Genomic DNA, 57,671 nt, shown 5'->3' with positions numbered 1-57,671 from the left:
AAGGTGTCCCAGTACGAACGGCAGCAGCAGTTGCAGCATGATTTTCCCCACCTGCTCCAGACTGCCTTCTGCGCCGTGCATATTCATTACCAGGCCAACCAGCAACGGCGAGAGAAAAATACCCAGCAGGCTGGAGGCCGAAGCGGAACACACGGCGGCAGCAACGTTACCCCCCGCCAGCGACGTAAAAGCGATTGCCGACTGCACCGTGGCCGGCAAAATACACAGGTACAGGAAACCGGTGTACAGCATCGGGTCAACATTAATCGGCGCCCACCAGGCGAACAGAACGCCCAGCACCGGGAAAACAACAAACGTGCTGCACATCACCCACAGATGCAAACGCCAGTGACTACCGCCGGCAATAATGGCTTCACGCGAAAGCTTCGCCCCGTGCATAAAAAACAACAGGGCAATGGCAGCGGTGGTTAAGCCTTCAAAGAAAGGCACAAAGCCACCCTCGGCCGGGAAAAAGGACGCCAGTAATACGACAGTAATCAACGTTATCGTGAACGGATCAAGGATACGAAAAAGTTTCATAAAAGCTCCTGAAATTCGGTAGGAACATTTTGCGTTTTTCCGTTTGAGAAATAAAATTGATTTATTGCATCCATATATGAATCGAATAGATGAATTACTCTCTGCGTCAGCTCCGTATCTTTGTTACCGTCGCTCAGGCCAAAAGCTTTAGCCGGGCGGGGGATATCATTGGCTTAAGCCAGTCTGCGGTCAGCCACAGCGTTAAAGAGCTGGAAGCGCAGACGGGTGTGCGGTTGTTAGATAGAACAACGCGGGAAGTGGTGCTGACGGAAGCAGGGCACCAGTTGGCGGCGCGGCTGGAACGTATTCTGGATGAACTGCACAGCACGCTGCGCGAAGCAGGCCAGGTGGGAACGCAGTTAACCGGAACGGTGCGCGTTGCCGCCAGCCAGACGATCTCTGCTCACCTTATTCCCCAGTGTATTGCCCAGAGTAATCAGCTTTATCCAGCGATCGATTTTGTGCTGCACGATCGTCCACAACAGTGGGTGCTGGAGAGTATTCGTCAGGGCGAGGTGGATTTTGGCATTGTGATAGATCCCGGCGCAGTGACCGATCTACAGTGTGAAGCGGTGTTATCCGAACCGTTCCTGTTGCTGTGTCGAGAGGATCATCCGCTAGCCCAACGCGAATGGGTAAACTGGCAGGATCTCTATCATGAACGTCTGGTTCTACAGGATTACGCTTCTGGCAGCCGACCGCTGATCGATGCGGCACTGGCCCACTTTTCCATTGAGGCCAATATTGTTCAGGAGATTGGTCACCCTGCCACACTGTTCCCGATGGTTGAGGCGGGGATTGGTATCAGCGTGCTGCCCGCGCTGGCGCTCCCTTTACCGCAGGGCAGCCATTTGCAGGTTAAACGCCTGACGCCGGTTGTGGAACGACAACTGATGCTGGCACGACGTAAAAATCGTTCTTTATCGACTGCGGCCCAGGCGCTGTGGGACGTGGTGCGGATGCAGGCCAGTGAATTAACCGCCGGTCGGGCACGCGATCCGTTGTATCAGATATAAATATCGACCCGATGTGGGTCGGTAGCATTGTTGACGCCCTCAGCTTTTCTTTGATCGGCGCTCTGCTTTTGCTGTGATTCCTCGGCCTGCTGGCGCAACAATTGAGCAAGTTGTGCTTGTAACATCTTGATTTGAGTCTGAATAAGTTCCTGCTGCTCGCGCTTCTGCTCAACACTGCCACTGCTATTGGGGATATCTTTGAGCTGCTGGGTTAGCTTGGTTATCTTTTGGGTGATTTGTGCAATCTGTGCGGAGATGTCATTCCCGGCTGATGCTTTTCCGCCGCCGCTACTGCTTTGAACAGTTGGGGTGGAAACGTTAATAGTTGTCATACGGACTCCTCGCGCCATAAAACATGAGTATCGGCATCAGCGAACAGAACTTCAGTGACAATACGGCCGAGTGGAGATTAATCATAAAAATCCCAAACCTTAATGTATCTGTTTTCCTGTGCCATTTCTGGCTCGAAAATAATGTGATTTCAGGCTGATTTAGTGCAACTCATCGATACCGATTTACTATCGGTTGTCAGGATAAACGGTATTGGTAATCGATTGCGCAGTCTCGCTATAACAGTGCGGTACGCTACGTTACTTTCGATTACTCAGTATTAAGGATATCTCATGAGCCACTCTCTTTTCTCGCAAAATCCCTGGTATAGCGCCGATATCATTCGTGGTTACAAGCCGGATTTTACGCCGCGCGTAGCCTTTATCCTCGGCTCCGGCCTGGGGGCGTTGGCGGATCAAATTGAGGATGCGGTGGCCATCTCTTACGAGAAACTGCCGGGGTTCCCGGTGAGCACCGTACACGGTCATGCCGGTGAACTGGTGCTGGGATATCTGGCGGGAATTCCGGTAGCCTGTATGAAAGGGCGTGGACATTTCTATGAAGGTCGCGGCATGACGGTGATGACGGATGCCATTCGTACGCTGAAGCTGCTGGGCTGTGAGCTGCTGTTTTGCACTAATGCCGCAGGTTCTTTGCGCCCCGAAGTCGGTCCGGGTAGCCTCGTTGCGCTTAGCGATCATATCAATACGATGCCGGGTACGCCGATGGTTGGGCTTAACGATGAGCGTTTTGGCGAGCGATTCTTTTCGCTGGCGAATGCCTATGATGCTGACTACCGCGCGGTCCTGCAAACTGTTGCCGCAGAAGAAGGGTTCCCGTTGAGTGAAGGGGTTTTTGTCTCTTATCCGGGGCCGAATTTTGAAACCGCGGCAGAAATCCGCATGATGCAAATCATCGGTGGCGACGTGGTGGGCATGTCGGTGGTGCCTGAAGTTATCTCAGCGCGTCACTGCGGTCTGAAAGTGGTTGCGGTGGCGGCTATCACCAACCTGGCGGAAGGTCTGGGTGATGTGAAATTATCTCACGCGCAGACGCTGGCAGCGGCGGAACTCTCCCGGCAGAATTTCATCAACCTGATCTGCGGCTTCTTGCGCAAACTGGCCTGAATAATTAAAAAATGACCCCGCTTGCGGGGTCTTACTTTTTGGCAAGGAACGGAAAAATGGGTATCGCATCTCGCTTAAAGCTCATGTCGTTTTTGCAATATTTTATCTGGGGAAGCTGGCTGGTGACCCTGGGTTCTTACATGATTAACACCCTGGATTTTACCGGCGCGAACGTCGGTATGATTTACAGTTCGAAAGGGCTGGCGGCGATTATCATGCCGGGCATTATGGGCATTATTGCCGATAAATGGCTACGCGCCGAGCGCGCCTATATGCTTTGTCATCTGGTGTGTGCGGGCGTGTTGTTATATGCCACAATCGTTACCGACCCACAGACCATGTTTTGGGTGATGCTGGTTAACGCAATGGCGTATATGCCGACGATTGCGTTATCGAACAGCGTCTCATACTCGTGCCTGGCGCAATCGGGTCAGGATCCGGTCACCGCGTTCCCGCCAATCCGCGTGTTTGGCACCATAGGGTTTATTGTGGCGATGTGGACAGTCAGCCTGATGGGGCTGGAACTGAGCAGCGCGCAGTTGTATATCGCATCAGGTGCATCGCTGCTGCTGGCTCTGTATGCGCTTACGTTGCCGAAAATCCCGGTTGCTGAGAAGAAAGCAAGTACCACGCTTGCCAGCAAGCTCGGTCTGGACGCCTTTGTCCTGTTTAAAAAACCGCAGATGGCAATCTTCTTTTTATTTGCGATGATGCTGGGGGCGGTGCTGCAAATCACTAATGTTTTTGGCAATCCGTTCCTGCATGATTTTGCCCGTAACCCGGAATTTGCCGACAGCTTTGTGGTGAAGTACCCCTCCATATTGCTTTCCGTTTCACAGATGGCGGAGGTGGGTTTTATTCTCACTATTCCGTACTTCCTTAAACGCTTTGGCATTAAAACGGTGATGCTGATGAGCATGCTGGCATGGACGCTGCGTTTTGGCTTCTTTGCCTTTGGCGACCCGTCGCCGTTTGGTTTTGTGCTGCTGCTGATGTCGATGATTGTCTACGGCTGTGCGTTTGATTTCTTCAATATCTCGGGATCGGTATTTGTCGAGCAGGAGGTTAGCTCTAACATTCGCGCCAGTGCGCAGGGGCTGTTTATGACGATGGTAAACGGCGTTGGCGCATGGGTGGGTTCAATCCTGAGCGGTATGGCGGTGGACTATTTTTCTGTCGATGGCGTCAAGGATTGGCAGACCATCTGGCTGGTGTTTGCCGCATATGCGCTGGCTCTGGCGGTTATCTTTGCATTGTTCTTTAAGTACAAGCATGAGCCTGAACGACTGGCGCAGAAATCACTGGCACATTAACGCTCCATTGGCGGCGGGTTCTGATACCCGCCGTTTCATTTTCTGCGAGGCAATGTGGTAACTTTGCGCATTATCCTTATTTCAGGAGCGCATTATCCATGGAACGCACGCACCGCATCGATCTGAAGTTACTGCGTTATTTTCTTGCTGTCGCAGAAGAACTGCATTTTGGACGTGCCGCTGCTCGCCTGAATATGTCGCAACCGCCGCTCAGTACCCATATTAAAGAGCTGGAGCAACAGCTCGGCACTTTGCTATTTATCCGTCATTCCCGCAGCGTGGCGTTAACTCACGCTGGGAAGATATTGATGGAAGAGTCGCGCCGACTGTTATCCAGTGCCAATCAGGCGCTGACGAGAGTGGAGCAGATTGGTCGTGGTGAGGCAGGGCGAATTGAGCTTGGCGTTATCGGTACTGCGATGTGGGGAAAAATGCGCCCGGTGATGCGGCGTTTTCTGAAGGATAATCCCAATGTTGAGGTGCTGTTTCGCGAGAACATGCCTGCTATGCAGATGACGATGCTGGAGCGGCGTGAACTGGATGCGGGAATTTGGCGGATGGCTACGGAGCTTTCTCCCGGGTTTACCAGTCTACGCTTGCATGAGTCCTCTTTTCTGGTTGCCATGCCGGAAGAGCATCCTCTTACTGCCAGTGAATCCGTACCGCTGGAGGCGCTGAGAAATGAATATTTTGTCACGATGCCTTCCATTCATACCGACTGGGCATTTTTGCAGCGCGTTTGCCTGAGTGCTGGATTTTCCCCGATGATTATTCGTGAGGTGAGGGAGCCGCAAACGGTGCTGGCGATGATCAGCATGGGGATTGGTATTACGTTAATTGCTGACAGTTATGCGCAGATGAGTTGGCCTGGCGTAGTATTCCGACCGTTAGAGGAACGTATTCCGGCGGATTTATATATTGTGTATGACCAACAGCAGGCGACACCCGCGCTGGAGAAACTGGTAGCGGCATTGACGATGTGATGTCTGTGCCGGATGGCGACTAACGTCTTATCCGGCCTGCGTGTGTCAGGGGCGTCTGTAGGCCTGATAAGCGCAGCGCATCAGGCAAGCAGGTTCGAATCTTATAAATCGCAGATAGCAAAAAGGCGCCTTTAGGGCGCCTTTTTACATTGGTGGGGCGTGCAGGATGACTCGCTTTGCTCGCCCTTTGGGCCGTCGCCGTGAACGGCTCCGTTGTCTCACTACGTTCGACCCGAACCTGCAGCAGGTTCGAATCTTATAAATCACAGATAGCAAAAAGGCGCCTTTAGGGCGCCTTTTTACATTGGTGGGGCGTGCAGGATTCGAACCTGCGACCAATTGATTAAAAGTCAACTGCTCTACCAACTGAGCTAACGCCCCGAAGTGGTGGGTGATGACGGGATCGAACCGCCGACCCCCTCCTTGTAAGGGAGGTGCTCTCCCAGCTGAGCTAATCACCCACTTCGGTACTTCAATTTTATTGTAAGAAATCCAGCTGGCGAGAAAGTGGTGGGTGATGACGGGATCGAACCGCCGACCCCCTCCTTGTAAGGGAGGTGCTCTCCCAGCTGAGCTAATCACCCACTTCTCAATTTCTTACTCTACACGGCGGAGACTACATAAAGTAGTTGGTGGGTGATGACGGGTTCGAACCGCCGACCCCCTCCTTGTAAGGGAGGTGCTCTCCCAGCTGAGCTAATCACCCCCGCTGTGTGGAGTCGCATTATAGGGAGAGTTGAAAATGAGTCAACGCATTTTCTAAATAATTTGTTCGTTCGTCGTAAATTTAAACAAAACGATCGCAAATCAATCCATGCAGCATGATTTGTATACGAAAATGGCAAAGCGTGATGTTCCAACCTGAACAACATTGAGGAATCAGACCACAGTGATAGAATACGAGCCTGATAATCTTCCCAGGATTTGCCGGTTGTCGGCATCTTTATAAACGTAAGGCCATTTCATGAAAATCAAAACTCGCTTCGCGCCAAGCCCGACAGGTTACCTGCACGTCGGTGGTGCGCGTACTGCTCTATATTCCTGGCTTTTTGCACGTAACCATGACGGTGAGTTTGTGCTGCGTATTGAAGACACCGATCTCGAACGCTCCACTCCGGAAGCTATTGAAGCCATTATGGATGGCATGAACTGGCTGAATCTGGAATGGGATGAAGGCCCGTACTTCCAGACTAAACGTTTTGATCGCTACAACGCCGTGATTGATGAGATGCTGGAAGCCGGTACCGCGTATAAATGCTACTGCTCCAAAGAGCGTCTGGACGCACTGCGTGAAGAGCAGATGGCAAACGGTGAGAAGCCGCGTTACGACGGTCGCTGCCGCCACGGCCATGAACATCATGCTGCTGATGAACCATGCGTGGTGCGTTTTGCCAACCCGCAGGACGGATCCGTTATTTTTGACGACCAGATCCGTGGGCCGATCGAATTCAGCAACCAGGAGCTGGACGATCTGATCATCCGCCGTACCGATGGTTCCCCGACCTACAACTTCTGTGTTGTGGTCGACGACTGGGATATGGAAATCACTCACGTTATTCGTGGTGAAGACCATATCAACAACACTCCGCGTCAGATTAACATCCTGAAAGCGCTGAATGCGCCGGTGCCGGTTTATGCACATGTGTCGATGATCAACGGCGACGACGGTAAAAAACTCTCTAAACGTCACGGTGCGGTCAGCGTTATGCAGTATCGCGACGACGGTTACCTGCCGGAAGCGCTGCTGAACTATCTGGTGCGTCTGGGCTGGTCCAGCGGCGATCAGGAAATCTTCACCCGTGAAGAGATGATCAAACTGTTCTCCCTTGGTGCGGTGAGCAAGTCTGCCAGTGCATTCAACACCGAAAAACTGCAGTGGCTGAACCATCACTACATTAATTCGCTGGCACCGGAATATGTGGCAACGCATCTGCAATGGCACATTGAGCAGGAAAATATCGATACTCGCGTCGGCCCGCAGCTGTCTGAGCTGGTTAAACTGCTGGGTGAGCGCTGCAAAACGCTGAAAGAGATGGCACAGAGCTGCCGCTACTTCTACGAAGACTTTGCTGAGTTCGACGCGGATGCAGCTAAGAAACACCTTCGTCCGGTAGCGCGTCAGCCGCTGGAAGTGGTTCGCGACAAACTGGCTGCTATCAGCGAGTGGACGGCAGAAAACGTGCACCACGCGATTCAGGCGACCGCTGATGAGCTGGAAGTGGGTATGGGTAAAGTTGGGATGCCGCTGCGCGTAGCCGTAACCGGCGCGGGTCAGTCTCCGGCGTTAGACGTTACAGTGCATGCGATTGGTAAATCCCGTAGCATTGAGCGTATTAATAAAGCACTGGCGTTTATTGCTGAGCGTGAAAGCCAGCAGTAAGACAGATTGACCGATGAAATTACGGCAGGAGCGCACGCATCCTGCCGTTTTTTTGCCTGTTATTCAGACTCATCAATACCTAAGCGGGTAAGGAAAGTGCGAATACCTTCGCGCGAAATATACATCGCGAGCTTTTCTTGTTCCGTTGGGGACATGTTGTCCAGTGCGCTAATTATCTGGCGACAGGCGTGGCTACGCACCACGTGGGTGTATTCTGCCAGCGGTTCCTCAGCCTGATAAATTTCAGGTACTTTGCGAAAAGCCGGAATATTGAGCAGAAACGTACGGACGCTGGAGTCGATATGAATCAGCCTTGCACGACCCCCTTTAACGCCGGGAAACTTTTCGGTGGTCCAGTTATGTTCTCTGATCCAACGATTGACGGTTTGTTTGGCAACCCCGAGACATTCCGCCAGTTCTTCAGTCGTCATTTTGCTGCGTAATTTTTTCATATTATTTGTTGTCGCGGATCCCTAAGCGTTGTAATAAACCCGTAATGCCTTCACGCAGGATCAGTGACGTAAACATTTTCTGTTCTGATGGTGTCATTTCTTTGGCGAGCCTAATCAGTAGAGCTTCGATAGAGGTATCGCCGGATAACGATAAATTATCTGATAAACCTTCGGCTGAACGTTCAGCACTGCGAATGTATTCACGAACTTGTTCGGTGACGTGAACCAGACGCGCTTTACCGCCCTGTACGCCTGGTTTTGGTGATGTAGCCCAACCCTCCTTGCGCACCCATTTATTGATGGTCTGTCGGCTGTATCCGGTCAGATTAGCAAGTTCTTCTGGCGTCATCCGTTCCTTGAACATAACGATTCCCTGAATAGTCGTGGGGTTAATTAGTGGCTCATTTTATAGCACCATTTTAGTAGAAACCGTGACGCGTTTAACTACTGAATGCGAGTTGTTACGCAATGTTCTTCATTTGACTGCTTTTTCAGCGATTGAATTCTATGAGTTAATTTTGCCGTTGACACACGCGAAGGGAATTCATATGATGCCGCCCGTCAACTCGACAAGCTTTACGTAATGGGGCTATAGCTCAGCTGGGAGAGCGCTTGCATGGCATGCAAGAGGTCAGCGGTTCGATCCCGCTTAGCTCCACCAAATTTAATCCCAATAAATTTGGTACATACGTAATAGCATCGTGGGGCTATAGCTCAGCTGGGAGAGCGCTTGCATGGCATGCAAGAGGTCAGCGGTTCGATCCCGCTTAGCTCCACCAAAATTTGAACCCTCGCTGAAAAGCGGGGGTTTTTTGTTTCTGTATCCTGCCTTTTCTTACCCTGTATCTCTTCGGTTTGCTGAATAGCAGGCATAAAAAAACCGGGGAGAAGAATCTCCCCGGTCTTATCAATACGACGTTGTCTTACGCTTACAGCACCAGTGCGGCGATAGATGCAGACAGTACGCTCACCAGGGTAGAGCCGTACACCAGCTTCAGACCAAAGCGGGAAACCACGTTACCTTGCTCTTCGTTCAGGCCTTTAATCGCACCGGCGATAATACCGATGGAAGAGAAGTTAGCGAAGGAGACCAGGAATACAGAGATGATACCTTCAGCGCGTGGAGAGAGCGTAGAGGCGATTTTCTGCAGGTCCATCATCGCGACGAATTCGTTGGAAACCAGTTTGGTCGCCATGATACTGCCTACCTGCAGCGCTTCGCTGGACGGCACACCCATTACCCATGCAACCGGGTAGAAGATGTAGCCCAGGATGCCCTGGAAGGAGATGCTGTAGCCAAACCAGCCGGTCACGGTGGCGAACAGGGCGTTCAGGGCAGCGATCAGCGCGATGAAACCAATCAGCATCGCCGCAACGATAATTGCCACTTTGAAACCTGCCAGGATGTATTCACCCAGCATTTCGAAGAAGCTCTGGCCTTCGTGCAGGTTAGACATCTGGATGTTTTCTTCGCTGGCATCAACGGTATACGGGTTGATCAGCGACAGCACGATAAAGGTACTGAACATGTTCAATACCAGCGCAGCAACCACGTACTTCGGCTCCAGCATGGTCATGTACGCGCCGACGATAGACATGGAAACGGTAGACATCGCCGTTGCAGCCATGGTGTACATACGATTGCGAGACATTTTGCCGAGAATATCTTTATAGGCGATAAAGTTCTCGGACTGACCCAGGATCAGGGAGCTGACGGCGTTGAAGGATTCCAGCTTGCCCATACCGTTCACTTTGGATAACAGGAAACCAATTGCGCGGATGACAATCGGCAGAACGCGGATATGCTGCAAAATACCGATCAGGGCGGAAATGAAGACGATTGGGCACAGCACTTTCAGGAAGAAGAATGCCAGGCCTTTATCGTTCATGCTGCCGAAGACAAAGTTTGTCCCTTCATTAGCGAATCCGAGAAGTTTTTCAAACATCTCGGAGAAGCCTCTCACGAAGCCCAGACCGACATCAGAGTTCAGGAAGAACCATGCCAGTAACACTTCAATAACAAGCAATTGAATAACATAACGAATGCGGATTTTTTTACGGTCACTGCTTACCAGCAGTGCGAGTACCGCAACCACGGCAAGGGCCAGGACGAAATGAAGAACGCGGTCCATATTTGCTCCAAATATGAGGCAGGTTTAGTTTTCGTGCACATTCTATGTAACAACCATAAAGAAAACGAGATCAAACACACACTATAATAAGGACCTGTGACGAGATTCAAAATTAGTGATCGGTGATACACTTCTGTTATGTTTAGTATGGAAGTGAAAAGTTATGTCATTGTGCTAATCTCATAACAATAATTAAACATCTCACCGGTATTTCCAGAATCCTTATCGATCCATAGACAAACGCTATCAGAGAAATCAACTTCACCCATTAAAATGAATTTGATAATCATTCTCAATAGGCGTAGCTTGAAACATAGCAAAGGCTATGTTTCTGAGGCACTAAAATGACTAACGATCGCGTTGAGAGTAGCAGTGGACGGGCAGCGCGCAAGTTGAAGCTCGCATTAATGGGACCTGCGTTCATCGCGGCGATCGGCTACATCGATCCGGGCAACTTCGCCACCAACATCCAGGCAGGGGCCAGCTTTGGCTATAAACTGTTGTGGGTGGTGGTCTGGGCAAATCTGATGGCGATGCTGATCCAGGTGCTGTCGGCAAAGCTTGGCATTGCCACGGGTAAAAACCTGGCGGAGCAAATTCGCGATCACTATCCTCGTCCAGTGGTGTGGTTTTACTGGGTGCAGGCCGAAATTATCGCCATGGCGACGGACCTTGCTGAATTCATTGGCGCCGCGATTGGTTTCAAGTTGATCCTCGGTGTGTCGTTATTGCAGGGGGCTGTGCTCACCGGTATTGCGACTTTTTTGATTCTGATGCTACAACGCCGTGGGCAAAAGCCGCTGGAAAAAGTGATTGGCGGCTTGCTGCTGTTTGTGGCTGCGGCTTACATTGTGGAACTGATCTTTTCCCAGCCGAACTTCGCGCAGCTTAGCAAGGGAATGGTTATCCCGAGCCTGCCTAATTCCGAAGCGGTGTTCCTGGCCGCTGGCGTGCTCGGTGCGACTATCATGCCACACGTCATTTATCTGCACTCTTCCTTAACCCAGCATCTGCACGGCGGAACACGTCAACAGCGCTATGCGGCCACGAAATGGGATGTGGCTATCGCCATGACGATTGCTGGATTTGTCAATCTGGCGATGATGGCGACGGCTGCCGCTGCATTTCATTTTAGCGGGCATACCGGTATTGCCGATCTCGATCAGGCGTATCTGACCCTTGAACCGCTGTTGAGTCACGCTGCGGCGACGGTATTCGGTTTAAGCCTGGTGGCTGCGGGACTTTCTTCTACCGTGGTCGGTACGCTGGCGGGGCAGGTGGTGATGCAAGGGTTTATCCGCTTTCACATTCCGCTATGGGTACGCCGTACCGTCACCATGATGCCATCATTTATTGTGATTCTGATGGGATTAGATCCGACGCGTATTCTGGTGATGAGCCAGGTGTTGCTCAGTTTTGGTATTGCGCTGGCGCTGGTGCCGCTACTGATCTTCACCAGCAACAGTCAGCTGATGGGCGATTTGGTCAATACCCGATGGGTAAAACAGGTAGGCTGGGTGATTGTTGTGCTGGTGGTGGCGCTCAATATCTGGTTGTTGGTAGGAACCGCACTTGGTTTGTAAAAACAAAAGGGCCCACTGGCCCTTTTGTTACATTAATGGTGGTGTCCGTGACCACGTCCGCGTCCGCGATGGTCGTCACGGTCATTCCAGCCTTCACGGTAGCCGCGCTCGTAAGCTTTGCGTTTGTCCCATCCACGATGGTAGCCGTTGTCATGACGCCACCAGCGATTTTTACGCCACTCATAATTATGGTGCCAGTAATCCCGGTCGCGCCAGCGCCCGCCATCCCAGTAGTTACCGTAGTTATCGCGATCGCCAATTTGTAATTTTATTGATGGCAGCAGGGTGATTTCGCCAGCGTTCGCGGCCAGCGGTGTAAAAGCCAATAAGACTGCCGCCAGAATCAGTGACCTGAACATGTTTTCTCTCCTTCACGATCGAGCCGTAGCCGGCCTGTTAACGCAATATTACGGGGCAGTAAAGCCCCGTTTCATCGCCTTAACTCTTAAATCGTAAATGAGAGCACTTTTTGTTAATAAATGTGTCTTTATTTCAATCAACTCAGGATAGCATCAATCTCCGCGCACTCTTCAGACGTAAAGTGACGGTTGGCCAGCATGCCGACAGCGTCTTCAATCTGCGCCGTTTTACTCGCGCCAATCAGCACTGACGTGACTTTGTCATCCCGTAACACCCATGCCAGCGCCATCTGGGAAAGCTTTTGTCCGCGTCGCTCTGCCAGCGCGTTCAGCGCCCGCACTTTTTCCAGTTTTTGTGGAGTGATCTGGTCCGGATTCAGAAAGCGACTGGTGCTTGCCGCTCGAGAATCCGCAGGAATGCCGTTCAGATAGCGGTCGGTTAACTTTCCGCCAGCCAGCGGTGAGAAGGCGATACTGCCGACACCTTTTTCCTGTAATAACGACAGCAGACCGCTTTCGACCCAACGTTCAAACATGGAATATTTGGGTTGGTGAATAAGGCATGGCGTACCTAAATCGTCGAGTATTTCAATCGCCTGCCTGGCAAGATCTGCCGGATAGTTAGACAACCCGACGTACAGCGCTTTGCCCTGACGGACGATGTGATCCAGCGCGCGCATGGTTTCTCTGAGCGGCGTTTCAGGGTCTGGGCGATGGTGGTAGAAGATATCGACATATTCCAGCCCCAGACGCTTCAGGCTTTGATCGAGACTGGCAATCAGATATTTGCGTGAACCCCAGTCACCGTAGGGACCTTCCCACATGGTGTAGCCCGCTTTTGTGGAGATAATAAGTTCATCTCGCCACGGTAAAAAATCTTCCTGCAGGATCCGACCAAAATTCCGTTCTGCCGAACCCGGCGGTGGACCATAGTTATTTGCCAGATCAAAATGGTTGATCCCCAGATCGAATGCGCGCTGTAACAATGCCCGGCTGTTCTCGACCTGCGTGGTATCACCAAAATTGTGCCACAAACCCAGAGAGACAATTGGGAGCTTAAGGCCGCTCTGACCGCAGCGGCGGTACTCCATTGTCTGGTAACGATTTTCATCAGCCTGATAAGCCATGTAGCCCCCTGTAGGATAACGTGTATCATTGAGTGTATACGTTTACACAAAGCAGACTGCAATGAATTATTAATCGTCAAAACTGTACATCTTGCTTTCCACCCCTTCACAGCGACTTTCCTGGACAGTCATAACAGTTCTTCGATACTCAACATGAGGTTACCGTCAGAAGGATAGCTGTCATGCAAACCCCGTATTCCGTTGCTGATTACCTGCTGGACAGGCTGGCAGGCTGTGGCGTCGGCCATCTCTTTGGTGTGCCGGGCGATTATAATTTGCAGTTTCTTGACCACGTGATTGAACATCCCAACGTATGTTGGGTCGGGTGTGCGAATGAATTGAATGCGGCTTATGCGGCAGATGGCTATGCCCGGGTATCCGGGGTAGGGGCGCTGCTCACCACGTTTGGTGTGGGGGAGTTAAGCGCAATTAACGGTATCGCGGGAAGCTATGCGGAATATGTTCCTGTTTTGCATATTGTCGGCGCACCCTGCCGCGGCGCGCAGCGTCGCGGAGAGTTGATGCATCACACTTTGGGTGACGGTGACTTTCAGCATTTTTACCGCATGCAGCAGGCGGTAACAACGGCCAGCGCGATACTGGATGAACAAAATGCCTGCTATGAAATTGACCGCGTGCTGCGAACGATGCTTACCGAACGCAGGCCGGGTTATCTGATGTTACCTGCTGATGTAGCAAAACAGCCCGCCACGCCACCGAATGACATCCTGATTGTTCCTCTCAGCGAGCCTGAAAGCAGTGTGGCAGAAGCGTTTCGCTTCCATTCCCGCGAGCGGCTGCTGGATAGCCCGCGCGTAGCACTGCTGGCGGATTTTCTCGCGCTACGTTTTGGCCTGCAGCCAGTTTTACAGCGCTGGATGGCGGAAACGCCGATAGCTCATGCCACGCTGTTGATGGGCAAAGGACTGTTCGATGAGCGTCATTCGGCGTTCGTTGGCACATACAGCGCCGGAGCCAGCAGCGATTATGTACGTCAGGCGATAGAAGATGCCGATACGATAATGTGTGTCGGTACGCAATTTGTCGACACCCTGACAGCTGGGTTTACGCAACAGTTGCCGCAGGACCGCACCATTGAGGTTCAGCCTCATGCGTCACGAATTGGAGCGCACTGGTTTAACATCCCGATGGAGCAGGCGGTCACCACATTACGTGAGCTGTGCCTGGAAATGTCGTTTTCTCTACCGCCAGAACGTCCGCCACTTGGGCGTGTTCAGGTTGAGAAGGGCCCACTAACGCAGGAAAACTTCTGGCACACGGTGCAGCAGTTTCTGAAGCCTGATGACATTATCCTCGTCGATCAGGGGACCGCCGCCTTTGGCGCGGCTGCGCTCTCGCTACCTTGCGGGGCGGAAGTGCTGGTTCAACCGTTGTGGGGATCTATCGGCTACGCGCTCCCGGCGGCATTCGGCGCGCAAACGGCCTGTCCGGAACGTCGGGTGATCCTGATTATTGGCGATGGTGCGGCGCAGCTCACCATTCAGGAGCTGGGCTCCATGCTCAGAGACGGGCAGTCGCCGGTTATTTTACTGCTCAACAATGACGGTTATACCGTGGAACGGGCCATACACGGGGCAAATCAGCGCTATAACGACATCGCGGCCTGGAGCTGGACGTTGGTGCCGCAGGCGTTTAGTCGTGAATGTCAGGCCGAATGCTGGCGGGTGAAGCAGGCGGTACAGCTGGAAGAAGTACTGGCCCGGCTGTCCCATCCGCAACGACTGTCGTTAATTGAGGTGCTGCTACCAAAAGCCGATCTTCCTGAATTATTGCGCACGGTGACCCGTGCGCTGGAATCTCGCAACGGCGGATAGCTATTTATCAGGGCGCTCAGCGACCATCATCGGTTTGCCTGCCAGCAGCAGCCAGGCGGGCAGCATGACGATGCACAGCAGCGGCAGCAGGGTGGAATCTGGCACCACCACTGCTGCCATAAACAGGCTCAGCCAGGCGTCACGGGTGACGACGAGCACCAGTCCAAGGATCGCGCAGGAAACCGTGATGGCTGCTGGCACAGCTTCAACGTGAGCGTGCAGCATCAGGCCAAGCGCGACGCCAACAAATACCGCCGGGAAGATTCGCCCACCGCGAAAACCACTCGCTGCTGCAACCACTAACGCCGCCAGCTTAATGACGGCGAGCATGAAATAATCTGATGTCCCCAGCGTCTGGCTAAACGCCATCTGCTGCATTTCGTCCAGTCCCTTAAATAAAGTAAGCGGCCCACCAATAACGCCCAAAATGCCGAGTATGAAACCGCCAACCCCAAGGATCAGGACTGGGTGTTTTAATCGATGCATTAAATGATGCAAACGCGGCAGACACCAGACAGCTATCATCCCGGCAGCAATGGCGATAGCGGCAACAACCGCGCCGCTGAGAATATCGACCAGATGCATCTGCGTGTAGTGCGCGATGGGCAGTGAAAAATGAGGGTGGAAAAACAGGCTGGTGGTCAGAGAACCTGCGGCGGCGGCCATTAACGGCGCAAACAGGCGATCCCACAAGGGCACATCGTTTGAGCTATTCAGCGTTTGCGAAAATATCAGCGCGGCGGCAACGGGGGTGCCAAAAAGCGCGCCGATGGTGCCGGCAGAGGCGAGAATGGTCCAGTCCAGTTTCGCAATGCGGGGAAACATGCGGCTACCCAGTGCCACTGCCAGCGCGATATTGACGGTCATGATCGGGTGTTCCGGACCCAGACTGACGCCACCCGCGAGGCCAAGGATAAGCGCTGCCAGCAGGCCCGGTATTGCTGACGTTGGCACCGGCATACCAATTAACGGTTCACAGGCCGGATCCGGGCCAGCGTGGCCATGACTGTAGCGGATAACTAACCCGACCATGATCCCCGTGAGCGTCAGCATACCGATAATCCAGACCGGAGAGTCCTGGGCTATACCAATGCTAACGGGCAGGCGCTCCCACAAAAACTGCTGTAAAACGGAAGCCACTTTCATCACAACGATCAACACCAGGCTGGACGCTATGCCAATGATTAGCGCTGGAGTTGATAGCAAGAGCATCGTTCTGGCTCGCGGATGGAGCATTTTCTATTCCTTAAAACAGAGTCATAGACATAGTTTGCACAGCCAGCCTGACGGCATCGCTGCAAATGATGCTGAAACGATAAAGTAATTATGTGATCTGGATCGATTTTCCACGGGCGTCAGCCTTCAGACCGTTGTTGTTATGTCCCCATGAATTTACAGTGTGGCAAAGATTTATTCTGACTTTAGCGGAGCAGTGGAAGAATGACAAAATATGCTTTAGTAGGTGATGTTGGCGGCACCAACGCGCGTCTTGCTCTGTGCGATATTTCCAGTGGCGAGATTTCGCAGGCAAAAACCTATTCCGGGCTGGATTACCCAAGCCTCGAAGCGGTGGTGCGCGTGTACCTGGATGAGCATAGCGTCAGCGTCGAAGATGGCTGCATTGCCATTGCCTGTCCGATCACCGGCGACTGGGTGGCAATGACCAACCATACCTGGGCATTTTCTATTGCTGAGATGAAAAAAAATCTGGGCTTCAGCCATCTGGAAATCATCAATGATTTCACCGCTGTGTCGATGGCGATCCCGATGCTGAAAAAAGAGCATTTGATCCAGTTTGGTGGCGCGGAACCTATTGAAGGTAAACCGATTGCTGTCTATGGCGCAGGAACCGGACTCGGCGTGGCGCATCTGGTACATGTAGATAAACGCTGGGTAAGCCTGCCCGGTGAAGGCGGCCACGTGGATTTTGCGCCTAACAGCGAAGAAGAGGGGATTATCCTTGAGGTTCTGCGCGCAGAAATTGGTCATGTTTCCGCTGAGCGTGTGCTGTCCGGTCCGGGACTGGTGAATCTGTATCGCGCTATCGTCAAATCAGACGGACGCTTGCCAGAAAATCTGCAGCCGAAGGATATCACCGCACGGGCGCTGGAAGATTCCTGCATTGACTGTCGCCGTGCGCTGTCGCTGTTCTGCGTCATCATGGGACGTTTTGGTGGCGATCTGGCGTTAACGCTGGGCACGTTTGGTGGCGTGTACATCGCCGGGGGGATCGTGCCACGCTTCCTCGACTTCTTTAAAGCGTCGGGCTTCCGCGGTGGTTTTGAAGATAAAGGACGTTTTAAAGCCTACGTACAGGACATCCCGGTGTATCTGATTGTGCATGATAACCCAGGCCTGCTTGGATCCGGTGCGCATTTGCGTCAGACGTTGGGTCATATTTTGTAAGGCCAATGCCGGATGTCATTTAGCGATCATCCGGCCCATACATCCCATAAAACCGCGCTTCTGACGTAATGCCGATCAGTTAACGACGAGCAATAGTTGTAACGATACCTAAAAGCGGCATATCCGGAGGTAATGAATTTGTTGCCCCCGGTATTTGTTACGTTCACCTTATGTTTTTCACTTCTCTGAAACGATACTCCCAGTGAACGTGTTAAGGGTACTATCGCCGTACCCTTAACAATCCCGCCGGGAGCCTGGGTTGCAAGGGAGGCGGCGGTGAGCCTCCCTTGCACGTTCACAGGTACCTGTGCTTCAGAAAAGTTCAAAGCTGAAGTGAACGGAATCCTGACTCGGAATCACATGTTCTCCATAATGCTTAACTGGCAAGCATTACGCTCCTGACGCGGTTTTTTTATGCCTGCCGCCTACCTTTCCGACCTTCGTCACATTTCCGAATGACGGGATTAATTGTCCAGTAAAAGCATTATTTGTCTGATAACGGTTGTTACTTTCCTCGGACCATAATTTCACTCGTTAACTATTACGAGGAAATGATTATGAGCAAAAAACTGATTGCCGTCTGCGCGTGCCCAATGGGCCTGGCTCACACCTTTATGGCGGCTCAGGCGCTGGAAGAAGCGGCTGTTGAAGCGGGTTATGAAGTGAAAATTGAAACTCAGGGCGCGGACGGAATTCAAAATCGTCTGACGGCGCAGGATATCGCTGAGGCGACGTTAATCATCCACTCTGTGGCTGTTACTCCGGAAGATAACGAGCGTTTTGAGACGCGTGACGTCTACGAAATTACGTTACAGGACGCGATAAAAAATGCGGCCGGCATCATTAAAGAGATCGAAGAGATGGTTGCCGCTGAACAACAATAATCATCGACAGGGAATTACGTATGGCCATTAAAAAACGCAGTGCAACCGTTGTGCCTGGCGCATCTGGTGCGGCAGCGGCAATAAAAAATCCACCGGCCTCCCGCAATAGCTTCTGGGGCGAACTTCCGCAACATGTGATGTCGGGTATTTCACGCATGGTGCCGACGTTAATTATGGGCGGGGTCATTCTCGCCTTCTCGCAACTGATCGCCTATAGCTGGCTCGATATTCCTGCTGACACAGGCATCATGGATGCGCTGAACAGCGGAAAATTTACTGGTTTTAATCTCTCATTGCTGAAGTTTGCCTGGCTGTCGCAATCTTTTGGCGGCGTGCTGTTTGGCTTTGCTATCCCGATGTTTGCCGCGTTTGTCGCTAATTCTATCGGCGGCAAGCTGGCATTTCCGGCGGGGTTCATCGGCGGGCTAATGTCTACTCAGCCCACGCAGATGCTGAATTTTGACCCCGCGACGCTGCAATGGGCAACCAGTGCTCCCGTACCGTCAACCTTTATTGGCGCGCTGATTATCTCGATTGTCGCCGGGTATCTGGTGAAGTGGATGAACCAAAAAATCCAGCTGCCTGATTTCCTGCTGGCGTTCAAAACCACTTTTTTACTGCCCATTCTTTCCGCCATTTTCGTCATGCTGGCGATGTACTACGTGATCACGCCGTTTGGTGGCTGGATCAACGGCGGGATCCGTACTCTGCTGACGGCGGCTGGCGAGAAAGGCACCCTGATGTATGCGATGGGTATTTCCGCGGCAACGGCGATTGACCTTGGTGGCCCAATCAATAAAGCAGCAGGTTTTGTCGCCTTCAGCTTTACCACCGATCACGTTCTACCGGTTACCGCGCGTTCTATTGCGATTGTCATTCCTCCGATTGGTCTTGGGCTGGCCACGCTTATTGATCGTCGCTTAACCGGTAAACGTCTGTTCAGCGCACAGCTCTACCCGCAGGGAAAAACGGCGATGTTCCTTGCGTTTATGGGCATCAGCGAAGGGGCGATCCCATTTGCGCTGGAAAGCCCCATCACGGCAATTCCTTCCTATATGGTTGGTGCCATTGTCGGATCGACGGCTGCCGTCTGGCTGGGCGCGGTGCAGTGGTTCCCGGAATCGGCTATCTGGGCATGGCCGCTGGTTACTAACCTCGGCGTCTATATGGCGGGGATCCTGTTAGGCGCGGTGATTACGGCGCTGATGGTGGTGTTCCTGCGCAACATGATGTATCGCAAAGGCAAATTGCTGATTGAAAGTCTCTGATTAAAAGGATTGTGACCATGAGCTTACTTGCCTCGCTGCGCGACTGGCTAACGGCGCAACATCTTGATGCGATGCTGCTGTCATCGCGGCAGAACAAACAGCCGCATATGGGGATTTCCAGCAGTTCAGGGTTTGTGTTTATCAGCCACAAAAGTGCGCATATCCTGGTCGATGCCCGTTACTACACCGATGTCGCCACGCGTACTCAGGGCTATCAGATCCATCTACTCGATGGAACACAGACGCTGTATTCGCAGGTGAATCACATTATTGCGAACGAAAAGCTGCAGACGGTGGGATTCGAAGGTGAGCAGGTAAGCTGGGAAACGGCGAATGCGTGGTCGGGCAAACTGTGCGCCCGATTAGTGAGCGCCGTGCCGGACGTACTCCGGCAGGTGAAAACGGCGCAGGAGATAGCCTGCATCCGCGAAGCCTGTCGGATAGCCGACCTTAGCGCTGAACATATACGCCGCTTTATTCAACCTGGTCTCAGTGAGCGCGAAATTGCCGCTGAACTGGAGTGGTTTATGCGCACGCTCGGCGCAGACAAAGCCTCTTTTGACACCATTGTCGCCAGCGGCTGGCGCGGTGCGCTGCCACACGGCAAAGCCAGCGACAAACGTGTTGAGGCGGGTGAGTTTATCACGCTGGACTTTGGCGCACAGTATCAGGGCTATTGTTCGGATATGACGCGAACCTTTCGCATCCCCGATGCCAACCTGCCAGCGGAAGAAAGCGTGCTGTTTTCCGTGTATCAGATTGTCCTGGCGGCGCAGCGTGCAGCGGTGTTGGCTATTCGACCAGGGGCGCGTTGCAATGAGGTGGATGCCGCAGCCAGGCGGGTTATTACGCAGGCGGGCTATGGCGATGCATTTGGCCACAATACCGGACACGCTATTGGCATTGAGGTGCATGAAAACCCACGTTTTTCCCCTGATGACACAACGACTCTGGCGGCTGGCATGCTGCTCACCGTTGAGCCGGGTATTTATCTGCCGGGGCAGGGTGGAGTACGTATTGAGGATGTGGTGCTGGTTACGCCAGACGGCGGAGAGGTGCTCTACACCATGGCGAAAACATTGTTACACACGGGAGAGGCGTAATGGACTTATCGCTACTGAAAGCGCTGAGCGAGGCGGATGCGATCGCTTCTTCAGAACAAGAAGTGCGTCAGATCCTGCTTGAAGAGGCGGATCGTCTGCATAAAGAGGTGCGTTTTGATGGCCTGGGATCGGTGCTGATCCGTCTGAATGAATCAACCGGTCCGAAGGTGATGATCTGCGCGCATATGGATGAAGTGGGATTTATCGTACGCAGCATTTCCAGCGAAGGAGCGATCGATGTATTGCCGGTGGGAAATGTGCGTATGGCGGCCAGACAATTGCAGCCGGTGCGGATTACCACCCGTGAAGAGAGCAAAATTCCCGGTTTGCTTGATGGAGAGCGAAGCGGTAATGAGGTCAGCGCCCTGCGGGTAGACATTGGCGCGCGATCTTATGACGAGGTACTTCAGGCTGGCGTACGTCCTGGCGATCGCGTCACCTTTGACACAACTTTTCAGGTTTTGCCGCATCAGCGAGTCATGGGCAAAGCCTTTGATGACCGACTTGGATGTTATTTGCTGGTGGCGCTACTGCGCGAATGGCATGACGCAACTCTCCCTTGTGAGGTCTGGTTGGTAGCCAGTTCCAGTGAAGAAGTGGGACTGCGCGGAGGACAAACAGCAGCACGGGCAATTGCACCGGATGTGGCGATCGTGCTGGATACTGCCTGTTGGGCCAAAAACTTTGATTATGGTGCGGCCAACCATCGGCAGCCTGGTAAAGGCCCAATGCTGGTGTTAAGCGATAAATCGCTGATTGCACCACCAAAGCTGACGGCGTGGGTGGAAAGCGTGGCTGCTGATGCGGGGATTTCCTTGCAGCTCGACATGTTCAGTAACGGCGGCACCGACGGTGGGGCTGTGCACGTAAGCGGCACGGGGCTCCCTACGGTTGTCATGGGGCCCGCCACGCGGCATGGGCACTGCGCGGCATCGATTGCTGACTGTCGTGACATCATTCAGACCCAGCAGTTGTTGTCGGCTCTTATTTCACATCTTACGCGCGAAACCGTGGCTCATCTGACGGATTTCAGGTGCTGATTTCGCGCTAATCAGGAGTTGTTATGCTAACGATTCAATTTCTTTGCCCGTTACCCAATGGTCTGCATGCTCGTCCGGCGTGGGAGCTGAAAGAGCAGTGTAGCCAGTGGCAAAGTGAGGTGATATTTATTAACCATCGCCAGAATGCGAAGGCGGATGCGAAAAGCTCGTTGGCGCTGATTGGCACTGGGACGCTGTTTAACGACAGCTGCAGCTTAACCATCACCGGTCGCGATGAAGAACAGGCTCGGCGAGCGCTGGAGGAGTATCTCCAGCACCGGTTTATTGACAGCGATAGTGTTCAACCGACTCCGGAGGAACTGGCGGCACATCCGTTGCCTCGTTCGCTGATTCGTCTCAATCCAGACCTTCTTTATGGCACTGTGCTGGCAGGGGGCGTGGGGGCAGGTACGCTCACGCTTTGGCAGAGCGATAATCTGGAAAGCTATCGCGCTATTGCAGCGAGTGCGGAAGACAACACCCGGCTGGAACACAGTCTGGCGACGCTTGCCGAACAGCTCAATCAACAGCTGCGCGAGCGTGACGGCGAGAGTAAAACCATCCTCAGCGCGCATCTGTCTCTGATTCAGGACGACGAGTTTGCCGGGAATATTCGCCGCTTAATGCTGGAACAGCATCTGGGGCTGGGGGCCGCAATCGTCGCCAATATGGAACAGGTGTGCGATAAGCTGTTGGCCTCCGGTAGCGATTATCTGCGCGAGCGTGTCAGCGACATCCGTGATATCAGCGAACAGCTGCTGCACATCACCTGGCCTGAAAGACGCCCGCGTAATGCGCTGGTGCTGAATAAGCCGACGATTCTGGTCGCTGAGGATTTGACGCCCAGCCAGTTTTTAAGCCTCGATTTGCAGCATCTGTCTGGCATGATCCTGGAGAAAACAGGGCGTACCTCGCATACCCTGATTCTCGCTCGCGCATCCGCTATTCCGGTGCTTAGCGGCTTGCCGCTGGAGGCTATTAGCCGCTATGCAGGGCAGCCTGCGGTACTGGATGCTCGCTGTGGGGGACTGGCCATCAATCCGGACGATGCGGTTCGCGGCTATTACGCGATTGCGCAGAAGCTGGCCGATGAATGCCAGCGGCGGCAGGCGCTTGATGCCGCCCAGCCCGCGTTGACCAAAGATAATCAGCGTATTGATGTTGCGGCTAATATCGGCACCGCGCTCGAAGCGCCGGGTGCATTTGCCAATGGTGCGGAAGGGATTGGGCTGTTTCGTACTGAAATGCTGTTTATGGACCGCGACAGCGCTCCTGACGAGCAGGAACAGTTTGAAGCTTACCAGCAGGTTTTATTGGCCGCAGGCGACAAGCCGGTTATCTTTCGCACCATGGATATCGGTGGTGATAAGAATATCCGCTACCTCAATATTCCGCAGGAAGATAACCCGTTCCTCGGCTACCGTGCGGTGCGGATTTATCCGGAGTTTGCCGGACTGTTTCGTACCCAACTGCGTGCCATCCTACGTGCGGCGACCTTCGGTAACGCACAGCTGATGATCCCGATGGTGCACAGCCTTGACCAGATTTTGTGGGTAAAAAGCGAACTGCAAAAAGCGCTGGTGGCGCTGAAAGCGGACGGTTTACGTCATGCGCCGACAATCTCATTGGGGATTATGGTTGAAGTCCCTTCGGTGTGTTACATCATCGACCATTTCTGCGACGAGGTGGATTTCTTCAGTATTGGTTCAAACGACATGACCCAGTACCTGTACGCCGTCGATCGCAATAATCCACGCGTTTCACCGCTGTACAACCCGATTACGCCGTCGTTCCTGCGTATGTTGCAGCAAATTGTTCGCGTGGCGCACGAACGCGGTAAATGGGTGGGGATTTGTGGAGAACTGGGCGGCGAAGGACGCTATTTACCTTTGCTTCTGGGTTTAGGACTCGATGAGCTAAGTATGAGTAGTCCACGTATTCCGGCGGTAAAAAGTCAGCTTCGTCAACTGAACAGCCAGGCATGCCGCGAACTCGCTATGCAGGCCTGCGAGTGCCGTAGCGCTCAGGAGATTGAAGATCTGCTGAATCAGTTTGCACCGCAGAAAGATGTGCGTCCGCTGCTGGCGCTGGAGAATATCTTTGTTGGTGAGTCTCTGAGCAACAAAGAGCAGGTGATCCAGTTTCTGTGCGGTAATCTTGGGGTAAACGGACGCACTGAACATCCGTTTGAACTGGAAGAGGATGTCTGGCAGCGTGAAGAGATAGTTACCACTGCCGTCGGTTTTGGGGTGGCAATTCCGCACACGAAATCCCAGTGGATCCGCCATTCCAGCATCAGCATTGCCCGGCTTGCTCAGCCCGTTGACTGGCAGTCTGAGATGGGCGAGGTGGAACTGGTTATCATGCTGACGCTGGGTGCCGATGAAGGCATTAACCACGTGAAGGTCTTCTCGCAGCTGGCGCGTAAGCTGGTGAATAAGCAGTTCCGCCAGTCGTTGTTTGCCGCTGAAGATGCCGATGGTATTCTGGCGCTGCTGGAGGCGGAACTGACGTTTTAAGCTTCACTGAAAGAACGCTATCCAGCCTGTGGCGTTGTGGTTGCAGGCTGGGTAAACGCTACCGAAAAGTGAAATCATCAATGCGGTGCGTTGTGCCCTGGTAGTTTCCCGGCTCTTAACAGTTTCATCTCTTGCTTGCAGAGCAGAACCACCGCCTGGCGACCTTTAACACGGCGGGAGGTGAGGGCTCTTTTCACGGTCTGACGATCCGCACCTGATTCCAGCATTTGAAAACACATCAGGGAGAGTGCACGTCTGTTTTTCATCGCATATTCACTTTATCGAGTAAGCCAGTAGGATTTGGCTAAAGGCCGCTATTTTACAACGAAGCAAAGGGATATGACTAACAGCGTTGGTGTTGTCTCACTTAACGCGCTGACTGAAAGCGTGCGCCGTACTCTCCGGGCGTCAGGCCAAACTGACGTCGGAACAGGCGGCAGAAATAATCACTGTCCTGATATCCACACCGTTGTGCGACTTCGCTAATCGACAGATGGTATTTCTGTAAGATGATGCGCGCCTTCGCCATTCTGACCCACCGCAGATACTCGACGAACCCCATGGTGCCGTGCTGGGCAAACACTTTTGACAGGTGATTGGGTGTGATATTAAAAAACTGCGCCACGCTTTCCCGGGTCAGCGGTTGAGCATAGTTATCCTGTACCCAATTACACATACTGTGATAGAGAAATTCAGCGCGCGGACGCTCTGCGTCAGGGCGGGTATTGACCACACTACGACACAGATGCAGCAGGCTAAGCACCAGAGGCTGAATAATATCCTGGGCCTGAGGAGAGCGGCTTAAATGGGTTAATGCGGTGAGCATCGCCTCGCCTTCGCCGCGCTGCGGATGCGGTAGCTCAATACGGCGAACTGGACGTAACAGAGATGCGGTTCGGTTATCGTAAAAAGAGAGTCCCAGCCATGCCGGAGAAAACACCAGGCTTAGTAGCATTACGGGTTTATCGCTACCTGGCAGATTGGCCGCTTTCGCCGGGATAAACAGCATCTCTCCTTCTGGCAGACTATGCTGCTGTTTTTCCAGCCGGTTGCTGTATTCCCCACGTAGCACGATATCGAGGCGCGGGAGGTCAATACATAAACTACCGGTCGGTAGCGTGGTGGGCTGGGTTGCGAACCACACGCGCCCCAGACGCTGTGGGTTTAACACCAGGCCGCTGAACAGATCGGCGAAAAACTGTTGGTCTGCGGGTAGGCCTGGCTCTTTCATCGTTCTTTCTCTGCGCTATAAGTGCATTAACTGTCTGAACTCTTTCACTTTACTCCGACTAACAGGGATTTCAAATTCCAGATCCTTTAAACGCAGAATATAAGTGTTGTTAAACCAGGGTTCGATCTCGCGGATTTTATTCAGATTTACGCAGAACGAGCGGTGGCAGCGGAAGAAATGCGAAGCCGGCAGTTTGCTGCAAAATTCGCTGATGTTCATCGGCATGACATATGATTCTCGTCGCGTATAGACGAACGTCATCTTTTCATGCGCTTCAGCGTAATAGATGTCGTTGATTGGGGTCACGATGATCCGCTCATCTTTGATCAGATTGATCGTATCGTTTTCGCGGGTCACCGGACTTACAGGGGACGTTCCCGTTTGCTGTTGCTGCCAGGCGGCTTCCAGCTTTTGCAGCATGCTGACAATGCGTGATTCCTGGTACGGCTTCAGAATGTAGTCAAAAGCTTCCAGTTCGAAGGCTTCGACGGCGTGCTCTTTCCATGCGGTAATAAACACAATAAAGGGTTTATGCGCGAACTGGCTGATATTTTGTGCCAGCAATACGCCGTCCAGCGAGGGGATATTAATATCCAGAAAAATGGCGTCAACGCGGTTGTGCTGGAGATATTTCAGCACATCCAGACCGTCGTCAAACGTGCCGACAATTTCCATCTGGCTGTGCTCTTTTATCAGCCAGCTCAGTTCCTGTTGGGCCAGGAATTCATCTTCAACAATGATGACTTTCACGACTTCACTCCTGGTTAAAGCAATAATGTGGTTGGCGCGGCAGCGGGCGAGTGCACATTAGGTACATAAAAGGCAATCTCTGTGCCTGGCTCCAGACGGCGGATATGTAATCCCTCACCGTAGAGCAGCTTAACGCGATGGTGCACATTCAACAGACCAATTTTATTGCCCGGCATTTCATTGGACTCGACCCGTTCAATCACCTTTGGGTCGATACCGTGACCCGTATCTCGCACGGCAATCCGTACCCGGTTACCGCACTCCGCAACGCTGATGGTGACCACGCCTTTCCCTTTGCAGGGCTGGATCCCATGGACGATAGCGTTCTCTACCAACGGCTGAATCAGCAGGCTGGGAATAAAACAGCTTACCTCTTCATCGATATCATAAATAACCGTCAGCTTGTCGCCAAAGCGGGCCTGTTCGATGGTGATGTAATCCTTGATTTGATACAGCTCTTTCTTGATGTCGATCTGCTCATCGTCTTTTAATTCAATATTATAGCGAAGATAGCGCGACAAATTAAAAATGAGCTGACGTGCGGTGTCCGGGTTAAGCCGCACCGACGATGAAATCGCGTTCAGAGCGTTAAACAGAAAATGGGGATTTATTTTGCTTTGTAGCGCGCGTAGCTCTGCCTTATTTGCCATTTCTCGTAGTTGCTCTGCGCGGGAGACTTCAAGCTGAGTGGAGATGATCTGCGACAGACCGATCGCCATTTCCTGTAACGAGGAAGTGATTTGATGAGCGTGACAGTAGTAGATCTTCAGCGTGCCGGTCACGACGCCTTTCTCCCAAAGCGGGATCACCAACATAGAGTGAATTTCCGGGGTGCGATGCGCTTCATCATTGTTTTTTATGATGATTTTACCGTGATTTATGGCTTCCTGCGTGGTGGGGCTGACGAAGTCATCGTTATCGCGGTAGTTGATCTCCCCGACGCCAACATAGGCCAGAACGTGCTGGGTATTGGTGATGGCAACCGCGTCAGCGTGGATATCGTGGCGAATAATTTCGCACACCTGACGTAACGACTCGCTGTTGACCTGGCGAAAGAGCGGCAGCGTTTTGTTGGCGATATCCAGCGCCAGCTTGGCCTGTTTTGCAGCGCTGGCTTCTTTCTCACCTTCAACGCTTTGTACCAGCATCACAATAAAGCCAATACAGACGCTGCCGAGGATCATTGGGATACCGATTTTTGAGACAATATCCAACCCCAGTTCGGTGGTGGGCGCCCAGGCGACGACGAGGATCATGGTCAGTGATTCGCACAGCATTCCGCCTAAAATACCCGCGCGCCAGTGCTGCGCTTTGGGGATCTTACGGTTGATCCACCCGGCAATGCAGCCAGCCAGAATGCTGGTAATAAAGCAGGGTAGGGCAGTTACGCCGCCAATATCGATCAGGTAACGGTGGGTGCCGGCGATCAGCCCCGTAATAATGCCAACCCATGGACCGAACAGTATCCCTCCTGACATGACCGCGATAATACGCACGTTGACCAGAGAACCTTCTACCGGTACGCCTGACCAGGTACTGAACAGGGCAAACATGGAGAAAATCGCGGTAACGGCGAGCAGCTCTTTTGGGGAGTGGGCTGACTTATGCAACAGTTCGCGAAACAGGCGGATACGAATCAGGAAAAACAGACAGAACAGCATCAGTGCTGCCCGGTCAAATACCGCCAGCAGCATGTTGAATATTTCGTGCACGGGTGACTCTTGCGCAAGGGTTAAACCACTATGATAGGTAACCTGAGGCAGGATGACCAGCATCCCCGCAGCTCAGAGCTAATGGGGAAAGACCATAATATTAAAAGGGGATTGTTGCATGATTGTTGTATTTACAATACCTGTCCTGTCAGCGCTGCATTCAAGGTAATGTATTTAACAACAAAATGTTAAATGATGGTAACTTTAAGCGGATTGTGAAAATGAATATTTCCTCATTTCACTATGCTGTTCCTCTTTTTTGTCAGGAAAAAATATTTTGTTTTGCCTCTCGACAGAAGGAAATTATTCAGGCTATTTTCTAAACGTGCCACCATCGTGGCAGCGTCGCTCGGACGGTCCGGGCGCTAACGTTAATCTGAGGATATTATGGCTGACTCCCGCCCCGAACGTCGCTTTACGCGTATTGATCGCCTTCCCCCGTACGTTTTTAACATCACGGCTGAACTGAAGATGGCTGCGCGTCGGCGCGGCGAAGATATTATCGACTTCAGCATGGGGAACCCGGATGGGGCCACGCCTCCTCACATTGTCGAAAAACTGTGTACCGTGGCGCAGCGCCCGGATACTCACGGTTACTCCACCTCTCGCGGCATTCCGCGTTTGCGTCGGGCGATTTCCCGCTGGTACCAGGAACGCTATGACGTTGAGATCGATCCTGAATCCGAAGCCATTGTGACCATCGGTTCCAAAGAGGGGCTGGCGCACCTGATGCTGGCAACGCTCGATCACGGTGATACGGTCCTCGTGCCTAACCCAAGTTATCCCATCCATATCTACGGCGCGGTGATTGCCGGCGCGCAGGTGCGTTCAGTGCCGCTGGTTGAAGGTGTCGACTTCTTTAATGAGCTGGAACGCGCAATACGCGAAAGCTACCCGAAGCCGAAGATGATGATCTTAGGTTTCCCATCCAACCCGACCGCGCAGTGCGTCGAGCTGGAATTCTTTGAGAAAGTGGTGGCCCTGGCTAAACGCTACGACGTGCTGGTGGTTCACGACCTGGCCTACGCTGATATTGTTTATGACGGCTGGAAAGCGCCATCGATTATGCAGGTACCCGGCGCTCGCGACGTCGCAGTTGAATTTTTCACCCTGTCGAAAAGCTACAACATGGCGGGATGGCGTATCGGATTTATGGTGGGCAACAAAACGCTGGTGAACGCGCTGGCGCGAATCAAGAGCTATCACGATTACGGAACCTTTACACCGTTGCAAGTTGCGGCTATCGCCGCACTGGAAGGCGATCAGCAGTGTGTGCGGGATATCGCTGAGCAATATAAACGTCGTCGTGATGTGCTGGTCAAAGGACTGCATGAAGCTGGCTGGATGGTCGAGATGCCAAAAGCCTCGATGTACGTATGGGCGAAAATTCCAGATCAATACGCCGGGATGGGGTCACTTGAGTTTGCCAAGAAACTGCTGAACGAAGCGAAGGTATGCGTTTCGCCGGGGATTGGGTTTGGTGATTATGGTGATACGCATGTGCGTTTTGCGTTGATTGAAAACCGTGACCGTACTCGCCAGGCTATTCGTGGCATCAAGGCGATGTTCCGTGCAGATGGCCTGTTACCGACCAGTGCAAAATCGATTTCTGAAAGTACCGACTGACGAATGTTCCCCCAAAATGCAAACAGGAGCCTGATGGCTCCTGTTTTTTTGCTGCGTCTTTTAATTTAGATCATCAGGGCGAAAGTACCGGCCCAAACGATGACCATAAAAGAAATGCCCATAAAGAAATATTTCACTTTTCATCTCTCCGCGTACCTGGGGTACGTCTAAATGAACATATGCTTACCTGACAGAGAGCTGATGCACACGCGAACGAAAGGGAGAATACCCCTCATTTGCTTGGCTGCATCACCTCAGAATTCTGAGCTTTAATGCTCCAGACGGCGCTAATGTACGCCTAAAAATGAGGCGAGACAAGAGGCATTTTTTTATTTAATTTTAATAACTTACAACTGTCGTGATTCGGCGACAGTTTGATTTCTGCCGGTAATAAATTGCTATTGAGCGACGGAATGGTTACTCGGAGAATTCTCATATCGCCATGGTGTTAATGCGGTTAATTTTTCGCAGAATGAGATAATGAAAAGGTTAAAAATGACCAGATTAATGATGTTAGCACTCGTTTTTACGCCATTGACCTCGATGGCGGCCTCACCGTTGGCGTTTAATTTCAGCTGCGCAAGTATTGGTGGTGTGAATAGTGATGGTAAAGGCAATGTTTGGATTGATGGCACGAAGGCGACGGTGAAGGCCTTCAATGAAAATTACTGGGAAGCAAAGAGCGGTAACAATACCGTTTCTATCTCCCGTAAAGATGACGGGAATCCGGATGTTTCCTGGAGCGGGCCTAATCGAAAGCATGGCGTTTGCCTGCCCGAGGACAATACCGACTTTTCCGGGGCCAAAAAATCGACCAGCACTGGACCCTCTTTTTCCTGCGCTGCGGTAGAAAAAGGCAGTATCGAAGAGATTATCTGCCAGAGCCCTTCGCTCTCAGAAATGGATTTGGCGTTAAACGGGGCCTACAAGCAGGCGCTGGTTAAATCAAGCAATAACCCGACGCTGAAAGCAGAGCAACGCGGCTGGGTGAAGGGGCGTAATGAGTGTTGGAAGGAACAGGATAAATCAGCCTGCATCGCCCGCAACTACAGCGAGCGAATGGCTGAACTTCACAGCAAATGGGGCGTTAAGTAATTCAACCGCAGAAAAAAGAAAGGCCTTACGGCCTTTCTTTTTAGATATACAACGAAGCTTCACCCATCGGGCGAGTTTTGAAGCGGCGGTGGATCCAGAGATACTGCTCGGGTGCACGCATGATCTCTTTTTCGATAATTTTGTTCATATACGCCGCAGCCTGGCTTTCATCTGCCGGGTAACCTTCCATTTCTGGGGTGATGAACAGGCGGTAACCGGAGTTATCTGCTTTTCTCACCATGGTTACGGTCAGCATTGCTGCGCCGGATAACCGTGACAGTACGTAGGTACCGTTGGTGGTCGCCACGTCTTTGACTGCGAAGAAGGGGGCGAATGAACTCCCTTTACGCCCGTAGTCCTGATCGGGAGCAAACCATACTGCCTCACCTTTTTTTAGGGCGCCGACAATACCACGCAGATTATTTCTGCCGATCATCGCCTTGTTGGAACGCATACGACCGCGGGTTTGGATCCACTCCATCAACTTATTATTGTGCGGACGATAGGTTGCCATCATTGGCTGGCAAAGCCCCATTACGCGACCACCCAACTCGAGCGACATAAAGTGTACGCCAACGACCATCACGCCACGGTTTTGCATCTGAGCGCGCTTCAGGTTGTCCAGCCCTTCTACATCAAACCATTTACGCACCCGACGGTCCGGCCAGAACCAGGCCATACCTGTTTCAAGCAGTCCCATGCCGAGCGAACGAAAGTTCTCATCGACCAGTTTGTCTCTTTCTTCCTGCGACAGATTTGGGAAACAGAGCTCGAGATTTTTACGTGCAATAGATTCACGGCGTTTTAAAAATGGACGAGCCAGCGTTCCTGTACGGGTACCAAGAAAACACAATACGGGATAGGGAAGCTGTACCAGTAACCAGAGCACACCAACACCAAACCATGTGAGCCAGTAGCGCGGATGCAAAAACGCGCGTGAAAATTTACATTGGGGGAACATAAGCACCTGTTGTTGATACGAAATAGATGTATCGCGAAGATTCTTTGCCTGTCGCTTTACACTCTGCACTGATCGTTAGGCCGCCATGAACGACATTGGTTCCTGTAAAGAGTGTAAAACTGAGTCAGGACAAAACCACGAGGGGGCATGAATGATCGGACGCACAATGTACACCCGAAAATTAATGTCAGCCAGAAATAATTACTCAAGATTCGTAAATGTTTTTAGGGCGATTAAGGGCAAAATTTCGCCTATATATAATTCGTTGTTTTTATGATGATTAAATAAACGACGGAGAAACAGTGTAATAGTCAGCGATTGAATGATTATTGTGAATAAAATGTTGCTCAAATTGCATGTGGATAGGAATTGTCTTAGAATATAAAGTTAAGGGAGTGTAAGGACTTACGTTAAGTTTACGGCAGACAGGAGGTATCGCTATGCTCTATTTCTGGATCTTTCTCATACTGAGCATTCTGTGCGTCAGTTGCTATATCTGGCAGGTTATAGGCGCTGCGGCGTCAATTAGCGCTTTTCTCAGCATGGCCATCCTTACGGCATTAATTTACGTTTTTACTATGCGGCTGACCAATGGTGACGAAATGGTAACTGGATTATTCCTGTTTCTTGCCCCGGCATGTGGTTTGATCATTCGCTTTATGGTCGCAGACGGTAAGCAATAATTAGGAATGTTACGTTTAGCAATAAATTATCACCTTGAGTTATTTATTATTTATCTGAGTTTATTGAAGTGCCAGCATCGCTGGCACTTTGTTGTGAGAGCGAAATGAATTACCGGGCATCCGCCAACTGGAGTGATGCTTCCTCTTGCTGAGCATTTTTTCGCTGTTGCTCAAGTTCCAGCGCACCGCGATGAGAGAGGTAGCAGAACAGGATGCAGCACACAATCCCCCCCATCAGCAGATAGAAGCCGCCGTGCCATCCCATTTTGTCGACCATTACGCCAAACAGACTGGTTCCCAGCGATGCGCCAAAAATGTAGCTCATGAATCCGCGTAGTCCTACTGCAGAACCTACTGCGAAGCTGGGAACGATTTCCATCGTCTGAACAGAAGCGAGGAACTGTGGAACATAGATCAGGCAACCCACAATGGCGGCAAAAATAGTGACCATCAACAGGGATTCACTTTTCCAGTAGCCGATCAAACAGACAAAAATCAGCGCCATACAAATCATGGCCAGCGGCATGCGACGGCCTTTAAACAGTTTATCGGTAAGCCAGCCCGCCAGTAATGTTGAAGGGATTGCCGCCCATTCAAAAAACAGAAAAGCGATGCTCATTTGCTCTTTCGAGAAATGTTTTTCGGTTAACAGATAAATAGGTAACCAGCTAATCATGCCAAAACGCACCATATAGACGAAGACATCTACCAGTGAAACATACCAGGCATTCTTATTGCGCAGCACATAGGTGCAGAAAATCTGGAAGGCACTCATATTTTCTGGTGCCTGGACAGCGTGTCGGGAATTTAATACGACTTTTTCTTCCGGCATCATTTGTTCCAGAGCCGGTAAGCCTTCCTGGCGCGGTGAACCTTTCCCCAGCATCAGCACAATAAAAGCAAACAGTACGGCAACACCGGCCGGGACAATATAGCTGGCGCTTTGCCAGTGCTCGCTCCCTAAAATGGCAAAGGCGGCACCAACAATCGGCGCGACAATACCACCACCAACGTTGTGAGAAATATTCCAGAATGCGCCGACGCGTCCACGTTCTTTACGCGGAAACCAGTTGGCGATGGTAATAAATGAAGGGCCAACGCCCATTCCCTGGAACAAGCCATTGAAAACGACCAGAGCGGCAAAAATCCAGAATCCGGTACTGAATCCTAAACCGACGTTTACGATGGCGCACAGAACCAGGCCGCATGCCATAAAGACCTTAGGGCTGGCCTTGTCTGCCAGACTACTCATGATGCCTTTACTGATCCCATAGGCAATAAGCATGCAGCTGCTGAGTAGACCAATTTGCGTGGCACTGAGATCCAGATGCTCCTTCAGGTACGGTGTTGAGAGCGTGAAGTTATTGCGCACAATATAGTACGCGAGATAGCCAAGAAATACGCTGAGTAATGCCTGAATGCGGTATCGGCCATAAGTTTCCTGAACTTTCTCCGCCGGGACTTTATTTGCCGCTGGCCCTGCCTTAAATATTGATAACATATCATCACCTAAATTTATATTGATGTGAATATCAGGATTTTTCGCAGTGAAGAGTGAAATAGACGGCAGAGAAACTCAAGTTGATGAAATGAGTCACTATTGACACAATTTGTGGATTGCGTGGATGATTTTGACTCTTTTTAAATAGTGAGTTTTCAATTCTATTCTTTTACGGACGCTTTTATCCTCGGCGTGTGCGGATATTAACAAATTCAGACTGCGTTTTCGGGTATTCTTTACCGATGCCGTCACTTTCCGTTTGGTTATTCTACGAATAACCTTATTCTTCCCTCTGATGGTGATAAACGGGTAAGTTTTGTCTCAATATTATTTTTTGCACATGTTGGTATTTATGAACGGGATCACAAACAGACTTTTGGGCTGGGGGCGTTGTTGGGCGATCTCGCTCTGTTTTATGGCGCTGTCGGTGAGTTGCCTGGCGCAGGGTAAAGAGCTGGTAATGGCAACAACCTTTTCACCGGGGGCAACGGCCTGGATTATTCAGCGTTGGCAGACGGAACCGGGGTCGGTGATGATTCGCACATTAAACCGGACCAGTAGCTCGCTGGAACAGCTGCTGGATACCGCGAATGCGGAAAATGTTGATCTGATTTTGACCTCATCCCCTATGCTGTTGCAGCATCTGCAGGAGCATCAGAAGCTGGCGCCCTTCGACAATGCGTTGCCGGAAAGCCAGCGCCTGGTGCCAGAATCCATCCGTTCGACCTCCGTTGCCGTGGCGATATCTGGTTTTGGGCTGCTGATTAATCGTTCTGCGCTGGCGGCACGACATCTGTCACCTCCTTCCGACTGGGGGGATTTAACCCTGCCCAAATACCAGAATGCGCTGTTGATGAGTAGCCCATCGCGTTCGGATACTAACCATCTAATGGTTGAGTCATTGCTACAGCAAAAAGGGTGGCAAGAGGGCTGGGCGACCCTGCTGGCGAGTGCCGGGAATCTGGTGACGATTTCATCCCGCAGTTTTGGCGTAGCCGACAAAATTAAGAGTGGCCTGGGCGTGGCGGGACCGGTCATTGATAATTACGCCAACTTGTTGCTTAACGATCCTCACCTGGCTTTTACCTATTTCCCACGCTCGGCGGTATCGCCAACCTATGTGGCTGTTCTCAGGAACAGCCAGCATCCCAATGAAGCGCGTCGTTTTATCCGCTATTTGTTAAGCCCGGAGGGACAGCGGATCCTTGCGGATGCGAATACGGGGAAATATCCGGTAACACAGCTCGCATCTGATAATCCCCGCGCTGCTCAGCAGGCTATTTTAATGAACCAGCCTCCGCTTAATTATCGGCTGATCCTTAAGCGACAACAGTTAGTGCAGCGAATGTTTGATACCGCCATCAGTTTTCGTCTTGCGCAACTGAAGGACGCATGGCGGGCACTGTACAGTGCGGAAGCGCGCCTGAAACGCCCGCTACCCGAAATCAGAGCCTTACTGACCAGCGTTCCGATAGATGCCAAAAGTAGTGAAGATGAAGCCTGGCTTGCGCAGTTTGATAATAAAAGCGTTGCCGAACAGCAGATGATGGAGTGGCAACTCTGGTTTCTTAAAAACCAACGTCGGGCGATATCAAAACTGGAAGAATTAAAATGAAAGGTGGATCGATACTGCAACGCCTTCGCCAACTCAGCATCAGCAGCAGCCTGCGGGGAGCCTTTCTGACGGGCGCATTACTGACGTTGAGCGTAAGCTGCGTCAGTTTGTACTCATGGCATGAGCAGAGCTCGCAGATACGCTATTCACTTGATGATTACTTCCCGCGCGTGCATTCCGCTTTTTTGATTGAAGGGAATCTTAACCTGGTTGTGGACCAGCTTAATGAATTCCTGCTCGCTCCCAATACGACGGTAAGGCTGCAACTGCGCAATCAGATAATCTCGCATCTGGATAAAATTGAAGTGCTGAGCCGGGGGTTGCAACCAGCAGAACAGCAGCAGCTGGCGGTGATTTTGCAAGACAGCCGGGCGCTGATGGCGGAACTGGACCGGGTGCTCTACAACATGTTCCTTGTTCGCGAAAAAGTGAGTGAACTTTCCGCGCGCGTTGATTGGCTACATGATGATTTTACTACCGAGCTGAATTCACTGGTGCAGGATTTTACCTGGCAGCAGGGGACGTTGCTGGATCAAATCGAGGCCAAAAATGGTGATGCGGCGCTGTATCTCAAACGTGCCCGGGAGGTGCAAAACGAGCAGCAGCAGGTCTATACCCTGGCGAGAATTGAAAACCAGATCGTTGATGATTTACGCGACAGACTCAATGAACTGAAATCGGGTAGCGACGATGGCATGCTGGTGGAGAATCACATCCGCTACCTGGAAAATCTGAAGAAAACGGCGGATGAAAATATCCGTACCCTAGATGACTGGCCCAGCACTATCACACTGCGACAAACAATCGATGAGCTGCTGGAAATCGGGATGATGAAAAATAAAATGCCCGATACCATGCGAGATTATGTCGCAGCGCAAAAAGCGCTGGTTGATGCCAGCCATGCCAGAGAGGCTACGCTTGGGCGCTTTCGAACACTGCTGGAAGCGCAACTGGGGAGTAGCCATCAGCAAATGCAGACGTTTAACCAGCGGCTGGAACAAATTGTTCGCGTCAGCGGTGGACTTATCCTGCTGGCGACGCTGCTGGCGCTACTTCTCGCCTGGGGGCTTAATCACTACTTCATTCGCTCGCGTCTGGTGAAGCGTTTTACTGCGCTCAACCAGGCCGTGGTGCAAATTGGTCTTGGCAGAACGGATGCCTCTATCCCGGTATATGGACGCGATGAACTGGGGCGTATCGCAGGCTTGCTGCGCCATACTCTGGGTCAGTTGAGTGCGCAAAAAAATCAGCTGGAGCAGGAAGTGACCGAGCGTAAAGAGATTGAATCCGATCTTCGTGCAACGCAGGATGAGCTGATCCAGACGGCAAAACTGGCGGTGGTCGGCCAGACTATGACCACTCTGGCGCACGAGATTAATCAACCGCTGAATGCGCTGTCGATGTACCTGTTTACGGCGGGGAGGGCAATTGAACAGAGGCAATCCGCTCAGGCCAGAAGCACATTAACCAAGGCGGAGGGGCTGATTACTCGCATCGATGCCATTATCCGTTCACTGCGTCAGTTTGCGCGCCGGGCCGAGCCTGGCACGCCTCTGCATCCGGTCGATCTCCGACAAACGTTCAACGCTGCCTGGGAACTGTTGTCTATGCGGCATAAGCCACAGCAGAGTACGCTGACACTCCCCGACCGAAGCGTGTGGGTGGCCGGTGACGAAGTGCGTATTCAGCAGGTGCTGGTAAACGTCCTGGCAAATGCGCTGGATGCCTGTCCAGTTGCGGCGAAGATAGAGGTTCATTGGCAGACCGAAGACAGCCGGTTGTGTGTATTTATCAGCGATAACGGCCCCGGCTGGCCTGGGGCATTATTACCATCACTGTTAAAACCGTTTACCACCAGTAAGGATGTTGGCCTCGGTATTGGCTTATCGATTTGTGTATCGTTAATGATGCAAATGAACGGCGAACTGCGCCTGGCGTCGACACCAGGGCGCAATGCCTGCGTCGTTCTGCAATTTAATCTGACGGATGTAAACGATGTTGAGTGATGAATATTCTGTTCTGCTTATTGATGATGATGCCGATGTTCTCGATGCTTACACCCTGTTGCTTGAACAGGAGGGATATCATGTATTCGCATGCAGTAACCCTTTTGATGCCCGAAATTGGCTGCAGGCCGACTGGCCAGGGATTGTCCTGAGCGACGTGTGTATGCCTGGCTGTAATGGAATCGACCTGATGACGTTGTTTCATCAGGATGACAATCAGCTTCCGATCCTGTTGATCACCGGACATGGCGATGTCCCGATGGCGGTGGAGGCGGTGAAGAAAGGCGCGTGGGACTTTCTGCAAAAACCGGTTGATCCTGGCAAACTGCTGGTGTTGGTAGAGGATGCGTTGCGTCAGAGAAAATCAGTGATTGCACGTCGTCACTATTGCCAGCAAAAGCTCCAGGTTGAACTGGTCGGCTACAGTGACTGGGTTAATCAGTACCGCCAGCGCTTACGGCAACTGGCGGAAACGGATATTGCCGTCTGGTTTTATGGTGAGCCAGGAACGGGGCGTATGACCGGATCCCGTTATTTGCATCAGCTTGGGCGCAGCGCTGAAGGACCGTTTATCCGCGGGGAATTGACGTTAGAGAATGCGGTGCAATTCAATGACCTTATTGCCCAAGCGCAAGGGGGAACACTGGTTCTGAGCCATATTGAGTGCCTGACGCGCGAACAGCAGCACCAGCTGGTGCATCTGCAAAGCCAGGAGCGACGTCCGTTTCGCTTAATTGGCATTGGCGCCACTTCGTTGGTGGAACTGGCGGCAACCAACCAGATTGTGGCCGAACTTTATTACTGTTTCGCAATGACGCAAATCGGCTGCCAACCGCTGTCTCAGCGCCCGGATGATATTGAGCCGCTGTTTCGCCATTATCTGCAGAAAGCCTGTCTGCGCCTGAATCATCCAGTGCCCGAGGTTGACGGGGAATTACTAAAAGGAATGCGGCGACGCGTTTGGTTAAGCAATGTTCGGGAGCTGGCCAATGCCGCCGAACTTTTTGCCGTGGGGTTATTGCCACTGGCTGAAACCGCGAATCCACAGCTGTATTTGCCTGAACCGACACCGCTCGATCGTCGGGTTGACGAGTACGAGCGACAGATCATCACCGAAGCGCTTAATATTCATCAGGGCCGTATTAATGAAGTGGCGGAGTATTTACAAATTCCGCGTAAGAAACTGTATTTGCGCATGAGAAAATACGGACTGAGCAAGGAACACTATAAGTTTTAGCAGATGGCGTGTGGGGAAGAAGAGAGGTTGACGGTATTTCGGTGGCGGCGCTAGCGTTCACCGAAATACGCGACGAAACTCTGGGTGATTATCAGGGGGGTCTTACCACATCAAATCATCAGGAATGACAAAATCAGCATACGGATCGTCTTCGTCCTTCGCTTCCTGGCTCAGTTCGCAATTTAGAACAATATAGCTTGCATCGCGCTGGGCAATCTTGTCGGCGACAACAGCCGGGATAATGGCGTATTCGCTCTCGCTGCTGCTTTCAGCTGTCAGGCGGGCAATGGCCAGACGGCCCTTGATCAACTGAGACTGGGTTACCTTATCAACATAAACTTTTTTGATCAGGTTATTGTCAGTGAAGTTGTAACCAATATCGCCACGGGAAATGGTGATTTTGTTCATCTCAATCAGTTGCTTGATCTGCGCTTTGTATTCTTTAGACAATGCGGCCTGCTTCTGCTGTTCGCTGAGCTGCTTATCACGCTCAACCTGTGCTTTTTTATTTTCTTCAACTGCTTCTCTGGCTTCACGAGCCTGAACGCGCGATTTTTTCGCCGTTCTCTGCACTTTCGCCACTTTTTTGCTGCTGACCAGACCCGCTTTAAGCATCTGTTCTTGTAGGGTAAGTTTAGTCATTATCGCTTCTAATCCAAAAAAATCGTTGTAAGGATTATAACCTTAACGTTCGGCGGTATGCCAGAATGCGTAAGCGTTACCCGGACAGCTGACATTTATCCCGCAGATCATTTTATTTGCAAGATGAGAGGTAGTCTCCTGGCGCAGTTCCCATAACGCGTTTGAATGCCTGATAGAATCCAGACAATGATTCATACCCGACGCTGCTGTAAATATCCTCTGTTTTTATACCCCTTCTGAGCAGGTTTAATGACACATAAATTCTTAATTTGCTTAACACCAGATTCGGTGTATAGCTTGTCGCTTTCGATATGCGACGAATGAATGTTGAACGTGACATATAAGCGAAACGGGCCATATCATCCAGTGACCATGAATACTGTGGGTTTTTAATTATAGCAATGATTAATTTTGCTAACGGCTCATCATTAGCTGCGTTCAGAAGATTTATGTCAATATCATATAAGGAAGTAGACTCACTAACCACATAGTGCAAAATAGCATCGGTCAGATGAGCAATAATGCAATTATTTTCATCGGCGGAGGCATTTACTTCTGTCAGTAGTAATTCAAATAACGAATGTATTTTGTTACTGACGTCGTCCTTTTGCTTAATCAGAAAAATATCTGGAAGTAAGGCAAAACGCAATTGACTGGCAATAGAGTTAGGTTGGATAAAACCACATAGAAGATCGGTGGAGTCGGTAGATAAATCTTCGATTTTACTCATCTGTTTGCGGGGTAAGTCATCAATACTTTTATCTGGAGATGAGGTGAGGTAAAAAGGGAAATTATTAAAAAAGAAGAGAATATCTCCCTTTTCCAGCATGATGCGCGGCTGTTGGTTGAACAAATCCAGCCAGCATTCCCCGCCCAAAACGATATGAAAACTCGGTTCACCATAGGAGTATGTTGATGCTTTCCATTCGCTACAATATCTGCCGAGGTGGAAGACGGATGTTTTCGCTTCACCTCTTTTCAGTAACCAGCCTGAAGTATTCATATATTCCCCAATATTGTCACTAATGGACTGATTTTGAGACGATGATGTATAGATAGTTTCGTTAAGTAACTATAAGATTTGTTAATCAAATGACGTATTGCAGGAGAGGGTAGTGTTTCTGGTATTTACTAAAGATATTATTTTGCTACAGGCTATTTATCACCTTATCAAAAAAGATGTTATTGTCCATATTCAGCATACAGAAGACTTTTGTACTATTGAAGAGCTTAATGCAAAAGTGATAATTGATACGTTCAATAACAACATTTTCTATACCAGTATAGCTTATCAACTGGAGAGGATTCAACCTGCTAAGGTTTTCATTCTTTCGCCATTCAGGATCAAAAGATGCTTCGGGGATATTCCTGTCGTTTTTATCAATCGAAACGTTTCGCTGTGTAATTTTATTACTTTGCTGAATTGCGATGGAAACTATGATATTTCTCCAGAATTATCAATTTCTCGTCGGCAGCATCAAATTCTTACCTGTATTCTGCAGCAAAAATCCTGTTACTCGATTGCTGAGGAAATGCATATCTCATTGAAGACTTATTATTGTCATAAGTACAATATAATGTTGTTGCTGAAACTCAGGAAAATGAGTGATTTAGTACGGCATCAAATTTCATGCTATCTACAATAACCAGATGTAGGATGTCTCGTTTCGACATTAGGATTAAATTGTTAAAGTGCTGAAGAGGCAAGTATTGTATAGCATAGCTTTCAATACCTGTATCTTTCAAAGTTATAGTTTAATCCTATTCTTAAAAATAAAGAACAAACACAATAATAAATCAAGTGATTATTTTATGTGGTCTAATGTCACTCCACAGAAACCTCTTTAATAGCAGGGTTTTCTTTAAGTAAAGAAATTACCTGAATCACAGTGGTTGCTTCTGTAACCTCTAAATCTGCCATTAGAATATGGCAATTGGTTGCATCATTAGCCAATGAACGCAATTGCATGCGATATCCCTGTTCAGTCATCCAGGCCAGGACAGATTGTGCTGTACCAGCCGCAATGCGTATGCGTAGTTGCAAATGGTGATTCAAAAAGCGGTAGGTAAGCTGACGGAAGAATTCCAGTACGATGAGCGCCATAACCGCGCCAACAATACCAACTTCATACATTCCGCTGCCTATGACCAGGCCAATTGCTGCAGTGACCCACACATCCGCAGCTGTTGTTAATCCTCTGATAGTCTGTTTTTGAACCAGAATATTTCCTGCGCCAAGAAATCCAACGCCGGTGACAACCTGGGCTGCTACTCTGCTGGGATCTAATCCAATATGACCATGCCCTATAACATCATAGAAACCGTATTTAGAAACGATCATGAACATGGCGCTACCGATACCAATCAATATATGAGTTCGTACACCAGCTTCTTTGGCGCGTATTTGACGCTCAAGACCAATTACGCCACCTAATAAAGCTGCTAGCATTAGACGTAGAAGAAATTCTTCATTCATAATGAGTGTCTCCTCTATCTGGAATCAGTTGAGGGGTAATTGTCGTAACCCCTAATCCAGTAATAACTTACCGAACATAACCAACAAATAACAAAGATCCCGATAATCCAAAATCCCATATCGGTGAGGTTATCACTGAGTATCGCGATGCCATTCCATAGCCATCCAGATAAGTTCATTTTATCTCTAATCAATCCTAAAGCTTGTACGCTACCAATAAAAGCAGCGATAACAACTGATATTCCAGTAATAGTCATATTATAGTATAGCTTCTTTAATGGCTTTGATAATGCCCAGCCATAGGCTCCAGTCATTAAATAATTATCAAGCGTATCCACTAAAATCATTGCTGAGGAAAATAATATTGGAAATACCATAATATTCCAAATGTTGATTCCATTTGTTGCCGTGATCGCGCTGATGCTTAATACTCCAATTTCCGTAGCAGTGTCAAATCCCAAACCAAAAAGCAATCCTATCCAATACATTTGTTTACTGCTGTTGATCAAGTTAAATAACTTGCCAAATAATCGAGATAAAACGCCATGGTTTATATTTTCTTGCGCCTCTTGTTCTGAAAATGAACCTTTCGTATGGATGACACGAAATTTTTTGTAGATTGAAATAAATATTGTGAAGTTTAGAAAGGCGAATAAAAGCAGGAACAAGGTTGATACGATAGTGCCGATAAGTCCGCCTGTTTCTCTAAATTTCTCGAGTGAGTCAGAATAAGTCATCGCAGTTACCACAATAACGACTGATGCGAGTATCACGATAGTGGAATGACCTAAGGAAAAGTAAGTTCCTACGGCGATTGGTTTTTTACCTTGCTGCATAAGTTTGCGCGTTACATTATCGATAGCAACAATATGGTCGGCATCAACCGCATGTCTCAAACCGAAACTATAAGCCAGTATAGCCATTCCCATAAGAAAGGTACTATCTTTAAATACTAAAAATGCCCAACACCAGGATAATAAGTTAATAATAATTAAACTTAGTAGCAAGAGTTGCGCTGGAGTAAAGATTTTAAATACTTTCATATTCACCACCTTATTATTATTAATGACGATGTTCTGGCATAAATTCTTTGTTTGGTACCAGAAATAACCATGAGGAAATAACAAATGGCATGGTTAATGTCGGTATGCCTAAAGGCATTAAAAGTACATTCATTGCGGCCTGGATAAAAACTGTAAAAATAATCCCTGAAATGGTGTAAATAAAAACTCGCCAGCCTGGATGATTAAACACAGTCCCAAGTGCGACGGATGTCAAAACGGCACTAAAAGCATACAACCCTGCAGCAATGTCATGGGGATTGGCGCCCAGATAACAGGCAAGTAGTGTCGCGATGAAAGAACCGACGATGGCATAGCAGGCGCATACGACAGATTCTGCCGCCAGACCGGCAATAAAGAAAAAACTTGCCAGGACCCCAGGGAATAAAAATACCTGCGAGATCCCATGTAAAGTACTGTTGATGAAAAAGCTGAGTGAGTAACTACTTTGAGTTGACGGTATATAATGCTGGGGCAGATCAGGGGAGGGCAGTCCTGAGCCATAAATATTATGAAAAGCATAGCTGGCAAGTAGGATTACCCAGGTTGTCAGAACAAAGGGTGCTGTTAACGCCGCAACTTTCCATGTTTTCAATATATCAGCAATGCATACTGTAGCAATAACAGACACGACGCTACCTACGACCAGGCATAACCACATTATTGGCGTCGCAGTTATAAATACAGGAATAGCAATACCAACCAGGCAGCCATTATAGCTATAGAGACCATCTCGCCAACCTTTTACATCATGAGTTATTGCACCTGTAATCGAAGCCAGAACAGTTCCAACTACACACCCCCATGCAGCTAAAGGATTGTTATTACTATAAGCAGAAATGAATATCGCAATGAAAAACAATAACCCCGTGATAGGATTATTTTGGAACATAACCTGTGCGCAACCACGTAATGATATATCAATAATTTTGAACGTGTAATGCTTATCAATATTATTTTTCCATAATATCGGAATGGATTGTATTGTCATCATTGTTTACCAATATGAATAGTTGTGGATGATCCTATTGTTTCCAGATATATGGAGGCGGTAATTCTGCATCCAGAACGACTTTTCTGACCATGGCCCACACTTTACGAATATGTTTTTTTATAATGCTACTATCATTAGCCAATATCTTAAATATAAGCCCCGATTCCGCAGGAAGTGTTGACATACCGTAGCAACAATCCTTGCTGTAATGAGCAGGGAAGGCCGCCAGAATGGATGCTATGTTTTCTGTTGGAGTTAATATGAAAATTGTGCCGAGAATTTGGAAGTTTCCCATAACTCCGATTTCTGCCATCGGATGCTCTTTGGGTCTCAGTGCAATTTGTTCCTTGAAAACAATATGTCCTGATTCATCTTTTGCTAATACGCTTGAGGAATAATAGTCAAAGCCATTAAGCTCATTTTCATGATGATGGCGACGGCCTGGTATAATTATTTCTGAATAAATAAGAGTCGCGCTTCTCTTATAATTAATTACGGTGTCGTTTATAAACCTTGCATTACGGTGTAAAATTAAAGGATCGGGGAGATATTCCAGATAAGCATTTTCATCAAGATGAATAAATTGAATTTGCGCAGCATAGTTTTTATCCATGGAGTGTATTTTGGTTGCGGATTGCGTACTGACGCTGGCGAAAGCATTTTCACCCACGCTAATGGATAATACTATGCGATCCCCTTGCAGAACACAGCCTGAAGTCGATATCACGGTCACGCAGGGAAGTTCTGGCAGTGCTTCATCATGATACAATGCCTTTTGCGCAAACAATGGCGTTCGTTTTTCCATACGATGAAGAATGCTTTTGCTTTCGTAACGCGTAAAACCCAGGTATAAAAAACCATCCTTACCGATTGCCCCACTGGGCATTTGCTCCGGTTCCTGACGATACTCTATGGGGATCTGCATATCCCAAAGCGATCGTTTTGTTTCCACCTGGTCATGCAAATTCTGTAGGTGAGTCATCTTGTTTACCTTCAATAGTGTGACCAAATAAAAAATCGCGCTCAATCATGTCAACAAGCTGCTCGATACCTTCACCCGTTTTACAGTTAGTTAAAATATAGGGACGATTATTTCTAACATGTCTGGTATCTGATTCCATTATCTCCAGACTCGCGCCGACATATGGTGCTAAATCAATTTTATTGATAACCAGAATATCGGCCTGTACCAGACCAGGACCATTTTTACGTGGGATTTTTTCCCCTTCGGCTACGTCAATGACATAAATATAAAAGTCAGCCAATGCGGGACTGAATGTGAGGGTGAGATTGTCACCACCGCTTTCAATCATAATTAAATCGCTATCTGGAAATTTATCTTCCATTTCTTCAACTGCAGCAATATTCATACTGGGATCTTCACGTACAGCAGTATGCGGACATGCCCCTGTTTCAACGCCAACGATTTTTTCTTCTTCTAATATCCCTTTCAATGTTCTTTTGACCTGCTTTGCATCTTCAGTGGTTACAACATCATTAGTTATAATCAGAGGTTTATATCCCCGATGAATAAGTACAGGAGTAATAACCTCAATAATGGCTGTTTTTCCTGAACCTACGGGACCACCAATGCCAATTCGGGTAATTTTTTTCATTACTGACCTCAGTTAATTCATAAACAGACGTACATGGGCATCGACATGAACAGCCGCAAGAATGTCGATCACCGGCGAAAAAGAAGACATTTCTTCGGGGCGGGTATTGAGTGCCATTTCAGCGTAATCAGGAAAAAGCGACGTGGCTTCGGCCAGGATTTTTTGGCTATCCAGATGCGTAATCCGCATCAGTCTTTGTGCTGCACTGAGAATGGTCGTCGCTACGCCATAAAAGTGCATGGCCAACATGGCGTCTTCATCAAGTTCTAAATGGTGCATAAGTAAGGCATGAGAAACAGGATAGGTGCCAATAACATGGCGCTGGCGTATTTGCTCAAGCCACCAGTTAAATAGACGATCATGGTAAATAGCTGCTGAAAGCTCGGTTAACTTCTTACCCATTCTTTGGGTCATCAGTCGGGCTTCTGGTGATAGTTTTCTACTGATTACATCATTATCTATAGAAATAAGCTCATTTAACCTGTTGCTGCGACAGGCGCGCATGGCCTGTATTTGTGCGACAGCATCACATTTTGCTGCCTGCAATAGTGCCGTACAGACATATTGCTTGAGGGTATGCCGGTCATAGACAATTTCACATGAAATGGCAGACTCAACCCCACAGGAAAAAGTAAATGCCCCGACAGGAAGGACCGAATCTCCAAAATGCAGTATTCGTGCAATATTCAGTACTCTATGTGAACTATCTTGCATGTTCGGCAACCCTATTACGTTAGTGATCAATGTGTACATGTGTATGTGCTTCTTCCGTACCGCCAAAAAGAAGTCTGGATTCCGATGGTGTTAAGAGTGGAATGACTTTTTCACCTTCCGTGAAGTAATACTGACCCTCGGCGTAACCATGAGATTTCATTACTGAAGCCAACATCTTGTCGGCCACGACAATGGGAATAAAAACGCAGTATCCTTTGATGACGGCTTTCCAGTGCTGATTTCCTAGAGCATGACCTAATTCAAAGGCGCGTGTGAGAAGGTCGGTGATTTTCTCTACGCCAAATAATCCCAGATCGACAATCATCACACGTCGTAGCTGTATTTTTACCGTAAGTAAATAACGGTTATTTTTGTCATATAAAAGAATGTCGCCATCATTAAGACGGAGATGACGGTCAAGGGATAAACCGATATCATAGCCGAATTGACTTTTTTTACGGCAACGACTTTTTTGTGCCTCCCATTGTTCTAGCACGAGTACATCGTGTTTAATATCTTCAGCGGAAAGGTCAAGCACACAATGAGAATTAATATTTCCGAGAGTTCTTTCAATTAAATACATAGCTATTTTCCTTTCAACCAAAGAAATATTTTTGATTCATTACCGCAGTTTGAATAGGCTGGCAGGTGGCGTGCACACCATCAACCTTGACGGCGAATGTCTCTGGGTTTACGTCAATTTTTGGGGTTGCATTATTTCTGATAAGGTCGTGTTTACTGATGTTACGACAGTTATTGACTGCGACAACCTGTCTTTCAAGGCCAGTTTTTTCTTTAACGCCATCATCAAAGGCAGCTTTTGAGACGAAAGTAAGGCAGGTATCCTGCAGCGTTTTTCCCATTGCACCAAACATGGGGCGGTAAAATACTGGCTGAGGAGTAGGCAGCGAAGCGTTAGGGTCACCCATTAAAGACCAGTTGATCATTCCCCCTTTAATAATGAGTTTTGGTTTAGCTCCAAAAAATTGCGGTTCCCAGAGTACCAGGTCAGCCATCTTACCCACTTCAACAGAGCCAATAATATGGCTGACGCCTTGCGTAATAGCAGGGTTAATCGTAATTTTGGCGACGTATCGGAGAACGCGGAAATTGTCATTATTTGGGCTATCTTCCGGTAATTTTCCGCGAGCTACTTTCATGGCATGCGCGGTTTGTACCAGGCGAAGCCAGTTTTCACCCACGCGTCCCATAGCCTGAGAATCGCTGGAGAACATAGATATGACGCCCATATCATGCAGGATATTTTCGGCTGCAATGGTTTCAGGGCGAACGCGGCTTTCTGCAAATGAAACATCGGCAGCCACGTTAGGATTGAGGTTGTGGCACACCATAATCATATCGAACAGTTCTGCCTGGCTGTTGATACCAAAAGGAAGCGTTGGATTAGTAGAACTTGGCAGGACGTTTGGTTGGCTGGCGACCTTAATAATATCCGGGGCATGACCACCGCCAGCGCCTTCTGTATGAAAGGTGTGAATTGTCCTTCCTTCAAAGGCGGCAATCGTATTTTCGACATATCCTGCTTCATTAAGACTGTCGGTGTGTACAGAGACCTGAATGTCCATATCATCGGCTGTGCGCAGTGCGTGTCGGAGCGCGTTTGGCGTAGCACCCCAATCTTCGTGTACTTTTAGTCCAACGGCACCGGCAATGATTTGTTCTTCGAGAGGGGCTTTATTGTAGGCATTTCCTTTGCCAAGTAGACCGATATTGACCGGAATACCTTCCCATGCCCGCAGCATGGCGCGCATATTCTTTGGTCCCGCAGTCACTGTGGTTCCATTCGTGCCATCAGTGGGACCTATGCCGCCACCGAAGAAGGTGGTAATGCCGTTAGATAATGCAGCATAAGCTTGCTGAGGAGAGATGAGATGAATATGGGAATCGATACCCGCCGCAGTCAAAATCAAATGCTCGCCTGATATCGCATCCGTGCTAAGCCCAACCGTCATCCCAGGTGTTACACCAGACATAATTGCGGGGTTACCGCTTTTACCAATCCCTGAGATCAGTCCATCCTTAATGCCTACATCCGCTTTAATCACACCCAGTTTTGCATCAACTATCGTGACATTTGTAATAACCAGATCGAGAACCCCTTGGTCGCGGGTACACTGATTATTAGCCCCCATTCCATCACGTAGAGATTTTCCTCCGCCATAGACTGCTTCGTCACCATAACCACGTAAATCTTGTTCAATTTCAATATACAAATCCGTTTCGCCCAAACGAATTTTATCACCGGTCGTTGGACCAAACAGACTGGAGTATTCCTTTCTGGATATTGTTGGCATAAGAGATCCTTAGCTGGGATTGTTTGGCATTTTGAAACCGGCTCGCCGGGCATTATCAATCAGTGATTTCAACTTCACTGGATCTTTAATAACTTCAGCGAGTTGCTGACCTGTCATATCAACGAGGTTATTAAATCCAAAAATATCGTTGTCCCCACTATAGGGGATGAGTTCTATTTCTATCTCATCGCCTGGTTCAAAGCGTATTGCAGTCGTGGCGGTAATGTTTAAGCGCTTTCCCAGCGCACTTACACGATCAAACTCCAGTTCTTTATTAGCTTCGAAGAAATGGAAATGTGAACCTACCTGAATCGGTCGATCTCCTGTGTTCTTAACGCGCACTTTCGTTACAGGTTTCTCTGTATTAAATGACACAGGGGTATCCTGTAAAACATAGCCCCCATAGGGTACGGATTTTGTTTCTTTATCCTCAGGCATAGTCTATTTCTCCTGCTATTAACGAATAGGGTCGTGAACAGTTACCAGTCGGCTACCATCGGTAAAAATAGCTTCAACCTGTATTTGTGGTATAAGATCTGCGACACCTTCCATGACGTCGTCTTTGGTCAGAACATCTCTTGATTTATTCATGACGGTTTCCAGATCATTTCCTTCTCTGGCACTTTCCATGGCTGTTGACGCAATAATAGAAACAGCTTCAGGATAATTTAGTTTTATGCCTTTTTCTTTTCTGCTTTGAGCAACGCTGGCAAGTGAGTAAATCATTATTTTCTCAATTTCTCTGGGACTAAGTTTCATGAATTACTCCTTACCTGAAGGGGTATAAGCATCCTCACCAAATGCTGAATAATCAGGAGATTGGCGAGCGTCATTGGTTGAAATTCGCACCGGGGTAAATCTGTTAATTATCCATAAAATGAGCAGAGTAAAGACAAAAGACCATATGCTGGTGATCAGTACCGCTGCGAGTTGTTTTGCAACCTGCAATATTCCACCACCTTCCAGCAATCCTGACGGCCCTTTGCTGTTCCAGGCCTGAGATGCAAAAACACCGAGTAGAATAGAACCGGTAATGCCACCCATGCCATGTACGCCAAAAACGTCCAGTGCATCATCAACATATTTTTTAACAAACAGTGCGCAGTAGTAGCAGACAAAACCGGCAATAATGCCAATAAATGCGGCGGATGGAATTGAAACATATCCTGCCGCAGGTGTGATGGTGGCAAGACCCGCGACGGCTCCTGTCAGGAAACCAACAAATTTCGGTTTGCCGGTGTGCATTTTTTCAATAAATAGCCATGTGGCACCGGCAAAAGCAGCCGCAATATCGGTGGTGACAAACGCAGAAACTGTAATAGTGTTAACTTGTAATTCAGATCCTGCGTTAAAACCATACCAGCCAAACCAAAGCAATCCCGCACCCAGAGCAATATAAGGAATATTATGGCTACCATCTGGTTGAATGACTCGTCGCCCAACGTATAGAGCGGAAGCAAGCGCAGCGAATCCGGCCGTTGCGTGGACGACGATACCACCGGCAAAATCAACCACACCCCATTTAGCCATTACGCCCTGGGGGCTCCAGACCATGTGCACAAACGGGCAGTAAACGAATAATGTCCAGAGAGTAATAAAAATCAGATATGCCTTGAATTTCACCCTGCCAACAAAAGCACCAGTAATCAAGGCCGGGGTTATAATTGCGAACATCATTTGGTAAGCGAAATGTACCAGGATTGGGATCCCTGCGTTATTGCCGGTAAACAGCGTGTTCGCATTGATATTATGTAAAAATGCATAGTGCAGAGGATCGCCAATAATGCCATTAAGGCTGGGGCCGAAGGCTAAAGAATAGCCCACAGCAAACCACAGTATCGCTACCCAGCTCATGGAGACAAAACTCTGAAACATGATGGTGAGTATGCCTTTACGCTGGACTAAACCACCGTAAAAAAAAGCAAGCCCTGGTGTCATTAACATAACCAGACTAGCGCATAACAGCATAAAAGCTGTATTAGCAGGGTCCAGTAATTGAAATTGAACAGGTGATATTCCCATATACCCTGTGCCCTTTTCTGAAGGTTTATAAAGGTGATGTGTTTTAGCTTTTTCAATATGAAGGGCTAATCACTAATCAGTGTATTTACTGGCAATTATTTATCTTTGAATGAATACAGTTTTAATTGTGGATTATGTTTGCAATATTCAATGACTTGCGGGATGCTGGTAAGATCTGTCTCATTCAAAGACACTGAATCCCCTCCCTTATAAACTGTTTCTTCATGCAGCATCCACCATGCTACAGGAAGCATTGCTTTGGGATTTAGATTGATGAACTCCTGACAGGTCATTTTGTCAGGACTGTTTTCGGCTGAATGTGCCATAGGGGTGTTTAGCATGAACAATGATAATAGAGAGGTAAGTGTGATAAGTACGCGTCTCATATATAGCCTCTTGGTGTTTTGACTACAATTAATTTACTGAAGCGGGAACTGTTGGGGCACAGTTCTCGCTTCAGTGATATCAATACATAAAATTATTGATTACAGATCCTTTTTGATTTTGTCCCACTCACTGTCGGCTTTTTTCTTGAAATTGGCTTTTTTATCCTGCATACATGCCTGAACCAGCGCAGGAGTTACGGTTTCAACACCTTTAACATCAAGTACCGCATCTTCCGGTTTATCCTTTTTATTCAATGCTTCAGCAAAGCCAACTACCGTGGGCTGGAATGTGGCATCCGTGGCAAGAAAATCTTCACATGTCCACTGGCTGAGCGGCTTGTGATTATCTGCCGCCTGGCTCAGCGCGGGGATCATGAGTAGAGTGCCAACGATAATGCTTAATGTTTTATTCATCTAACGTACCTCTTGTATCAATTAATGTCGACGGGTGGAAAGTCTGATAGCGACTATAAATATATATCCTGGAACAGCATGAATGTCATATTTTGAATGAAATCGTGATTTTTATATGTTCAATATTTTCTTTTTATTTGAAAGGGTTGCGCGTTGTTTAAGATGAATTTATCAGACTATATTATTAATGACGTGTTATTTATTGATGATATTTAGCATAAATTAATGTTGTCAGTAGTACTCTGGCTAACAGGAGAAGAAAATGTTAAATGTAACACGAGATATTCTATCTAAACTTGACGATGATGTGCTGGTTAAACAGCGGCGATTTCTTAAATTTCTGGCATGCCTGATGTTCTTGGGTGGGGTGCTTTTTATCCTTTTTCCGTATGTGTCCGGAGGTGTACTCAGTATCATCGTCGGCGGAATTTTAATGTGTAGCGGTGTGGCCCTGGCGATAGGTATGTTTAAGAATCGGGTGCATAACTTTTGGCCCGTTGTTTCTGGAATAGTCGTTAGCATCGCATACTTTTTGATGGGGTATTTTTTCATCACGGCACCTGAGTTGGGTATTTTTGCTATTGCAACATTTTTGGCGTGTTTGTTTTGTCTGGGAGGCATTATTCGACTGACCACGTTTTTTAAGCGTCGTAAAGAGAAAAAAGTGTGGCTGCAAGGGGTGATCGGTGTATTGGACCTTTTTATTGCCTGGTGTTTTATTACTGCTGCTCCGCAGGCATCGATTTACATGGTGTCGATGGTAACGGGAATTGAACTCATGTTGAGTGGGATTAGCTGCATCTTTATTGCCAATCAGTTTCGTAAGCCATAGCATTACGGTCTAAGATATTATTATCAACAGGCCCCGGTAACGGGGTCGTTAATATATAAAAAAACTGCCCTTGCGGGCAGTTGAAAATGAAAATATAGCCAAGTGTTTTCTCAGGGGATCAGTCTGCATTGAAGCCTTTATAATCCTAAATAATATAGATAAACATTTCAAAAGTTATCGTGGTTATATTTTAATAAATAAATCTTAATAATTATTCTTAGTTCCTTTTGTAGTAGTTATCTTAGCGAACAAACGATGTACAACAATAAAGAAGACGGGGACAAAAAATATTGCCAGGATGGTTGCTGCGATCATCCCACCCATCACACCTGTTCCTACCGCATTTTGCGCACCCGATCCTGCGCCATTACTGATGACTAATGGAAGCACGCCAAGAATGAACGCCAGAGAGGTCATCAGAATCGGTCTTAAGCGCATTCGTGCTGCGTCTAATGTCGCTTCAATATCGCTTTTACCCTGTTTTTGCATGAGCTCAACGGCAAATTCTACAATCAAAATTGCGTTTTTAGCGGATAACCCAATTGTGGTCAGCAGACCTACCTGAAAATAGACATCATTGGTTAATCCGCGTAGCCAGGTTGCTGATAAGGCCCCAACAACACCAAGTGGAACAACCAGCATTACGGCAAATGGAATTGACCAGCTTTCATAGAGCGCTGCCAGACACAGAAAAACAACGACGATTGAAATAAAGTACAACATGGGGGCCTGGTCGGTGGATAAGCGCTCCTGATAAGACATTCCTGTCCAGTCATACCCGATACCAGCGGGCAGCTTTTCGATGAGCGAGACCATAAATGCCATGGCATCACCAGTACTTTTACCTGGCGCGGCTTCGCCAAGAATCTCCATCGAAGGAGAGCCGTTGTAGCGTTCAAGACGCGGTGAGCCATAAGTCCACTCTGTTTTGGCAAATGCGCTAAACGGAACCATGTCTGCGGATGCGTTACGGACATACCAACTGTTCACACTTTCTGGGAGCATGCGGTAGGGGATGGCTGCCTGCACAAAGACTTTTTTGACGCGCCCATTATCCAGAAAGTCGTTAACGTAGCTGCTTCCAAAAGCGGTTGAGATCGTTTGATTAATATCGTTGAGATTGACGCCCATTGATTCTGCTTTCGCGGCATTGACCTGCACCCGAAACATGGGCGTATCTTCCAGTCCATTGGGTCGAACGCCGACCACCTGTTCGGGATATTGTTTCGCCATTCCGAGGAGCTGATTTCTTGCCTGAGTGAGTTTTTGATGACCCAGATTGGCTTTATCGATAAGTTCCAGATCAAAACCTGAAGCTGTTCCAAGTTCCGGGACGGCAGGTAAATTAAAGGGATAGACAATGGCTTGGTTGATTGTGCTCAGTGCTTTAATCGCGCGTTGAATAATTGCATTAATGCCATCAGCGCTGGCCGTGCGATCAGACCAGGGTTTCAGGCTAACAAAAGCCAGGCCGTTGTTCTGACCTTGCCCACTGAATCCAAAACCACTGACCGTAAAAACTGATTCCACATTATTTTTTTCCTGAGTCAGGTAATAGTGGCTTACGTCTGCAAGCACCTGATTAGTTTTCACAAGCGTAGCGCCTGGCGGCAACTGGGCCATAGTTAGCAAAACGCCCTGATCTTCTTCAGGTAAAAACGAGGTTGGAATACGTAAAAAAAGTACTAACATGGCAATAATAATCAGTAAATACAGAATCATATATCGAGATGTTACTCGCAGAATTTTACGTGTACTGTCGCTGTAATGTTGGGTAAAACGCTCAAAGTACAGGTTAAACAGTGCGAAAAAACGGGGTGGGGAGTGGGGAATATCCTTATGTGCCGGCTTGATCAGCGTGGCACAGAGTGCGGGAGTTAGCGATAGTGCGGTCAATAAGGAAAGCGCCATAGCTGCGACAATAGTCACTGAGAATTGCCGGTATATTTCTCCGGTAGAACCCCCCAGTAATGCCATAGGTACGAATACAGCCGAGAGGACAAGAACAATCCCCACCAGCGCCCCCTGGATTTGAGACATCGATTTATGTGTGGCCTCTTTGGGCGAAAGATGTTCCTCGGCGATCACGCGTTCAACATTTTCCACAACCACGATAGCATCATCAACGAGCAGCCCAATGGCCAGGACAAGGCCAAACATGGTCAACGTATTGATGGTAAAGCCAGCCACGGCGAGAACGGCAAATGTGCCTAATATGACAACCGGTACCGCAATTGTTGGAATAAGCGTTGCACGAAAATTTTGTAAGAACAAATACATAACGATGAATACTAAAACAATGGCTTCAACCAGAGTTTTAACGACTTCTTGTATTGATATTTGAATGAAGGGCGTTGTGTCATAGGGGTAGACGGTTTTGAGACCAGAAGGAAACCAGGGTGAAAGCCGGGATATTTCCTCTTTCACTAACTTTGCTGTATCAAGGGCATTAGCGCCAGTTGCCAATTTAATCGCAATTCCTGCTGCGGGTTTACCGTTGTATTTCGCGACGGTACCATAACTTTCAGCCCCCAACTCAATGTGGGCAACATCGTTTAACGTAACGCGTGAACCATTCTGTTGAACTTTAAGCAGAATGTTTCCAAACTCCTCAGTACTTTGCAACCGGGTCTGGACGATAATGGAGGCGTTCAGTTGCTGGTTATTTGCCTGAGGCGCACCACCTAATTGCCCTCCCGATATTTGGTTATTTTGTATTTTGATTTTTTGAATGACGTCCTGAGGGACGAGTTGGTATTGATTGAGTTTTACCGGATCAAGCCAAATACGCATGGCATGCTGTGAACCAAATAGCTGAATGCTACCCACGCCGGCGATTCTGCTGAGAGGGTCCTTGATGTTTGACGCGACATAATCGGCAATATCGTACTGGTTAAGCGACCCATCTTCTGAAATAAAGGCGGCAACAAGCAATATATTGCTGCTTGCTTTATCAACACTGATACCTTGTTGTTGTACTTGCTGCGGAAGTGACGGCATCGCCAGTTGCAGCTTATTTTGAACCTGTACTTGAGCGATATCTGGGTTGGTTCCCGATTCGAACGTTAGGGTCATAACGGCATTGCCTGAGGCATCGCTGGTGGAGGACATATACATTAATCCATCCAGGCCATTCATATTCTGTTCAATAATCTGCGTCACCGAGTTTTGTACGGTCTGTGCATCAGCTCCCGGGTAGGTTGCGCTGATTGTTACTGCCGGTGGCGCGATGTTGGGGTATTGTGCGATGGGCAACTGAGTGATGGCAATGACGCCGCTTAACATCATGATAATAGCAAGAACCCAGGCGAAGACTGGGCGCTCAATAAAAAAATTCGCCATAGGGAAGACTCCTGTTACCCGGCTTTATTGCGGTATAGAAGGATTAGGTGCAAAAGGGGAGGGAAGCGCATGAGCTTTAATGCCAGGCCTAATCTGCTGGAGCCCGGTAATAATTACCCTGTCGCCGGGGCGTAACCCGGAAGTTACCAGCCATTTATCTCCTATCGCTTTTGCGGTTGTAATTTCACGCAATTGGACAATATTTTCGGTATCGAGAATGAGTGTTGTCGCTTTGCCGCTGGCATTGCGAGTAACCGCTTCTTGCGGAACCAACAATACATGGTGTTGGATGCCTTCATTGAGCACGGCGGTAACGTACATGCCGGGTAAAAGGGTGTTATCAGGATTAGGGAAGATGGCTCTGAGCGTCACTGACCCCGTTGTTTCATCTACCGTGAGGTCGGAGAATTGCAATTTACCAGTGTGGGCATATCGCTTACCGTTATCAAACTCCAGGAAGACTGCGGCTTGTCCTTGGTTTTGCTCAATTACGCCTTGTTCCATTTCAGTTTTTAGCTGAAGGAAATCATTGGCGGATTGGGTGACATCGACATAAATCGGATCTAGTCGTTGAACCGTGACCAGAGCTTGTCCCTGGTTGGCAGTGACCAACGCGCCGATGGTGACTGTTGATTTGCCGCTTAATCCACTCAGTGGCGAGGTGACGCTGGCATAGTTCAGGTTGATTCTGGCGCTTTCAACTGCCGCTTTCGCCACCACGACGTTTGCCTGCGCTTCTTTCGCGTTAGCCTGAGCCGTGTCATAGTCCTGTCGGCTGACATAGTGTGATTTCAGTAATGACGTAAAACGAGCCAACGTAAAGCGGCTGTTATCTGCAGCCGATTGAGCCTTCGCCAGGTTTCCCTTCGCCCGATCCAGCTCTGCCTGTAAAGGGGCTGGATCAATCTGGTATAATGGATCTCCTGCATTTACCCTGCTGCCTTCCTGAAACTGACGACTGAGAATGATCCCTCCGACCTGCGGGCGTATCTCTGCAATTTCAAAGGGAACAATCCTTCCTGGCAATTTGCTGGTAATATTCGCGGATTCCGCCTGGAGGGTAATCACACCTACATCCGGTACAACGGGATGTGGGAGCGTATTTTTACTGTCATCACATCCTCCGGTGAAGAGAATATTAACCAGGCCAATTACCGCGAATTTTCTTTTTATCTGCATCATAGCACTCACATAAAGGTCACGAGAGTTTGCGGTTTATCGGTACCAATGGGTAATAAACGACGCAATTAAGAAGCCGGTATAAACAGCGAGCAGGGAGAACAGCACATGAACGGTAATTTCCGTACCGGCCCAGATATAATCTTCATTTTGCAAATGTGAAAATACTTCCTCTGAAAAAGTTGAAAAGGTCGATAGACCACCACATAACCCCGTTGTGACCATCAATTTTACTGCTGGCGAGAATGATGTTGAACGGGTAAAAAATACCGTAGCAAAACCAATAATGAATCCAGCAACTATGTTTGAGACAAGAGTGCCGGGAGGCAATAAAGGGAAAAGTGCATTTAGTCGTTGGGATATACCCCAACGTAAAGCGCTTCCGATACTGCCACCAATCATAATGGCAATTAATGATGTCAGCATATAACCTCAATTTACTATGTTAAATAGTATTAACCTGCACTTTAAAAGTAAGGTGATATTTTTAGAGTAACAAGATCGCTGATTCTTCGAAGCTTTAGTTTGAGCATAATGTTAAATTTCTGAATACGTAGAGTTTGCTCAGAAATATTAAGGGATTTAGTTATATCATTTATGTTCTGTTGATTGATAATTGAGTTAACCAGCTTAAGCTGGTTATGCGAAAGTGCGACATTTGGTTTCTGATATGAAATTTTTTCATCTATGATGAGTGAGAGTAAGTTCATGAGTTGCTCTTTTCTGTTTACAAACAGCAACGGTGACAGGCTTTTCAATTTGCTAATTTGAAAAGGAGCAAGAATGATGATTCTTTGCACATCGATATGGTTGAGAAGTCTGACGGTAACTTCGTCAATAATATTATTATGATAAGTATCAATA

At 49.0% G+C, this 57,671-nt stretch carries 54 protein-coding genes, 6 tRNA genes and 1 other RNA gene (1 of these 61 running past the window's edge); 23 read left to right on the top strand and 38 right to left on the bottom strand.

Going from position 1 to position 57,671, the window contains the following annotated elements:
- On the bottom strand, window positions 1–540 hold the 5' portion of the coding sequence (locus BZK41_RS18750) for a bile acid:sodium symporter family protein (RefSeq protein ID WP_079939134.1). It extends 459 nt beyond the left edge of the window; 540 of the gene's 999 nt are visible here — the first part of the coding sequence; it begins with the start codon at window positions 538–540; the stop codon falls past the left edge of the window.
- An 89-nt stretch (window positions 541–629) separates the two neighbouring features.
- On the opposite strand from BZK41_RS18750, the gene BZK41_RS18745 reads away from it, so the two are divergent.
- A complete protein-coding gene (locus BZK41_RS18745) occupies window positions 630–1,556 on the top strand; it encodes a LysR family transcriptional regulator (protein ID WP_079939133.1) in 927 nt (308 codons plus the stop codon).
- On the opposite strand, the gene BZK41_RS18740 is transcribed toward BZK41_RS18745, so the two are convergent.
- Window positions 1,547–1,888: a FlxA-like family protein gene (locus BZK41_RS18740; protein WP_079939132.1), complete on the bottom strand. Its 342-nt coding sequence runs from the start codon at window positions 1,886–1,888 to the stop codon at window positions 1,547–1,549. The two genes, BZK41_RS18745 and BZK41_RS18740, sit on opposite strands and share 10 nt — an antisense overlap.
- 291 nt (window positions 1,889–2,179) lie before the next feature.
- Here BZK41_RS18740 and xapA point away from each other — a divergent pair, with 291 nt between their 5' ends.
- From xapA to BZK41_RS18725, 3 genes are all read left to right on the top strand, one after another.
- Window positions 2,180–3,013, top strand: a complete 834-nt coding sequence (gene xapA, locus BZK41_RS18735; protein WP_079939131.1) for a xanthosine phosphorylase — start codon at window positions 2,180–2,182, stop codon at window positions 3,011–3,013.
- Window positions 3,014–3,069: 56 nt separating this feature from the next.
- Window positions 3,070–4,326 carry a nucleoside permease gene (locus BZK41_RS18730; RefSeq protein WP_079939130.1) on the top strand — a complete coding sequence of 419 codons (1,257 nt, stop codon included), beginning with the start codon at window positions 3,070–3,072 and terminating at the stop codon, window positions 4,324–4,326.
- Between the two features lie 98 nt (window positions 4,327–4,424).
- A complete protein-coding gene (locus BZK41_RS18725; protein WP_079939129.1) occupies window positions 4,425–5,309 on the top strand; it encodes a LysR family transcriptional regulator in 885 nt (294 codons plus the stop codon).
- Between the two features lie 150 nt (window positions 5,310–5,459).
- On the opposite strand, the gene BZK41_RS18720 is transcribed toward BZK41_RS18725, so the two are convergent.
- The 5 genes from BZK41_RS18720 to BZK41_RS18700 form a co-directional block, all read right to left on the bottom strand.
- Window positions 5,460–5,585: non-coding RNA, RtT sRNA (locus tag BZK41_RS18720), on the bottom strand.
- A gap of 29 nt (window positions 5,586–5,614) precedes the next feature.
- Window positions 5,615–5,690: transfer RNA gene (locus BZK41_RS18715), tRNA-Lys, on the bottom strand.
- Window positions 5,691–5,694: 4 nt separating this feature from the next.
- A tRNA-Val gene (locus tag BZK41_RS18710) sits at window positions 5,695–5,770 on the bottom strand.
- A 47-nt stretch (window positions 5,771–5,817) separates the two neighbouring features.
- Window positions 5,818–5,893: transfer RNA gene (locus BZK41_RS18705), tRNA-Val, on the bottom strand.
- Window positions 5,894–5,939: 46 nt separating this feature from the next.
- Window positions 5,940–6,015: transfer RNA gene (locus BZK41_RS18700), tRNA-Val, on the bottom strand.
- A gap of 258 nt (window positions 6,016–6,273) precedes the next feature.
- Here BZK41_RS18700 and gltX point away from each other — a divergent pair.
- Window positions 6,274–7,689 carry a glutamate--tRNA ligase gene (gene gltX, locus BZK41_RS18695; RefSeq protein ID WP_008785393.1) on the top strand — a complete coding sequence of 472 codons (1,416 nt, stop codon included), beginning with the start codon at window positions 6,274–6,276 and terminating at the stop codon, window positions 7,687–7,689.
- Window positions 7,690–7,748: 59 nt separating this feature from the next.
- Here the strand turns inward: gltX and BZK41_RS18690 are convergent, their stop codons facing one another.
- Together BZK41_RS18690 and BZK41_RS18685 are read right to left on the bottom strand one after the other, a co-directional pair.
- Entirely contained in the window at window positions 7,749–8,141 is a 393-nt protein-coding gene (locus tag BZK41_RS18690) for a YfeC-like transcriptional regulator (protein WP_079939128.1), read from the bottom strand.
- Window position 8,142: 1 nt separating this feature from the next.
- Window positions 8,143–8,505, bottom strand: coding sequence for a YfeC-like transcriptional regulator (locus BZK41_RS18685; RefSeq protein ID WP_003028277.1), 363 nt, complete (start codon window positions 8,503–8,505; stop codon window positions 8,143–8,145).
- 221 nt (window positions 8,506–8,726) lie between these two features.
- Here BZK41_RS18685 and BZK41_RS18675 point away from each other — a divergent pair.
- Window positions 8,727–8,802, top strand: a tRNA-Ala gene (locus BZK41_RS18675).
- Between the two features lie 42 nt (window positions 8,803–8,844).
- A tRNA-Ala gene (locus tag BZK41_RS18670) sits at window positions 8,845–8,920 on the top strand.
- 150 nt (window positions 8,921–9,070) lie between these two features.
- Here the strand turns inward: BZK41_RS18670 and nupC are convergent.
- Window positions 9,071–10,273, bottom strand: coding sequence for a nucleoside permease NupC (gene nupC / locus BZK41_RS18665; protein WP_038642445.1), 1,203 nt, complete (start codon window positions 10,271–10,273; stop codon window positions 9,071–9,073).
- A gap of 344 nt (window positions 10,274–10,617) precedes the next feature.
- On the opposite strand from nupC, the gene BZK41_RS18660 reads away from it, so the two are divergent.
- Window positions 10,618–11,856 (top strand): Nramp family divalent metal transporter, encoded by a 1,239-nt coding sequence (locus BZK41_RS18660; RefSeq protein WP_003834891.1) that lies wholly within the window; start codon window positions 10,618–10,620, stop codon window positions 11,854–11,856.
- Window positions 11,857–11,888: 32 nt separating this feature from the next.
- Here BZK41_RS18660 and ypeC read toward each other — a convergent pair whose 3' ends face one another.
- The gene (ypeC, locus tag BZK41_RS18655; protein WP_079939127.1) at window positions 11,889–12,215 is read right to left on the bottom strand and encodes a DUF2502 domain-containing protein YpeC; all 327 of its coding nucleotides are present in this window, start codon (window positions 12,213–12,215) and stop codon (window positions 11,889–11,891) included.
- 137 nt (window positions 12,216–12,352) lie between these two features.
- The gene (gene mgrA, locus BZK41_RS18650) at window positions 12,353–13,342 is read right to left on the bottom strand and encodes an L-glyceraldehyde 3-phosphate reductase (protein ID WP_079939126.1); all 990 of its coding nucleotides are present in this window, start codon (window positions 13,340–13,342) and stop codon (window positions 12,353–12,355) included.
- Between the two features lie 182 nt (window positions 13,343–13,524).
- On the opposite strand from mgrA, the gene BZK41_RS18645 reads away from it, so the two are divergent.
- A complete protein-coding gene (locus BZK41_RS18645; RefSeq protein ID WP_079939125.1) occupies window positions 13,525–15,177 on the top strand; it encodes a thiamine pyrophosphate-binding protein in 1,653 nt (550 codons plus the stop codon).
- Here BZK41_RS18645 and BZK41_RS18640 read toward each other — a convergent pair whose 3' ends face one another.
- Window positions 15,178–16,413: an ion channel protein gene (locus BZK41_RS18640; RefSeq protein ID WP_079939124.1), complete on the bottom strand. Its 1,236-nt coding sequence runs from the start codon at window positions 16,411–16,413 to the stop codon at window positions 15,178–15,180.
- A gap of 204 nt (window positions 16,414–16,617) precedes the next feature.
- On the opposite strand from BZK41_RS18640, the gene glk reads away from it, so the two are divergent.
- The 6 genes from glk (at window position 16,618) to ptsP (ending at window position 24,397) form a co-directional block, all read left to right on the top strand.
- Window positions 16,618–17,583: a glucokinase gene (gene glk, locus BZK41_RS18635; RefSeq protein ID WP_079939123.1), complete on the top strand. Its 966-nt coding sequence runs from the start codon at window positions 16,618–16,620 to the stop codon at window positions 17,581–17,583.
- A gap of 557 nt (window positions 17,584–18,140) precedes the next feature.
- On the top strand, window positions 18,141–18,467 hold the full coding sequence (locus tag BZK41_RS18630; RefSeq protein WP_045445832.1) for a PTS fructose transporter subunit IIB: 327 nt from the start codon (window positions 18,141–18,143) through the stop codon (window positions 18,465–18,467).
- 20 nt (window positions 18,468–18,487) lie between these two features.
- On the top strand, window positions 18,488–19,735 hold the full coding sequence (locus BZK41_RS18625; protein ID WP_079939122.1) for a PTS fructose transporter subunit IIC: 1,248 nt from the start codon (window positions 18,488–18,490) through the stop codon (window positions 19,733–19,735).
- 17 nt (window positions 19,736–19,752) lie between these two features.
- Window positions 19,753–20,838 (top strand): aminopeptidase, encoded by a 1,086-nt coding sequence (gene ypdF / locus BZK41_RS18620; protein ID WP_079939121.1) that lies wholly within the window; start codon window positions 19,753–19,755, stop codon window positions 20,836–20,838.
- Window positions 20,838–21,878 (top strand): aminopeptidase, encoded by a 1,041-nt coding sequence (ypdE, locus tag BZK41_RS18615; protein ID WP_079939120.1) that lies wholly within the window; start codon window positions 20,838–20,840, stop codon window positions 21,876–21,878. The genes ypdF and ypdE overlap by 1 nt, the downstream gene beginning before the upstream one ends.
- A gap of 23 nt (window positions 21,879–21,901) precedes the next feature.
- The gene (ptsP, locus tag BZK41_RS18610; protein ID WP_079939119.1) at window positions 21,902–24,397 is read left to right on the top strand and encodes a phosphoenolpyruvate--protein phosphotransferase; all 2,496 of its coding nucleotides are present in this window, start codon (window positions 21,902–21,904) and stop codon (window positions 24,395–24,397) included.
- Between the two features lie 367 nt (window positions 24,398–24,764).
- Here the strand turns inward: ptsP and BZK41_RS18600 are convergent, their stop codons facing one another.
- The 3 genes from BZK41_RS18600 to BZK41_RS18590 are packed head-to-tail and all read right to left on the bottom strand — an operon-like array spanning window position 24,765 to window position 28,090.
- Complete coding sequence (locus BZK41_RS18600) at window positions 24,765–25,628, bottom strand: AraC family transcriptional regulator (protein WP_079939118.1); 864 nt, start codon at window positions 25,626–25,628, stop codon at window positions 24,765–24,767.
- 15 nt (window positions 25,629–25,643) lie between these two features.
- Entirely contained in the window at window positions 25,644–26,378 is a 735-nt protein-coding gene (ypdB, locus tag BZK41_RS18595; protein ID WP_079939117.1) for a two-component system response regulator YpdB, read from the bottom strand.
- Between the two features lie 14 nt (window positions 26,379–26,392).
- Window positions 26,393–28,090 carry a sensor histidine kinase gene (locus tag BZK41_RS18590; RefSeq protein ID WP_008785387.1) on the bottom strand — a complete coding sequence of 566 codons (1,698 nt, stop codon included), beginning with the start codon at window positions 28,088–28,090 and terminating at the stop codon, window positions 26,393–26,395.
- A gap of 387 nt (window positions 28,091–28,477) precedes the next feature.
- Here BZK41_RS18590 and alaC point away from each other — a divergent pair, with 387 nt between their 5' ends.
- Window positions 28,478–29,716 (top strand): alanine transaminase, encoded by a 1,239-nt coding sequence (alaC, locus tag BZK41_RS18585; RefSeq protein ID WP_079939116.1) that lies wholly within the window; start codon window positions 28,478–28,480, stop codon window positions 29,714–29,716.
- Window positions 29,717–29,781: 65 nt separating this feature from the next.
- On the opposite strand, the gene ypdK is transcribed toward alaC, so the two are convergent.
- Window positions 29,782–29,853, bottom strand: a complete 72-nt coding sequence (ypdK, locus tag BZK41_RS27010) for a membrane protein YpdK (RefSeq protein ID WP_010723117.1) — start codon at window positions 29,851–29,853, stop codon at window positions 29,782–29,784.
- A 343-nt stretch (window positions 29,854–30,196) separates the two neighbouring features.
- Between ypdK and BZK41_RS18580 the strand changes: the two genes are divergently transcribed.
- Window positions 30,197–30,811 carry a lysozyme inhibitor LprI family protein gene (locus tag BZK41_RS18580; protein WP_079939115.1) on the top strand — a complete coding sequence of 205 codons (615 nt, stop codon included), beginning with the start codon at window positions 30,197–30,199 and terminating at the stop codon, window positions 30,809–30,811.
- 40 nt (window positions 30,812–30,851) lie between these two features.
- On the opposite strand, the gene lpxP is transcribed toward BZK41_RS18580, so the two are convergent.
- Window positions 30,852–31,772 (bottom strand): kdo(2)-lipid IV(A) palmitoleoyltransferase, encoded by a 921-nt coding sequence (gene lpxP, locus BZK41_RS18575; RefSeq protein ID WP_079939114.1) that lies wholly within the window; start codon window positions 31,770–31,772, stop codon window positions 30,852–30,854.
- Window positions 31,773–32,212: 440 nt separating this feature from the next.
- On the opposite strand from lpxP, the gene BZK41_RS18570 reads away from it, so the two are divergent.
- The gene (locus tag BZK41_RS18570) at window positions 32,213–32,455 is read left to right on the top strand and encodes a DUF2545 family protein (protein WP_079939113.1); all 243 of its coding nucleotides are present in this window, start codon (window positions 32,213–32,215) and stop codon (window positions 32,453–32,455) included.
- A gap of 109 nt (window positions 32,456–32,564) precedes the next feature.
- Here BZK41_RS18570 and pgtP read toward each other — a convergent pair whose 3' ends face one another.
- A complete protein-coding gene (gene pgtP, locus BZK41_RS18565) occupies window positions 32,565–33,956 on the bottom strand; it encodes a phosphoglycerate transporter PgtP (RefSeq protein WP_079939112.1) in 1,392 nt (463 codons plus the stop codon).
- A 415-nt stretch (window positions 33,957–34,371) separates the two neighbouring features.
- On the opposite strand from pgtP, the gene pgtC reads away from it, so the two are divergent.
- Genes pgtC through pgtA form a run of 3 tightly spaced genes read left to right on the top strand, consistent with a single transcriptional unit; the run spans window position 34,372 to window position 38,814 of the window.
- Complete coding sequence (gene pgtC / locus BZK41_RS18555; protein WP_139762627.1) at window positions 34,372–35,571, top strand: phosphoglycerate transport regulator PgtC; 1,200 nt, start codon at window positions 34,372–34,374, stop codon at window positions 35,569–35,571.
- The gene (pgtB, locus tag BZK41_RS18550) at window positions 35,568–37,577 is read left to right on the top strand and encodes a two-component system sensor histidine kinase PgtB (RefSeq protein WP_079939110.1); all 2,010 of its coding nucleotides are present in this window, start codon (window positions 35,568–35,570) and stop codon (window positions 37,575–37,577) included. Before pgtC ends, pgtB begins: the two co-directional genes overlap by 4 nt.
- The gene (pgtA, locus tag BZK41_RS18545; RefSeq protein WP_079939109.1) at window positions 37,567–38,814 is read left to right on the top strand and encodes a two-component system response regulator PgtA; all 1,248 of its coding nucleotides are present in this window, start codon (window positions 37,567–37,569) and stop codon (window positions 38,812–38,814) included. Before pgtB ends, pgtA begins: the two co-directional genes overlap by 11 nt.
- 102 nt (window positions 38,815–38,916) lie before the next feature.
- Here pgtA and BZK41_RS18540 read toward each other — a convergent pair whose 3' ends face one another.
- Window positions 38,917–39,456, bottom strand: a complete 540-nt coding sequence (locus BZK41_RS18540) for a DUF2058 domain-containing protein (RefSeq protein ID WP_079939108.1) — start codon at window positions 39,454–39,456, stop codon at window positions 38,917–38,919.
- Window positions 39,457–39,568: 112 nt separating this feature from the next.
- Window positions 39,569–40,459 (bottom strand): AraC family transcriptional regulator, encoded by an 891-nt coding sequence (locus BZK41_RS18535; protein WP_079939107.1) that lies wholly within the window; start codon window positions 40,457–40,459, stop codon window positions 39,569–39,571.
- Between the two features lie 112 nt (window positions 40,460–40,571).
- On the opposite strand from BZK41_RS18535, the gene BZK41_RS18530 reads away from it, so the two are divergent.
- A complete protein-coding gene (locus BZK41_RS18530; RefSeq protein ID WP_172313233.1) occupies window positions 40,572–41,102 on the top strand; it encodes a helix-turn-helix transcriptional regulator in 531 nt (176 codons plus the stop codon).
- Window positions 41,103–41,281: 179 nt separating this feature from the next.
- Here the strand turns inward: BZK41_RS18530 and BZK41_RS18525 are convergent, their stop codons facing one another.
- From BZK41_RS18525 to hdeA, 13 genes are all read right to left on the bottom strand, one after another.
- Complete coding sequence (locus tag BZK41_RS18525) at window positions 41,282–41,932, bottom strand: MgtC/SapB family protein (protein WP_079939105.1); 651 nt, start codon at window positions 41,930–41,932, stop codon at window positions 41,282–41,284.
- A 14-nt stretch (window positions 41,933–41,946) separates the two neighbouring features.
- Complete coding sequence (locus tag BZK41_RS18520; RefSeq protein ID WP_079939104.1) at window positions 41,947–42,975, bottom strand: HoxN/HupN/NixA family nickel/cobalt transporter; 1,029 nt, start codon at window positions 42,973–42,975, stop codon at window positions 41,947–41,949.
- Window positions 42,976–42,994: 19 nt separating this feature from the next.
- Window positions 42,995–43,984 carry an urea transporter gene (gene yut, locus BZK41_RS18515; protein ID WP_079939181.1) on the bottom strand — a complete coding sequence of 330 codons (990 nt, stop codon included), beginning with the start codon at window positions 43,982–43,984 and terminating at the stop codon, window positions 42,995–42,997.
- A gap of 34 nt (window positions 43,985–44,018) precedes the next feature.
- Window positions 44,019–44,969, bottom strand: a complete 951-nt coding sequence (locus tag BZK41_RS18510; RefSeq protein WP_079939103.1) for an urease accessory protein UreD — start codon at window positions 44,967–44,969, stop codon at window positions 44,019–44,021.
- Window positions 44,944–45,603, bottom strand: a complete 660-nt coding sequence (ureG, locus tag BZK41_RS18505) for an urease accessory protein UreG (protein WP_079939102.1) — start codon at window positions 45,601–45,603, stop codon at window positions 44,944–44,946. The genes BZK41_RS18510 and ureG overlap by 26 nt, the downstream gene beginning before the upstream one ends.
- Before the next feature lie 12 nt (window positions 45,604–45,615).
- Complete coding sequence (locus BZK41_RS18500; protein ID WP_079939180.1) at window positions 45,616–46,317, bottom strand: urease accessory protein UreF; 702 nt, start codon at window positions 46,315–46,317, stop codon at window positions 45,616–45,618.
- Window positions 46,318–46,336: 19 nt separating this feature from the next.
- Complete coding sequence (gene ureE / locus BZK41_RS18495; RefSeq protein WP_079939101.1) at window positions 46,337–46,900, bottom strand: urease accessory protein UreE; 564 nt, start codon at window positions 46,898–46,900, stop codon at window positions 46,337–46,339.
- A 13-nt stretch (window positions 46,901–46,913) separates the two neighbouring features.
- Window positions 46,914–48,632, bottom strand: coding sequence for an urease subunit alpha (locus tag BZK41_RS18490; RefSeq protein ID WP_079939100.1), 1,719 nt, complete (start codon window positions 48,630–48,632; stop codon window positions 46,914–46,916).
- 9 nt (window positions 48,633–48,641) lie between these two features.
- A complete protein-coding gene (locus BZK41_RS18485) occupies window positions 48,642–49,070 on the bottom strand; it encodes an urease subunit beta (protein WP_079939099.1) in 429 nt (142 codons plus the stop codon).
- An 18-nt stretch (window positions 49,071–49,088) separates the two neighbouring features.
- Entirely contained in the window at window positions 49,089–49,391 is a 303-nt protein-coding gene (locus BZK41_RS18480; RefSeq protein WP_003845045.1) for an urease subunit gamma, read from the bottom strand.
- A 3-nt stretch (window positions 49,392–49,394) separates the two neighbouring features.
- Entirely contained in the window at window positions 49,395–50,654 is a 1,260-nt protein-coding gene (locus tag BZK41_RS18475) for an ammonium transporter (RefSeq protein WP_079939098.1), read from the bottom strand.
- 95 nt (window positions 50,655–50,749) lie between these two features.
- Window positions 50,750–51,040 carry an acid-activated periplasmic chaperone HdeB gene (gene hdeB, locus BZK41_RS18470; RefSeq protein WP_079939097.1) on the bottom strand — a complete coding sequence of 97 codons (291 nt, stop codon included), beginning with the start codon at window positions 51,038–51,040 and terminating at the stop codon, window positions 50,750–50,752.
- A 99-nt stretch (window positions 51,041–51,139) separates the two neighbouring features.
- A complete protein-coding gene (hdeA, locus tag BZK41_RS18465; protein ID WP_079939096.1) occupies window positions 51,140–51,454 on the bottom strand; it encodes an acid-activated periplasmic chaperone HdeA in 315 nt (104 codons plus the stop codon).
- Between the two features lie 262 nt (window positions 51,455–51,716).
- On the opposite strand from hdeA, the gene BZK41_RS18460 reads away from it, so the two are divergent.
- Window positions 51,717–52,286, top strand: a complete 570-nt coding sequence (locus tag BZK41_RS18460) for an HdeD family acid-resistance protein (protein ID WP_079939095.1) — start codon at window positions 51,717–51,719, stop codon at window positions 52,284–52,286.
- Window positions 52,287–52,490: 204 nt separating this feature from the next.
- Here BZK41_RS18460 and BZK41_RS18455 read toward each other — a convergent pair whose 3' ends face one another.
- The 4 genes from BZK41_RS18455 to BZK41_RS18440 all read right to left on the bottom strand — a co-directional run.
- A complete protein-coding gene (locus BZK41_RS18455; protein WP_079939094.1) occupies window positions 52,491–55,628 on the bottom strand; it encodes an efflux RND transporter permease subunit in 3,138 nt (1,045 codons plus the stop codon).
- 24 nt (window positions 55,629–55,652) lie between these two features.
- On the bottom strand, window positions 55,653–56,807 hold the full coding sequence (locus tag BZK41_RS18450; RefSeq protein WP_079939093.1) for an efflux RND transporter periplasmic adaptor subunit: 1,155 nt from the start codon (window positions 56,805–56,807) through the stop codon (window positions 55,653–55,655).
- Window positions 56,808–56,843: 36 nt separating this feature from the next.
- Window positions 56,844–57,233, bottom strand: a complete 390-nt coding sequence (gene crcB, locus BZK41_RS18445) for a fluoride efflux transporter CrcB (RefSeq protein ID WP_079939092.1) — start codon at window positions 57,231–57,233, stop codon at window positions 56,844–56,846.
- 41 nt (window positions 57,234–57,274) lie between these two features.
- Window positions 57,275–57,671: LuxR C-terminal-related transcriptional regulator (locus BZK41_RS18440; RefSeq protein WP_139762626.1), on the bottom strand; the 397-nt coding region annotated here is incomplete at its 5' end.

It is taken from the genome of Citrobacter sp. A316 (assembly GCF_002042945.1).
GTDB lineage: Bacteria > Pseudomonadota > Gammaproteobacteria > Enterobacterales > Enterobacteriaceae > Citrobacter > Citrobacter portucalensis.
Note: the sequence above shows the minus strand (reverse complement) of the source record. Positions and strands in the feature narration are given on the sequence as shown.

Bases quoted from the DNA above. Each gene is read 5' to 3' on its own strand.
- ureE (WP_079939101.1), bottom strand. From the start codon at position 46,900: ATGTATTTAATTGAAAGAACTCTCGGAAATATTAATTCTCATTGTGTG.
- crcB (WP_079939092.1), bottom strand. From the start codon at position 57,233: ATGCTGACATCATTAATTGCCATTATGATTGGTGGCAGTATCGGAAGC.
- BZK41_RS18540 (WP_079939108.1), bottom strand. From the start codon at position 39,456: ATGACTAAACTTACCCTACAAGAACAGATGCTTAAAGCGGGTCTGGTC.
- BZK41_RS18580 (WP_079939115.1), top strand. From the start codon at position 30,197: ATGAAAAGGTTAAAAATGACCAGATTAATGATGTTAGCACTCGTTTTT.
- ypdE (WP_079939120.1), top strand. From the start codon at position 20,838: ATGGACTTATCGCTACTGAAAGCGCTGAGCGAGGCGGATGCGATCGCT.
- BZK41_RS18520 (WP_079939104.1), bottom strand. From the start codon at position 42,975: ATGAAAGTATTTAAAATCTTTACTCCAGCGCAACTCTTGCTACTAAGT.
- BZK41_RS18660 (WP_003834891.1), top strand. From the start codon at position 10,618: ATGACTAACGATCGCGTTGAGAGTAGCAGTGGACGGGCAGCGCGCAAG.
- xapA (WP_079939131.1), top strand. From the start codon at position 2,180: ATGAGCCACTCTCTTTTCTCGCAAAATCCCTGGTATAGCGCCGATATC.
- BZK41_RS18500 (WP_079939180.1), bottom strand. From the start codon at position 46,317: ATGCAAGATAGTTCACATAGAGTACTGAATATTGCACGAATACTGCAT.
- BZK41_RS18690 (WP_079939128.1), bottom strand. From the start codon at position 8,141: ATGAAAAAATTACGCAGCAAAATGACGACTGAAGAACTGGCGGAATGT.
- nupC (WP_038642445.1), bottom strand. From the start codon at position 10,273: ATGGACCGCGTTCTTCATTTCGTCCTGGCCCTTGCCGTGGTTGCGGTA.
- BZK41_RS18485 (WP_079939099.1), bottom strand. From the start codon at position 49,070: ATGCCTGAGGATAAAGAAACAAAATCCGTACCCTATGGGGGCTATGTT.
- hdeB (WP_079939097.1), bottom strand. From the start codon at position 51,040: ATGAGACGCGTACTTATCACACTTACCTCTCTATTATCATTGTTCATG.
- BZK41_RS18510 (WP_079939103.1), bottom strand. From the start codon at position 44,969: ATGACTCACCTACAGAATTTGCATGACCAGGTGGAAACAAAACGATCG.
- BZK41_RS18455 (WP_079939094.1), bottom strand. From the start codon at position 55,628: ATGGCGAATTTTTTTATTGAGCGCCCAGTCTTCGCCTGGGTTCTTGCT.
- pgtB (WP_079939110.1), top strand. From the start codon at position 35,568: ATGAAAGGTGGATCGATACTGCAACGCCTTCGCCAACTCAGCATCAGC.
- BZK41_RS18600 (WP_079939118.1), bottom strand. From the start codon at position 25,628: ATGAAAGAGCCAGGCCTACCCGCAGACCAACAGTTTTTCGCCGATCTG.
- BZK41_RS18745 (WP_079939133.1), top strand. From the start codon at position 630: ATGAATTACTCTCTGCGTCAGCTCCGTATCTTTGTTACCGTCGCTCAG.
- glk (WP_079939123.1), top strand. From the start codon at position 16,618: ATGACAAAATATGCTTTAGTAGGTGATGTTGGCGGCACCAACGCGCGT.
- lpxP (WP_079939114.1), bottom strand. From the start codon at position 31,772: ATGTTCCCCCAATGTAAATTTTCACGCGCGTTTTTGCATCCGCGCTAC.
- BZK41_RS18460 (WP_079939095.1), top strand. From the start codon at position 51,717: ATGTTAAATGTAACACGAGATATTCTATCTAAACTTGACGATGATGTG.
- BZK41_RS18525 (WP_079939105.1), bottom strand. From the start codon at position 41,932: ATGAATGAAGAATTTCTTCTACGTCTAATGCTAGCAGCTTTATTAGGT.
- mgrA (WP_079939126.1), bottom strand. From the start codon at position 13,342: ATGGCTTATCAGGCTGATGAAAATCGTTACCAGACAATGGAGTACCGC.
- ypdF (WP_079939121.1), top strand. From the start codon at position 19,753: ATGAGCTTACTTGCCTCGCTGCGCGACTGGCTAACGGCGCAACATCTT.
- ptsP (WP_079939119.1), top strand. From the start codon at position 21,902: ATGCTAACGATTCAATTTCTTTGCCCGTTACCCAATGGTCTGCATGCT.
- alaC (WP_079939116.1), top strand. From the start codon at position 28,478: ATGGCTGACTCCCGCCCCGAACGTCGCTTTACGCGTATTGATCGCCTT.
- BZK41_RS18570 (WP_079939113.1), top strand. From the start codon at position 32,213: ATGCTCTATTTCTGGATCTTTCTCATACTGAGCATTCTGTGCGTCAGT.
- BZK41_RS18730 (WP_079939130.1), top strand. From the start codon at position 3,070: ATGGGTATCGCATCTCGCTTAAAGCTCATGTCGTTTTTGCAATATTTT.
- BZK41_RS18535 (WP_079939107.1), bottom strand. From the start codon at position 40,459: ATGAATACTTCAGGCTGGTTACTGAAAAGAGGTGAAGCGAAAACATCC.
- BZK41_RS18725 (WP_079939129.1), top strand. From the start codon at position 4,425: ATGGAACGCACGCACCGCATCGATCTGAAGTTACTGCGTTATTTTCTT.
- BZK41_RS18685 (WP_003028277.1), bottom strand. From the start codon at position 8,505: ATGTTCAAGGAACGGATGACGCCAGAAGAACTTGCTAATCTGACCGGA.
- BZK41_RS18645 (WP_079939125.1), top strand. From the start codon at position 13,525: ATGCAAACCCCGTATTCCGTTGCTGATTACCTGCTGGACAGGCTGGCA.
- pgtP (WP_079939112.1), bottom strand. From the start codon at position 33,956: ATGTTATCAATATTTAAGGCAGGGCCAGCGGCAAATAAAGTCCCGGCG.
- pgtC (WP_139762627.1), top strand. From the start codon at position 34,372: ATGGCGCTGTCGGTGAGTTGCCTGGCGCAGGGTAAAGAGCTGGTAATG.
- pgtA (WP_079939109.1), top strand. From the start codon at position 37,567: ATGTTGAGTGATGAATATTCTGTTCTGCTTATTGATGATGATGCCGAT.
- gltX (WP_008785393.1), top strand. From the start codon at position 6,274: ATGAAAATCAAAACTCGCTTCGCGCCAAGCCCGACAGGTTACCTGCAC.
- BZK41_RS18625 (WP_079939122.1), top strand. From the start codon at position 18,488: ATGGCCATTAAAAAACGCAGTGCAACCGTTGTGCCTGGCGCATCTGGT.
- BZK41_RS18740 (WP_079939132.1), bottom strand. From the start codon at position 1,888: ATGACAACTATTAACGTTTCCACCCCAACTGTTCAAAGCAGTAGCGGC.
- BZK41_RS18490 (WP_079939100.1), bottom strand. From the start codon at position 48,632: ATGCCAACAATATCCAGAAAGGAATACTCCAGTCTGTTTGGTCCAACG.
- ureG (WP_079939102.1), bottom strand. From the start codon at position 45,603: ATGAAAAAAATTACCCGAATTGGCATTGGTGGTCCCGTAGGTTCAGGA.
- hdeA (WP_079939096.1), bottom strand. From the start codon at position 51,454: ATGAATAAAACATTAAGCATTATCGTTGGCACTCTACTCATGATCCCC.
- BZK41_RS18480 (WP_003845045.1), bottom strand. From the start codon at position 49,391: ATGAAACTTAGTCCCAGAGAAATTGAGAAAATAATGATTTACTCACTT.
- BZK41_RS18630 (WP_045445832.1), top strand. From the start codon at position 18,141: ATGAGCAAAAAACTGATTGCCGTCTGCGCGTGCCCAATGGGCCTGGCT.
- BZK41_RS18475 (WP_079939098.1), bottom strand. From the start codon at position 50,654: ATGGGAATATCACCTGTTCAATTTCAATTACTGGACCCTGCTAATACA.
- BZK41_RS18450 (WP_079939093.1), bottom strand. From the start codon at position 56,807: ATGCAGATAAAAAGAAAATTCGCGGTAATTGGCCTGGTTAATATTCTC.
- BZK41_RS18640 (WP_079939124.1), bottom strand. From the start codon at position 16,413: ATGCTCCATCCGCGAGCCAGAACGATGCTCTTGCTATCAACTCCAGCG.
- yut (WP_079939181.1), bottom strand. From the start codon at position 43,984: ATGACAATACAATCCATTCCGATATTATGGAAAAATAATATTGATAAG.
- ypeC (WP_079939127.1), bottom strand. From the start codon at position 12,215: ATGTTCAGGTCACTGATTCTGGCGGCAGTCTTATTGGCTTTTACACCG.